42 protein-coding genes (2 of these 42 running past the window's edge) are annotated in these 57671 nt (G+C 35.8%); 21 read left to right on the top strand and 21 right to left on the bottom strand.

The annotated features are described in order from the left end of the window. The 7 genes from MKS83_RS21495 to MKS83_RS21465 all read right to left on the bottom strand — a co-directional run. A protein-coding gene (locus MKS83_RS21495; protein WP_240581278.1) for a choice-of-anchor L domain-containing protein crosses the window boundary here: on the bottom strand, positions 1-2386 show its 5' portion. 1226 nt of this gene lie to the left of the window's left edge; only the first 2386 of its 3612 coding nucleotides appear in the window; its start codon is at positions 2384-2386; its stop codon lies off the left edge, out of view. Between the two features lie 167 nt (positions 2387-2553). After that, positions 2554-4917 carry a choice-of-anchor L domain-containing protein gene (locus tag MKS83_RS21490; RefSeq protein WP_240581277.1) on the bottom strand — a complete coding sequence of 788 codons (2364 nt, stop codon included), beginning with the start codon at positions 4915-4917 and terminating at the stop codon, positions 2554-2556. A 198-nt stretch (positions 4918-5115) separates the two neighbouring features. Beyond that, positions 5116-5646 carry a DUF1003 domain-containing protein gene (locus tag MKS83_RS21485; protein WP_240581276.1) on the bottom strand — a complete coding sequence of 177 codons (531 nt, stop codon included), beginning with the start codon at positions 5644-5646 and terminating at the stop codon, positions 5116-5118. Positions 5647-5658: 12 nt separating this feature from the next. Further along, a complete protein-coding gene (locus MKS83_RS21480) occupies positions 5659-6432 on the bottom strand; it encodes a TIGR02757 family protein (protein WP_410679065.1) in 774 nt (257 codons plus the stop codon). A gap of 4 nt (positions 6433-6436) precedes the next feature. Next, on the bottom strand, positions 6437-7351 hold the full coding sequence (locus MKS83_RS21475; protein ID WP_240581275.1) for a ribonuclease Z: 915 nt from the start codon (positions 7349-7351) through the stop codon (positions 6437-6439). 128 nt (positions 7352-7479) lie between these two features. Then, complete coding sequence (gene rdgB, locus MKS83_RS21470; RefSeq protein ID WP_240581274.1) at positions 7480-8055, bottom strand: RdgB/HAM1 family non-canonical purine NTP pyrophosphatase; 576 nt, start codon at positions 8053-8055, stop codon at positions 7480-7482. A gap of 60 nt (positions 8056-8115) precedes the next feature. Next, positions 8116-8946: a CPBP family intramembrane glutamic endopeptidase gene (locus MKS83_RS21465; RefSeq protein ID WP_240581273.1), complete on the bottom strand. Its 831-nt coding sequence runs from the start codon at positions 8944-8946 to the stop codon at positions 8116-8118. Positions 8947-9150: 204 nt separating this feature from the next. Between MKS83_RS21465 and MKS83_RS21460 the strand changes: the two genes are divergently transcribed. The 4 genes from MKS83_RS21460 to MKS83_RS21445 all read left to right on the top strand — a co-directional run bounded on the left by MKS83_RS21460 (position 9151) and on the right by MKS83_RS21445 (position 14329). Beyond that, entirely contained in the window at positions 9151-10332 is a 1182-nt protein-coding gene (locus MKS83_RS21460) for an MFS transporter (RefSeq protein WP_240581272.1), read from the top strand. Positions 10333-10560: 228 nt separating this feature from the next. Further along, positions 10561-12156, top strand: a complete 1596-nt coding sequence (locus tag MKS83_RS21455) for a peptide chain release factor 3 (protein WP_240581271.1) — start codon at positions 10561-10563, stop codon at positions 12154-12156. A gap of 158 nt (positions 12157-12314) precedes the next feature. Further along, positions 12315-13073 carry a methyltransferase domain-containing protein gene (locus MKS83_RS21450; RefSeq protein WP_240581270.1) on the top strand — a complete coding sequence of 253 codons (759 nt, stop codon included), beginning with the start codon at positions 12315-12317 and terminating at the stop codon, positions 13071-13073. A 299-nt stretch (positions 13074-13372) separates the two neighbouring features. Next, positions 13373-14329 (top strand): hypothetical protein, encoded by a 957-nt coding sequence (locus MKS83_RS21445; RefSeq protein WP_240581269.1) that lies wholly within the window; start codon positions 13373-13375, stop codon positions 14327-14329. A gap of 340 nt (positions 14330-14669) precedes the next feature. Here MKS83_RS21445 and MKS83_RS21440 read toward each other — a convergent pair whose 3' ends face one another. After that, positions 14670-15809, bottom strand: a complete 1140-nt coding sequence (locus MKS83_RS21440; RefSeq protein ID WP_100374919.1) for an acyl-CoA dehydrogenase — start codon at positions 15807-15809, stop codon at positions 14670-14672. Positions 15810-16050: 241 nt separating this feature from the next. Here MKS83_RS21440 and MKS83_RS21435 point away from each other — a divergent pair, with 241 nt between their 5' ends. Further along, on the top strand, positions 16051-17829 hold the full coding sequence (locus tag MKS83_RS21435) for an AMP-dependent synthetase/ligase (RefSeq protein WP_240581268.1): 1779 nt from the start codon (positions 16051-16053) through the stop codon (positions 17827-17829). Between the two features lie 337 nt (positions 17830-18166). On the opposite strand, the gene MKS83_RS21430 is transcribed toward MKS83_RS21435, so the two are convergent. The 3 genes from MKS83_RS21430 to MKS83_RS21420 form a co-directional block, all read right to left on the bottom strand. Continuing rightward, a complete protein-coding gene (locus tag MKS83_RS21430) occupies positions 18167-18943 on the bottom strand; it encodes a zinc ribbon domain-containing protein (RefSeq protein WP_100374917.1) in 777 nt (258 codons plus the stop codon). 4 nt (positions 18944-18947) lie between these two features. After that, positions 18948-20045: a Nif3-like dinuclear metal center hexameric protein gene (locus tag MKS83_RS21425; protein WP_240581267.1), complete on the bottom strand. Its 1098-nt coding sequence runs from the start codon at positions 20043-20045 to the stop codon at positions 18948-18950. A gap of 163 nt (positions 20046-20208) precedes the next feature. Next, positions 20209-21051, bottom strand: a complete 843-nt coding sequence (locus MKS83_RS21420) for a hypothetical protein (RefSeq protein ID WP_240581266.1) — start codon at positions 21049-21051, stop codon at positions 20209-20211. Between the two features lie 246 nt (positions 21052-21297). On the opposite strand from MKS83_RS21420, the gene MKS83_RS21415 reads away from it, so the two are divergent. Together MKS83_RS21415 and MKS83_RS21410 are read left to right on the top strand one after the other, a co-directional pair. After that, positions 21298-22125: an ion transporter gene (locus MKS83_RS21415; protein ID WP_240581265.1), complete on the top strand. Its 828-nt coding sequence runs from the start codon at positions 21298-21300 to the stop codon at positions 22123-22125. Between the two features lie 39 nt (positions 22126-22164). Then, positions 22165-22323 carry a hypothetical protein gene (locus tag MKS83_RS21410; protein WP_157798689.1) on the top strand — a complete coding sequence of 53 codons (159 nt, stop codon included), beginning with the start codon at positions 22165-22167 and terminating at the stop codon, positions 22321-22323. A gap of 71 nt (positions 22324-22394) precedes the next feature. On the opposite strand, the gene MKS83_RS21405 is transcribed toward MKS83_RS21410, so the two are convergent. Together MKS83_RS21405 and dnaE are read right to left on the bottom strand one after the other, a co-directional pair. Then, the gene (locus tag MKS83_RS21405; protein WP_240581264.1) at positions 22395-27557 is read right to left on the bottom strand and encodes a T9SS type A sorting domain-containing protein; all 5163 of its coding nucleotides are present in this window, start codon (positions 27555-27557) and stop codon (positions 22395-22397) included. A 305-nt stretch (positions 27558-27862) separates the two neighbouring features. Then, positions 27863-32545, bottom strand: a complete 4683-nt coding sequence (dnaE, locus tag MKS83_RS21400) for a DNA polymerase III subunit alpha (protein ID WP_240581263.1) — start codon at positions 32543-32545, stop codon at positions 27863-27865. Between the two features lie 261 nt (positions 32546-32806). On the opposite strand from dnaE, the gene MKS83_RS21395 reads away from it, so the two are divergent. The 3 genes from MKS83_RS21395 to MKS83_RS21385 all read left to right on the top strand — a co-directional run bounded on the left by MKS83_RS21395 (position 32807) and on the right by MKS83_RS21385 (position 38194). After that, positions 32807-34921, top strand: coding sequence for a S8 family peptidase (locus tag MKS83_RS21395; protein ID WP_240581262.1), 2115 nt, complete (start codon positions 32807-32809; stop codon positions 34919-34921). A 75-nt stretch (positions 34922-34996) separates the two neighbouring features. Beyond that, entirely contained in the window at positions 34997-37069 is a 2073-nt protein-coding gene (locus MKS83_RS21390) for a thiamine pyrophosphate-dependent enzyme (RefSeq protein ID WP_240581261.1), read from the top strand. 93 nt (positions 37070-37162) lie between these two features. Beyond that, a complete protein-coding gene (locus tag MKS83_RS21385) occupies positions 37163-38194 on the top strand; it encodes a bestrophin family protein (RefSeq protein ID WP_240581260.1) in 1032 nt (343 codons plus the stop codon). A 17-nt stretch (positions 38195-38211) separates the two neighbouring features. Here MKS83_RS21385 and MKS83_RS21380 read toward each other — a convergent pair whose 3' ends face one another. Beyond that, positions 38212-38670, bottom strand: coding sequence for an Lrp/AsnC family transcriptional regulator (locus MKS83_RS21380; RefSeq protein WP_100374909.1), 459 nt, complete (start codon positions 38668-38670; stop codon positions 38212-38214). A gap of 157 nt (positions 38671-38827) precedes the next feature. Between MKS83_RS21380 and MKS83_RS21375 the strand changes: the two genes are divergently transcribed. Next, entirely contained in the window at positions 38828-40054 is a 1227-nt protein-coding gene (locus MKS83_RS21375; RefSeq protein WP_240581259.1) for an aminotransferase class I/II-fold pyridoxal phosphate-dependent enzyme, read from the top strand. A gap of 143 nt (positions 40055-40197) precedes the next feature. Here the strand turns inward: MKS83_RS21375 and MKS83_RS21370 are convergent, their stop codons facing one another. Beyond that, positions 40198-41199 (bottom strand): glycosyltransferase, encoded by a 1002-nt coding sequence (locus tag MKS83_RS21370; protein WP_240581258.1) that lies wholly within the window; start codon positions 41197-41199, stop codon positions 40198-40200. Between the two features lie 158 nt (positions 41200-41357). Beyond that, complete coding sequence (locus tag MKS83_RS21365; protein ID WP_240581257.1) at positions 41358-42518, bottom strand: class I SAM-dependent RNA methyltransferase; 1161 nt, start codon at positions 42516-42518, stop codon at positions 41358-41360. Between the two features lie 122 nt (positions 42519-42640). Here MKS83_RS21365 and MKS83_RS21360 point away from each other — a divergent pair, with 122 nt between their 5' ends. Both MKS83_RS21360 and MKS83_RS21355 read left to right on the top strand, forming a co-directional pair. Further along, the gene (locus tag MKS83_RS21360) at positions 42641-43366 is read left to right on the top strand and encodes a class I SAM-dependent DNA methyltransferase (protein WP_240581256.1); all 726 of its coding nucleotides are present in this window, start codon (positions 42641-42643) and stop codon (positions 43364-43366) included. A 271-nt stretch (positions 43367-43637) separates the two neighbouring features. Beyond that, the gene (locus MKS83_RS21355) at positions 43638-44360 is read left to right on the top strand and encodes a ZIP family metal transporter (protein ID WP_240581255.1); all 723 of its coding nucleotides are present in this window, start codon (positions 43638-43640) and stop codon (positions 44358-44360) included. 134 nt (positions 44361-44494) lie between these two features. On the opposite strand, the gene MKS83_RS21350 is transcribed toward MKS83_RS21355, so the two are convergent. Both MKS83_RS21350 and MKS83_RS21345 read right to left on the bottom strand, forming a co-directional pair. Further along, a complete protein-coding gene (locus tag MKS83_RS21350) occupies positions 44495-45913 on the bottom strand; it encodes an OmpP1/FadL family transporter (RefSeq protein WP_240581254.1) in 1419 nt (472 codons plus the stop codon). Between the two features lie 49 nt (positions 45914-45962). Then, entirely contained in the window at positions 45963-46961 is a 999-nt protein-coding gene (locus MKS83_RS21345) for a prolyl-tRNA synthetase (protein ID WP_240581253.1), read from the bottom strand. A gap of 176 nt (positions 46962-47137) precedes the next feature. Here MKS83_RS21345 and proS point away from each other — a divergent pair, with 176 nt between their 5' ends. The 5 genes from proS to dnaJ all read left to right on the top strand — a co-directional run bounded on the left by proS (position 47138) and on the right by dnaJ (position 53331). Next, complete coding sequence (gene proS, locus MKS83_RS21340; protein ID WP_100376932.1) at positions 47138-48613, top strand: proline--tRNA ligase; 1476 nt, start codon at positions 47138-47140, stop codon at positions 48611-48613. Between the two features lie 126 nt (positions 48614-48739). Beyond that, a complete protein-coding gene (locus tag MKS83_RS21335; protein WP_240581252.1) occupies positions 48740-50035 on the top strand; it encodes an OmpA family protein in 1296 nt (431 codons plus the stop codon). Positions 50036-50151: 116 nt separating this feature from the next. Next, entirely contained in the window at positions 50152-51486 is a 1335-nt protein-coding gene (locus MKS83_RS21330) for an Nramp family divalent metal transporter (protein ID WP_240581251.1), read from the top strand. A 113-nt stretch (positions 51487-51599) separates the two neighbouring features. Next, positions 51600-52139, top strand: coding sequence for a nucleotide exchange factor GrpE (locus tag MKS83_RS21325; RefSeq protein WP_410679627.1), 540 nt, complete (start codon positions 51600-51602; stop codon positions 52137-52139). Positions 52140-52215: 76 nt separating this feature from the next. Continuing rightward, positions 52216-53331 (top strand): molecular chaperone DnaJ, encoded by a 1116-nt coding sequence (gene dnaJ / locus MKS83_RS21320; protein WP_100374898.1) that lies wholly within the window; start codon positions 52216-52218, stop codon positions 53329-53331. A gap of 123 nt (positions 53332-53454) precedes the next feature. On the opposite strand, the gene MKS83_RS21315 is transcribed toward dnaJ, so the two are convergent. Further along, entirely contained in the window at positions 53455-54354 is a 900-nt protein-coding gene (locus MKS83_RS21315) for a DUF808 domain-containing protein (protein WP_240581249.1), read from the bottom strand. 376 nt (positions 54355-54730) lie between these two features. Here MKS83_RS21315 and MKS83_RS21310 point away from each other — a divergent pair, with 376 nt between their 5' ends. From MKS83_RS21310 to MKS83_RS21300, 3 genes are all read left to right on the top strand, one after another. Then, positions 54731-54904 (top strand): hypothetical protein, encoded by a 174-nt coding sequence (locus MKS83_RS21310; protein ID WP_240581248.1) that lies wholly within the window; start codon positions 54731-54733, stop codon positions 54902-54904. 23 nt (positions 54905-54927) lie between these two features. Continuing rightward, a complete protein-coding gene (locus MKS83_RS21305; RefSeq protein WP_240581247.1) occupies positions 54928-55416 on the top strand; it encodes a GLPGLI family protein in 489 nt (162 codons plus the stop codon). 90 nt (positions 55417-55506) lie between these two features. Beyond that, a complete protein-coding gene (locus tag MKS83_RS21300; RefSeq protein ID WP_240581246.1) occupies positions 55507-56379 on the top strand; it encodes an alpha/beta hydrolase in 873 nt (290 codons plus the stop codon). Between the two features lie 218 nt (positions 56380-56597). Here the strand turns inward: MKS83_RS21300 and MKS83_RS21295 are convergent, their stop codons facing one another. Further along, entirely contained in the window at positions 56598-57305 is a 708-nt protein-coding gene (locus MKS83_RS21295; RefSeq protein WP_240581245.1) for a DedA family protein, read from the bottom strand. 86 nt (positions 57306-57391) lie between these two features. Further along, a protein-coding gene (prfB, locus tag MKS83_RS21290; RefSeq protein WP_100374893.1) for a peptide chain release factor 2 crosses the window boundary here: on the bottom strand, positions 57392-57671 show its 3' end. It continues 833 nt past the right edge of the window; 280 of the gene's 1113 nt are visible here — the last part of the coding sequence; its start codon lies beyond the right edge, outside the window; it ends in the stop codon at positions 57392-57394.

Raw genomic sequence — 57671 nt, 5'->3', positions numbered from 1 at the left:
AAGTATACACTCCACCTGTGCTCACAACCGGAGTTAAAGTATTGGCTCCTGAAACAATAGTCCCCCCTGTAGTCGTCCATGCAATAGTAGATCCGGCAGGAATAACTGAAGATGAAGCATTTAAAGTTATTTGCGATACGGTACATGTAATATTCTGGGGAGTTGCAATCGTTAAAGTAGTTGTTGGAGTTTTTAACAACAATAAATTGACTACATAACTACATCCTCCATTTTTAACCAACACATAAATCGTCTGATTTCCTGCGCTTGGGAAGGCAGTAGGAACAGCGATAGTATTTCCATTCCCTGCATTCGCATCAGCCAGGTTTATATAATAAGCAAAAGTAACTCCTGTTATTGTAGATGTTATCTGAGTCTGTGCAGAAGTTAGATCATAAGTAACATTTCCAGGCTCGTAGCATTTCATTAAAGTAGCATTTTGCACCGTTATCGGCTGGGTCACTTCAATGGTAATGGTTGCCGGAGTTTGTGACGCACATCCATTGGCACCAATCGCATTTACCGTATAGGTAGTTGTAGTTGTAGGAGTTACAACCTGAGTGTTTCCAGTCCCTGGCAAACCTGTCCATGTGTAAGTTGCTCCTCCCGAAGCCGTTAAAGTTACACTTTCGCCAGAGCAGATTAACACTTTTGACGCTGTTAAAGTGGTTGTAGGCGGCGCGCTATTTCCTGTTACGGTTACATTAGCAACAGAAGTACATGTCACATTATCCGGAGCAAAAGTATTGGAGATAGTCAGAGTATAAACTCCCGCTGCACTTACAACCGGAGATAAAGTATTAGCACCTGAAACTATAGTTCCTCCAGTAGTTGTCCATGCAAAAGTTGATCCTGTAGGATAGGTAGATGCCGAAGCATTTAAAGTAACCTGAGGGGTAGCACAAGTTAATGTTGGAGGCGGAGCAATGGTAGCTGTTATCTGGGGAGCTTTGACCAATTGTAATTGGGCTACCTTAGAACAGAAGCCATTTTTAACCAAGACATAAATCGTTTGTCCTCCTACGCTTGAAAAAGTTGTAGGATTAGGTATTGTGCTCGCATTTCCTGCATTTGCATCTGCCTGATTAAGATAGTATGAAAAAGTGGCTCCAGCCGTCGTACTTATTGATGGTTGAGCAGAAGTCAAATCATAAGATACATTTCCTGCAGCATAACAGGCGGTTAAAGTAGCATTCTGAACAGTTGGCGAAGTTCCGCCCACAATAGTTACAGTTGCTGTTCCCGGACATGTATTTCCAGGTACCAAAACCTCTACTTTATATACTCCTGGTAATGTCCCCGTATAAGAGCTTGAAGTAGCGCCCGGAATAATATTATTATTTAGATACCATTGATAAGTTGCATTGGCATTCTGAACAGAAGCATTGAAGGTTTGCGGCTGATTATCACAAACATTAATAGAAGCAGGCAACTGTACACCCGCAGCATCTAAGATTTGTACTCCTATATCAAACGATCCTGCTTCCAGGAAAACTGATGAATCGTATGAACCATCATCCCAGTCCGCCAGTACCATTTTAAAATGATAGGATTGTCCCGGAGTTACGGTGGCTTTTGCCGTTAAAGGAATTGTTCTTCCGTTAAAGTTTGTTTCTATCCCTGCCGTATTATATCCTGCAAAATAAGTTGCATTTAAAGGTCCACAAGATAATGCTCCCCCACTAAATTTATTAGCTGGTCGGATATTAGTTACACTTACCGGACCCGCTGTTCCCGGCAAGACAGCCATATTCGTATAGGTAGATCCAGGAGTATTAGGCTTCAGTAACAAAGCAAAACCATCCGTAAAATTACACGGGTAATCATCGAAATATTCTTCAGAAGCGAAAATATATCTGAATGTAACTTCATTAGCAGTTGGTACAAAGTCAAATTCTATATAGGTAGCATCATTAAAATTATTAGCTACGCCTAAAGCTGTAGATAAATCTGCATCTCCTGTTGTGGAAAAAGTATTGTTTAAAGTACCCGAAATAAAAGAGTTACCTGCGTTTCTAGCATATCCTGTAGATAGCACAATTCCTTTTGTAAAAGGAAAAGCGGTAGTTCCCTTATTAAAAAAGCCCCATGTCCTATTTTGATTAGAAGCGGATAAATTTGGAGAAACGGTAACGTTCGTTATATTGGCAGAGGTACATGCTGTTCCTCCTTTTATAAGTACATCTTTAATTAACTGGGCAATATCGTAGCTTGATTCAGGGTAAGTACTTGTATTTACATCAATAAAAGCCCCTGTTTTCATACTTTGAGAAGTGGGAGTAGCAGTAATTCCTGTTCTCCCTTTTTTTTGAGAAAACATAACATTATTACTTACAAGCACTAAAAACAAAGCAAAAAATAGACTTCTTGTCCTCGTATTTAACATTTTACAATCTTTTAAACAAAAATAATACTTTTTTTGTTTAAAATTTAATTTTGGTTTGCTTATAATATAAGATATTTAATTTGATCCCATTATTATCATAAAAAAACAAAACAGGACTGAAAATCAATCCTGTTTGTTTTTTATATTATATTTTATAATTATAATAATTATTCAATATTTTTCACTAGAATCCAGCCCGTTTTTACAACAATTTGTTTGGTTGCAGGATCTTCAAAAGTCACCTGATACCAGTAAGAACCTGTAGGAAGTTTTTTACCCTGGAACAAACCATCCCAATATGGGCGTACTTTTTCAGATTTGTAAACTTCTCTTCCGTATCTGTCGGAAATTACAGCTTTAAAACTATTATATTTACTTATACCTCTGAAATCAATCATATCATTCACATTATCTCCGTTTGGAGTAATCACATTTTTCATGATAAAGGTAAAATACTCTAAAACTCCTACACAACTTGTTTTTTTAACTCTTACCCGAATAGAAACAACCGTATTGTTTGGAATCTTCGTAAAGACATTAGAATTTTGCCAAGTCACACCATTATCTGCAGAATATTCCAACGGTCCATTGCTTGGATTGCTAGCCGTAACAATCAATGTTCCGTCTTCATTATAGTCTACTTTTATAATTTCAGGAACAATTGCTCTAATAACTTCTGTCTTATAGATGTTTGTACAAACGCCATTATCTATGATTACAGAGTATGTTCCCGGCGTTGCTACGGAAATCGTTTGTGTCGTAGCTCCGGTATTCCACAGATAAGTATAATTAGGACCTGCACCCGCATCCAGTGTAATTTGATCACCTTGACAGATCATTCCTCCAGATAGGTTGGAAGCAAGGGCCGGAACCACTTCTACTGTAACAGTAGCCGGTTGTAATGATTTACATCCCTGTGCTCCAATTGCATATACAGAAAATGTTGTGGTCTGCTTTGGAGAAACGGTTTGTACCGGGTTTGTTCCTGTTAAACCACTCACCCACTGGTAAGTTACCCCGTTAGAAGCTGTTAAAGTAACTGATTCTCCCAAACATATTTTTGTTTTTGTAGCCACCAGCTGAGCAACAGGTGTAGCTTCTTTTTTCAATGTTAAGGTAACCATTTTACTACAGAAACCTCCGTTTGAAACGACAACATATAGGACTTGCCCATCTGTTCCGTTATAACTTGCCAAACTTGCATCAGGAATATAACTTCCATTCTGAGCTACCGCATCTGCCTGATTTACATAAAATCTAAAAACCGCACCTGCTGTTGTACTTATCATAGGCTTAGCATCATTTAAATTAAATGTACTTACAGCCGGTGTCGTACAAAGTTTCAACGTTGCATTTTGTGCTGTTGGAGTTGTCCCTCCCACAATCGTCACTTTTGCTTCAACCGGACAGGTATTTCCAGGAATAATCACTTTAACTGTATAAACTCCAGGCGATGTCGCAATATAAGTCGCATTTGTTGCACCCGGTATTAATACTCCATCTTTATACCATTGATAGGTAGCTCCGGTAACACCAGAAACCTGAGCCACCAAAGTCTGAGGTGCATTATCACACACGTTCATACTTGCAGGCAAAGCCACTCCGTTACTATCAACCAGTTTAATACCTATATCAAAAGATCCCGCCTCAAGAAACACGGCAGAGTTATAGATACTATCACGAGCATCTGCTATTACCATTTTTATATGATAAGATTGCCCAGGAACTACTGTTGCTACCGCTGTAAGTTTTGCAGTAATACCGTTAAAGTTGGTTGCATTAGGAGACAGAGAACCAAAATATTGTCCGTTAATAGGCCCACAAGAGAAACTTGCAGGAAGAATATTCGGAACAGAAACAGGTCCTGCACCTCCTGGTAAAATTGCTAAGTTTGTATATGTTGCACCAGGTGTATTAGGCTTCAACAATAAAGCAAAGGCATCGTCATACTGAAGAGGGGGACAAGGATAACTGCCTGTGTATTCTTCTGAAGCAAAAATATAGTTAAACTTCATCTGATTACTGGTAGGCACAAAATCAAATTCCAAAACCCCGGCATTATTAATTGATGTTGTTACACCAGTCGCAGCAATAAGATCCGCATCACTACCACCTCCATTTGAGTCACTCAACACTCCACCCTCCAAGACATTCCCTGCTCTTCTTGCATAACCTGTTGACAAAACGATTCCTTTAGCAAAAGGGAAATTTGAGGTTGCTTTATTAAAGTATCCCCAAAATCGGTTATTATTGGAAAGCGGCTGATTCGGGCTTACCGAAACGTTAGAAATATTAGATCCCGAACATCCTCCGGAATTCCCTACCAATACATCATTCACTAATTGTGTAATCGTATAATTACTTTCCGGATAAGGTGCTACATTCACATCAATGTAATCCCCTGCTTTAGCATTAATCGGAGTTTTTTCTTTTGCGTTAGGAATCCTCTTCTGGGCATAAGAAATAATGCTAAAAAAGAAAAACAGAACGAAACTAATCTTAAAGTAATTTTTCAATCTATAATTTAACATTTTATAATTGTTTGTTCAAAAATACTATTTTTTTTGATTTAAAACCATCTTAATCTGGATAATTAACAACGATATATCAATTTATTTACATTCCAATCTGCTTCTAATTTTGTCCATTTTTAAAATAAAAAAAAGACTAATCTGCAATTAGCCTCTTTAACAAATATATTATTTACAGTTACAGCAATCGGAATAAAATTAATCTTTTTTAAGCTCATCAATCATATTCTGAAGCTCCTGTATTTTATCTTTTAAAGATTTAATCTCATTTTTGTTTGAATTGACATTGCTCTTCAGCATCACTGCTTTTGCTCTTTCACTATGATCCTCTTCGTCCTCATCTTCATTAATTTCTTCAATATCTTCCTGAATATCTTCAATATCTTCATTAATCTCTTCAATATCTTCGCTAATTTCCTCAATATCTTCACTGATTTCTTCAATATCCTCCTGGATATCCTCGATATCCTCCTGAATATCTTCAATTTTTTCGTGGCTCTTATTCACCGACATCTGGATGAAAATGGCAAGATAAATCGCTTCTAAGGAAACCACCGTGGTAAGAATAAGAAGCATTTTATCAAATTCTACAATATGCAATACGGGAAGAAGAAAAGAAATGATAAAAAATAGGGTATGTACAATAAGGGACGGAATAGAACCGATCCACCAAGTGATTCCGTTAGCAATTTTCTCTAAAAACTCTGCTCTTTCATTATATTTTTTCATCTCCTTTTATTTTTATATTAACTCTTTTGTAACCCCTAATCCGAATAATGCAAAATCATATTTTGCAGGATCTTTATCATCCAACTTACGGATGGCAATATCCAGTTCTTCTACTGTTTTCCAGTCATTTTGTGTTCTTGTCACCAAACCTAATTTTCTGGACATATTTCCGGTATGCACATCTAAAGGAATGGATAGGAATTTCTGATCCACATTTTGCCAGATCCCGAAGTCTACGCCACGTTTATCCTTGCGAACCATCCATCGTAAAAACATAATGATTCTTTTTGCAGATGAATTTTTATAGGGTGAACTTACATGCTTATGGCTTCTGTGCTTTTCAGCCCCTAAAAAATTTTGCCGAAACCTTTCGATCCCGTGTTGAAAATTAAACTCAGCATCATTGGTTTTAAATAAATTTTCCAGGCTTTTGTTTTCCCTGTAAATTCTATGGAACTGCTTTACAAAATATCCAAAATCCTCTCCATTAAAGGTACGATGAATACTTTTACCCTGAAGAGTTTTTAAATCTTTCTCAGAGTGATTCAAAACGAAATCATACGGAGAATTCCCCATAATATCCAGCATTTTTTCAGCTGACTTAATAATAGATTTTCTGTTCCCCCAAGAGATCGTAGCCGCAAGAAAACCCGCAATTTCAATATCCTGCTTCAAAGAAAAACGATGCGGAATCTGAATGGGATCATTGTCAATAAAATCAACATGATTATACTGATCTGCTTTTTCATCAAGAAAACTTTTCAGTTCTTCAAAACTCAACTTCATGATATTAAATTTTCACTGTTTCCAAAGCTTTTGGCAAAAATGAATTGGTAAAGACTGTTCTTGCTTCATCTGTAAATACAGTCAGATCTCCGTATCGGTTAGAAAAATGTCCTAAGATCAGCTTTCCAACATCGGCTTTCTGAGCAATGGTTGCCGCTTCCAGAGCCGTTGAGTGTCCTGTATAATCAGCCATTTCCTTTAAATCATGCAGGAATGTGGATTCATGATACAAAACCGTTACATTTTTAATAATAGGAATGACACTTTCCAGATATCTTGTATCACTGCAAAAAGCATACGAAACAGACGGAGCCGGATCAATAGTCAGAATTTCATTTTTCAACACATATCCATCACTCAGGACAAAGTCTTTTCCAGCTTTTATATTGTGATAGTCGCATGTTTCGATCTCACTGTATTTTGCAATCTCTTTCATATTAAGATGGCGTTCCTTAGGTTTTTCCTTAAAAAGATAACCATTACAGTAAATTCTATGATCCAACGGAATAGTATATACTTCTACTCTATTGTCCTCATAAATTTTCTCAGAAACTGCCTTATCAAGTTCATGATAAACCACTTCAAATCCTCTATGGGTTTCTGTAATGGAAAAGATGGTTTCCAGCATATTTTTGATTCCTTTAGGACCATATACATGCAACGGATTTTCCCTCCCTAATAGGCGAAAAGAAGCAATAAGCCCGGGTAAACCGAAACAGTGATCGCCATGAAGATGGGAAATGAATATATGATTGATCTTTGAAAACCTGGCTTTAGCTTTTCTGAGCTGTACCTGTGTGCCTTCACCACAATCGATCAGGAAGTTTCTTTCTTCCATTTCCAACAATTGGGCAGTAGGTGAAGTATTCACCGTAGGTATTGCAGAATTAAAACCTAATATCGTTAAATAAGTACTCAATTTAATAGTGTATTATGACAACAAATGTACAACAGATTTTTAATTTAATCCGGTCATTCTGTTCTTATTATTTGAAGTAAAAGTTCTCTTGAATTCATCCTTTATTAAACAACAAGGAACCCAAAAAATTATTTTTTCACTTTCAGAAAATCCAAAAACAAATCAAGTGCCTGTTTTCTGTGGCTGATTTTATTTTTGTCTTCCGGCTCCATTTCCGCGAATGTTATATTGTATTCTTCAGGCACAAAAATAGGATCATATCCGAAACCTTTGAATCCTTTATTTTCCATCAGCAGATTTCCATGCACCCTTCCGTCGAAATACTGAGCGCCGTTTCCGTCATAATAGCATAAAACCGTGATGAAATAAGCTTTTCGGTTTTCAATACCTTCCATTTCACTCAACACTTTCTCAATATTTTTCGCAAAATCATGATCTCCTGCATAACGTGCGGAAAAAATTCCGGGTCTGCCATCCAAAGATTCAACCACCAAACCGCTATCGTCTCCCAAACTCGGAATTCCTGTTTTTTCGAAACAATATTTAGCTTTGATCAGTGCATTGGCATTGAAAGAATTCCCGTCTTCTATAATCTCATCATGAATATCATAGTCCGTAAGACTTTTTACTACAAACTCATTTCCTAAAATCTGCTGGATTTCTTCCTTTTTATGTATGTTGTGTGTTGCTACTAATAATTCCATATATCTATTTTAAACTAACTTTTTCTATTTTTTTAGTTTTCTAACAATATTTTACATCAACTAAATCTCAGAATAATGCACCTTATACTTTTTCATAAATAAATAATAAAACAATGAAAAAAGTACAATTCCGATTATTGCTATTATCCATTCAGGAACTTTAAAAGCATCTGCAAAACTTTCAGTTTTAGTATAAAAAACCAACACTGAAGAACACAAATTATTAAATGCGTGTAAAAGTATGGGAAGCAACAGCGATTTGGTTTTATAATATACCAACCCCAAAACACATCCCAATAAAGCAGCTCCTACAAACTGCCATGGATTGGCATGTACCAATCCAAATACGACAGAGGCGAAAAGAATAGCTTTCCATGGCTGAACACCTGCATTTATTAATCCTTTCTGAATAATTCCCCTGAAAACAATTTCTTCAAAAACAGGAGCCATGATAACAGCAGTAATGATCATAATTACGGGATCATCGGTAAGCTTGCTCATCAGCTCTTCAAAAAATTTATAGTATTCTCCAAAAAACGGTCCTGTGGTAGGAATCTGGGCGGTAATAAATTCTCCGATAAACATCATCCCAATCATCATGGGAAAAATAAGAAGATAAGTATAGAAATTAGTCGGTGAAAAATTAAAATTGAGTTTTTTTTGAGTCGTCGGTCTTACAATCAAAAAATCAAAAGCAGCAATCATAGAAATAAAAACAACGGCATTGGCTACCATTACAAACCACTCTTTCCCCTGAATACTTTGTTTAAATATCAAATCCCAAAACACCGTTAGGAGCACTATTACAATACTTCCGAAAATATATCCTCCCAACAAAACAAGCCCTCCCAGCCATGTGAATGTATATTTCGGATACCTGCTAACTTCCATAGTTTACAATTAACAATTGAAAAACAAAGATAATCGATTTTATACGAAACACAGCCTAATATTGGTTTTCAAGAATAAAAATCCCAAATCTAGTTAAGAGTTAGATTAATTAAATCACATGGAAATATCCATGTGATCATAAAAATTTATAAATCTTCTTCCAAGCATTTTTTATGAAGTAACTTTGCACCTTAATTTTTTCACATGGATAATTTAGTAAATCGGCCAGAGAATGTTAACTTATCCTTGCTTACTTATGTATGTTTTACTTTTGTAGGATATTTCATCATAGGATTGTCTCTGTCTGTTCTTCCGATTTTTATTAATAAAAGTTTAGGATTTAGCTTAGTGATTGCCGGATTGGTCATCAGCTTACAATATGTTGCCACCTTTTTTCTGAGGGCGTATTCAGGAAAAATCATTGACGGAAAAGGCCCTAAACCAGCGGTTTTATTCAGCATGATCAGTTTTTCTCTAACCGGAATTTTCCTGATGATTGCTTATTATTTTAAATTTTCACCCTACATGAGCCTTTCTTTTTTAGTGATTACCCGTTTACTAACGGGCTGCGCAGAAGGAATGATTGGCGCAAGTCCCATCAACTGGGCAATTATGGCAGTAGGTGAAGAACATACCGCAAAAATTATTTCCTATAATGGTGTTGCATCCTATGGAGCACTGGCAATCGGAGCCTCTTTGGGCGTTACCATTGAACATAAATTCGGCCTTTATGGTATTGGAGTTCTTTCCATCATCTTCGGAATTTTAGGATTTCTTTATGCTAAAATCAAGGAGAATAAAACAAATACCCATCCTCAGGAATCCCAGTCTTTCTGGAAAGTATTGGGAAAAGTTGCCCCTTTTGGAGTATGTCTGGCTTTGGGAGGGATTGGATTTGCATCCATTTCAACATTCATTACTTTATATTATAATCACTTTCACTGGAATAACGGGGCTTTATGCCTGAGTGTTTTCGGAGGATTATTCGTTGCGGGAAGATTAGTTTTCAATAATGTAATTAATAATTACGGGGGAATAAAAGTAGCAATCACTTGCCTTCTGGTAGAAACCATAGGACTTTCGATCATTGCTTTTGCTTCCAATCCAGAAATAGCTCTTATTGGAGCGGGAGTTACAGGTTTAGGATTTTCATTAATTTTTCCAGCATTGGGCGTTGTTGCTATTAAAAGTGTTTCTCCTTCAAGTCAGGGATCAGCATTGGCAGGATACGGGCTTTTTATCGACCTTTCACTAGGCGTTGCAGGACCATTAATTGGCGGAGTCGCAGACATTTACGGGATGAGTTATATTTTCCCTTTCAGTGCCGGAATGGTTTTTATCGGTTTAGGATTAGCATATTTACTTAAGAGAAAATCCAGTTTATAATTAGATCCTTCAAAATCCAACCACAAAAGTCACAAAAGATTTAATACGTAATTTTAATTTTTACTGCATAGAAGCTTACAGAAGTTTTTAAAGCTCTTCGTTTTTTTCTTCTGCGAACTTTATTTTTAATAAGTTTGAAATGATCTCTATTGTGACTTTTGTGGTTACAATAAATTCAATTTTCAGGATTCGACAAAATTCACGATTTTTGCAACTTCAAAATACGATATGTCAGACTTAATCAAAGAAATAGAAAAAAGAAAAACCTTCGGGATTATCTCTCACCCTGATGCCGGAAAAACCACGCTTACAGAAAAGCTGCTGCTTTTCGGAGGTGCAATTCAGGAAGCGGGTGCGGTAAAATCCAACAAAATAAAAAAAGGAGCCACCTCCGACTTCATGGAAATTGAAAGACAGAGAGGGATCTCCGTGGCAACTTCCGTACTGGCTTTTGAATACAGAGATCACAAAATCAATATTTTGGATACTCCGGGTCACAAGGATTTTGCTGAAGATACATACAGAACTTTAACTGCTGTAGATTCCGTAATCGTTGTAATTGACGTTGCTAAAGGGGTTGAGGAACAGACCGAAAAATTGGTTCAGGTTTGCAGAATGAGAAACATTCCGATGTTGGTTTTCATCAACAAGCTTGACCGTGAAGGTAAAGACGCTTTCGATTTGCTGGATGAAGTTGAACAGAAATTAGGATTAACGGTTTGTCCTCTTTCTTTGCCAATTGGTATGGGTAGTGATTTCCAGGGAATTTATAATATCTGGGAGAACAACATTCAGTTATTCTTAGAAGAGAAAAAACAGAAAGTTGGAGATTCTATTAAGTTTGATGACATTAATGATACTTCCATTGACGAAGTGATCGGTGAAAAGGCAGCAAAAACATTGAGAGAAGAGTTGGATTTGGTACAATCTGTTTACCCTGAATTTAACCGTGATGATTATATGAGGGGTGATCTTCAGCCGGTTTTCTTTGGTTCTGCATTGAATAATTTTGGAGTTCGTGAATTATTGGATGCTTTCATCGATATTGCACCAATGCCGCAACCAAAAGAAAGTGATACTCGCTTGGTAAAACCTGAAGAAAGCACTTTCACAGGTTTTGTTTTCAAAATCCACGCGAATATGGATCCGAAACACAGGGATAGATTAGCTTTCGTGAAAATTGTTTCCGGAACTTTCAAAAGAAATGAAAATTACCTATTGGTAAGAGAGGGAAAGAAAATGAAATTCTCTTCACCTAACGCATTCTTCGCAGATAAAAAAGAAGTGGTAGACGAAAGTTTCCCGGGAGATATTGTAGGTCTTCACGATACGGGAAGTTTCAGAATCGGTGATACTTTAACAGGAGGTGAAAAACTCAACTTTAAAGGAATTCCGAGCTTTTCTCCTGAGCACTTCAGATATATTAACAATAATGATCCGTTAAAGGCAAAACAATTGGCAAAAGGGATCGACCAGTTGATGGATGAAGGTGTTGCACAGCTCTTTACACTTGAAATGAACAATAGAAAAATCATTGGAACAGTTGGAGCGCTTCAATATGAAGTTATCCAGTACCGTCTGGAGCATGAATATGGAGCAAAATGTTCTTATGAACCACTTTCTATGCACAAAGCCTGTTGGGTGGAAGCTGATGAAAAATCAGATGAATTCAAAGAGTTTGCAAGATTGAAGCAGAGGTTCTTAGCAAGAGATAAGTACAACCAATTGGTTTTCCTGGCAGATTCTTCTTTCACCATTCACATGACGCAGGAGAAATTCCCGAATGTGAAACTGCATTTTATTAGTGAGTTTAAGAATGCTTAATTAAATAAGAAGCTTTTTATAAATATAATCCGTAGAAAATTCTACGGATTTTTTATTGATCACTAGAATAAATCAATATATATTGAAATAAATAAATAACTTTATGAAAACTATATATTTGAATAATATACAATTGTAAATAAACGGATTATACACCAATGAAAAAACAAAGTATTACGACCGGCTTTCAACAAGTTGACAATTCTCAGCAAGATTTTTTAATACAATTTTTAGAAGATATGGCTGCTACTCCTGTAGTTAAAGAAAGTTTGGAATTACAGATGAATTTACTCGATATAAAACCTGGAGATCATTTGCTTGATGTGGGTTGTGGCATTGGTATCCAGGCAAAGGAAATGGCAAAACGAGTAACTTCTACAGGAAAAGTGATAGGCACAGACATCAGCACAACAATGATTGAAGTTGCTAAAACAAAAAACTATAATACTGGCCTTCCACTCGAATTTTTGAATGCAGAAGCATCTCATCAGCCTTTCCCGGATCATTCGTTTAACGGTATAAGAACCGAGAGAGTATTATTATATATTCCTGATAGCCCAAAAGTGCTTAAAGAGTTCAAAAGGCTTCTTAAACCCGGTGGAAAGGTTGTAATATTTGAATTTTTCTGGGATGGAGCATTAATTCCTCACCCGGACAAAGAACTCACAAGAAAAATCATCCATTATGTTGCGGATAGCTTTCCTAATGGAGATATTGGTAAAAACCTATATTATCAGTTGCGAAATAGCGGCTTCAATAAAGTAGAAATAGAACCCTATTCTTATTATGGTAACAGCGAAGCAATTTTAAACATCGTAAAAAAGCTTATGAAGGGATATTACAACTGGGCATCTCAGATGAAACATTTACCCAATCCGAAATCGATAACTGGTGGAAAGTGTTGGATGAAAAAGTAGAAGAAGGAAATTTCTTTATATCGTTCCAGGGATTAATCGGTTGCGGAACAAATGGCTAAAAATCAGATCAATACTTTACGAATTTATCATTAAGAGACTATCAAGGTCTCTTTTTTATTATCCTATTTTCTTCAACTAAATAAATTCTATTTTGTGAAATATTATTTTGTAAAACAGTAAATATTATTTTACAAAAGCCTAAAAATCAACCAACTGTTAATTTACATAACCAAAACAACTCCTTTACAATCTTTACAAAAGCTTCCCTCTTAATTTTACCACATCGAAAAATTAATGTTATGAAAAAATTCATTTTACTGGTTGCTGTATCAGGCACGTTTATCATGTGTAAAAAAGGAGAATCTGCAGTCTCAAAATTGGAAAACGCTACCCATTCTGCCGACAGTACAATTTCTGCGGCTTCTGAAAAAATTAATGAAATTAGCAATGCCGCCAATACAGTATTAGACTCAGCCGATATTAAAATTAAAGATTTTGAGAATACCAAAGAAAAAGTAAAAGATCAGTTTGAAAATACTTCAAAAATGGTAGACTCTCTTTCCGATAAAATCTCATCGGTAAAACTGGAAACAAAAAAAGAGAAACAGGATTCTGCCAAAAAAGAAGAGAAAATTGTTGTAAATGTCCCAGCTCCGAAAGTCATCAAGGAAACTAAAATCATTTATAAAGATAAACCAAAAAGTGAAAATTTTGAAGTGAATGTTCCAAAAAACAAAATGGTGAAAACTGGTTATTTATCTATAAATGCTAATAATGCTGAAACTGTAAAGGAAATTATAAAAGAAGAAACAATTAAAAATAATGGCTTCATTAAAAAAGAAGAACTTACTTATGTTGCGACGGAACCCTCAAAAGACAAGCCATCAGAAATGACAGATCAAAAAATTTATTATCTTCAGATTAAAGTTCCAATACAGAATTTTGACTATTTGATGGACGATTTAAGCAATAATATTAGCGATATTCAAAATAAAAACGTAGAAGTAAAAGGTAACAATTATTCTGGCAATACAATTTGTGATATTACAATTTCTATTATGGATAATGTTGATAAAACATCAGAAACTTTCGGCGACAAATCTTTCGCTGCCATTTCTTCCGGCTGGAATGTCATCACCTCTATTTTCCTTTTCATCCTTCCACTTTGGCCTTTATTTTTAATTGCTGGAATCGGGTATTATTTTTATAAAAAGAAAAACAAAAATACTCCCAATAGAGATTCTGATTCTCTGTAAGTTAATCTTATGCAAAACTATATATAAAAGTTTGTCATTCTGACAAAGGAAGAATCTCAACTATTCATAAAAGATTTCATTCCTCTTTTGAACTTCGTTCGTAAACTTTCAGTTCATATTCAGAATAACAGCTTTTTAATTTTATTTTAATGCAGTTTACGTTTTAAACTCATCAGTTCTTCTTAAATTTATAATAGAAATGATTTAACAGAAATCCTATTTTAAATAGAGTGGATTAAAAGAAGTAAAATATAATATATTATTAATTTTTGTGGTTCGTGTGAAAGTAAAAAGGCTCCCAATCGGAAGCCTTTTACTATTTCAATATATAATTAAGCAATTACTTTGCAATGCTTCTTGAAATTACGATCTTCTGAATTTCAGAAGTTCCTTCATAGATCTGAGTGATTTTCGCATCTCTCATCAATCTTTCTACGTGATATTCTTTCACATATCCGTATCCACCGTGAATTTGTACAGCCTCGATTGTTGTATCCATAGCTACCTGAGAAGCGTATAATTTGGCCATAGCTCCACTTTCTGAAATATCTTTTCCGGCATCTTTTTCACAAGCAGCCTTAAAGCAAAGCATTCTTGCAGCAGTAATCTGAGTTGCCATATCAGCCAATTTGAAAGCAATCGCCTGGTGATTGATGATTTCAGTTTTGAAAGCTTTTCTAGTCTTAGCATATTTCAATGCCAATTCGTAAGCTCCTGAAGCGATTCCTAAAGCCTGAGAAGCAATACCGATTCTACCTCCGTTCAAAACAGCCATTGCAAAATTAAATCCGAAACCGTCTTCTCCGATTCTGTTCTCTTTTGGTACTTTTACATTGTTAAAGATCAAAGAATGTGTATCACTTCCTCTGATTCCTAACTTATCTTCTTTAGTTCCGATTTCGAAACCTTCCCATCCTTTTTCAACGATGAAAGCATTGATACCTTTATGTTTTTTCTCAGGATCAGTCTGTGCAATTACGATATAGTAAGTAGCAGTACCACCATTGGTGATCCAGTTTTTGATCCCGTTTAGTAAATAATAATCTCCTTTATCTTCAGCGGTCGTTTTCTGAGAAGTAGCATCAGAACCTGCTTCAGGCTCAGATAAAGCAAATGCTCCGATTACCTGCCCGCTTGCAAGAGGCGTAAGGTATTTTACTTTTTGCTCTTCAGAAGCGAATTTTTCAAGTCCTGCACATACCAATGAGTTATTTACAGACATTACAACAGCTGCAGAAGCATCTATTTTTGCAATCTCTTCCATTGCCAAAACGTAAGAAACACTGTCCATTCCTGCACCTCCGTATTTAGGATCTACCATCATTCCCAAAAGTCCCATTTCTCCCATTTTCTTAACCTGTTCTGCAGGAAACTTCTGGTCGCGGTCTCTTTCGATTACTCCCGGTAATAGTTCGTTTTGAGCAAAATCTCTCGCTGCCTGCTGAATCATCAGCTGTTCTTCTGATAAATTAAAGTCCATAAAAATTGAATAATTAGATGGTCGCTAATTTACACTTTTTGAGCAAATCTGAAAATAGAATCGCCAATTAGACTAAATCAAGGAATAAGCCCTATTTTTAAATATTCATCATATATAAATTAAGTTTGAATTATTAAATATATTATGGCATACATTTTATTAATTTCTAAATAATCACTTCCAATTCCCTCAATTAAAAAAAATGCTTATATTTAAAATTATTAATTACACGTAAAGAATCATGACGATCAAGAGATTATTTGACATACCATATCACGCTTTAGAAAAATTTCCAAAATCTGATATGTTTGTGACTAAATATCATGGTGAATGGAAAAAAACATCCACACAAGAGTTTATCAATGAAGGAAATAAGATTTCTCGCGGACTTTTAAAACTGGGAATCAATCCGGGAGACAAGATTGCTTTAATCACTACCAATTCCCGTACAGAATGGGCCATTATGGATTTGGGACTCTCACAAATTGGAGTCGTTTCCGTGCCTGTTTATCCAAGCATTTCACCGGAAGATTATGAATTTATCTTCAACAACGCAGAAATAAAGTATTGCTTTGTCTCTGATAAAGACCTTCTCAGCAAAGTAATGAAGGTAAAACACAATATTCCCTCATTGCAAGGTATTTTTACGTTTGACAATGTAAGCGGTGCTGCCAACTGGAGAGAAATATTGGATTTAGGAGAAGACGATTCCACTCAAATTGAGGTAGAAGACCTTTCCAAAGCTATTAATCCGGATGACTTGGCCACTATCATTTATACTTCGGGAACAACAGGAAAACCCAAAGGAGTAATGCTCACTCATGACAATATCGTCTCCAATGTTTTAGGTTCTATCCCAAGAATTCCTAAAAAAAGAAGCTTAGATTACAAAGACACAAGAGTTCTGAGCTTTTTACCAATCTGTCATATTTTTGAAAGAATGCTTTTCTATCTTTTCCAGTATAACGGATTTTCCATTTATTTTGCCGAAAGCATTGATAAAATGGGAGATAACGTAAAAGAAGTGAAACCTCATTATATGAGTGTGGTTCCAAGACTAGTAGAAAAAGTATATGATAAAATCTACAATACCGGATCTTCAGCAGGAGGTTTAAAATCAAAAATCTTCTTTTGGGCTCTTAATATCATCACGAAAAAGAAAACGGTTTCAAAGCCTTCAGGCCTTCAGGAAATCATTGCCGACAGGCTTGTTTTCAAAAAATGGAGAGAAGGTTTAGGAGGAGAAATCATCACTTTGGTTTCCGGTTCTGCCGCTTTATCCACAAGATTAAATTTAATGTTTCAAAATGCCGGAATTCCTATCCTTGAAGGTTACGGACTTACAGAAACCTCTCCTGTAATCTCTGTAAACAGTTTTGATAAAATGAAAATCGGAACTGTGGGACATCCTTTGGATAACCTGAGTGTAAAAATCCAGGAAGATGGTGAAATCACAGTAAAAGGACCATCTGTATTTAAAGGGTATTTCAAAAACGAAGAAATGACTAAGGAAGCCTTTACCAGTGACGGGTATTTCAAAACCGGTGATATAGGGCTTATCGACAGTGACGGTTTTTTACAGATCACCGACCGTAAAAAGGAAATGTTCAAAACTTCCGGAGGGAAATATATTGCACCTCAAACGATTGAGAATTTAGCAAAAGCATCAAAATTCATCGAACAGATCATGGTGGTAGGTGATGGAGAAAAAATGCCTTGCGCATTGGTACAGCCTGATTTTGATTTTGCAAAAAGCTGGGCAATGAGAAATAATTTAAATATCGGTTCTACTCCTCAGGAAATTGCAAAAAGCCCAGAACTAAAAGAAAGAATTGAAAAAGAAATTGATGGCATCAACGCACACCTTGGGAACTGGGAGAAAATCAAGAAAATTGAATTAACCCCGGAAGTCTGGAGTATTGATGCCGGACTTTTAACACCAACTTTAAAGCTGAAAAGAAAAGCCATTAAAGAGAAGTTTATTGATCTTTATAATAAAATGTATGAACATCACGAATAATACAGAAAACCGCTTCTACTGGAGCGGTTTTTTATTTAAAATTGCACTAATAATATTTGCACGAATGACACAGTTCTATGATCAATAGGAGCGGGCTTTAGCCGCTTTATCATTTGAATTAGCAAAGGCTATAGCCGAAACCCCAATTATAAGTTTTGGCTAAAGCCAAATGAAGAATTTCATATCGAAAACGGGCTAAAGCCCGCTTCTATTGAATAATTTTTTTATACATGATTAACAAAAGAATATTATTTGTGCAATTAGTGTTTAAAAATAAAAAAGCTGCTTCAAATATTGAAGCAGCTTTTTTTATTTTATTTAAAACCGTAATTCTAAATTAGAATTTAATTACTGATTTCATTCTTTCGTTTTCCTCCATTACCAATTCGTCATCAACAAGGATTTTCCCTGAATGCTCATCAATAATGATTTTCTTTCTCTGAGCGATTTCCATTTGTTTTTGAGGCGGAATCGTGAAGAAAGACCCTTTTGGAGCTCCTCTTTCAAGACCTACTACTGCAAGACCATTAACAGAGCTGGTTCTGATTCTGTTATAAGAAGCCAGTAATCTGTCATCGATTTTTGCAGCATATACCTTAGACTGCTCCAGAAGATATTCTTCTTCTTTCTGCGTTTCAGCAATAAGTCCTTCAAGCTCTTCTTTCTTGAATTTTAAGTGATTTTTTAAATCATCGATTTTTGCATTTAATTCACTTAATGTTTCATTTTTATGAGCAATTTTAGCTCCGAATTCTTTGATTCTTTTTTCAGAAAGCTGAATTTCAAGATCCTGATATTCAATCTCTTTACCTAATGCTTCAAATTCTTTATTGTTTCTTACGTTATCTTGCTGAGATTTGTATTTTTCAATTAAAGCTTTTGCATGGTTAATCACTTCATGCTTTGTCTTAATCTGATCTTCCTGATCTTTGATATCTGCATGAAATTTTTCAGCTCTTTTTTCAAGACCTTCGATCTCAATTTCAAGATCCTCTACTTCGATTGGCAATTCTCCTCTTGTATTTCGGATCTCGTCCAATCTAGAATCAATGATTTGCAAATCGTATAAAGCTCTTAACTTCTCTTCAACTGGAATATCGTTGGTTTTTGCCATATATTTAAATGAAATAATTTACCGGGTTTGTTTTCTCAATAGATTTTGAGATTGCAAATGTACTAAATTTTTGTGATAATATTTCAAATAATTGTTGAGTTACAAATTGTTCTGATTCAAAATGTCCTATATCACAAATCATCATTTTTGATTCTGCCAGGAAAAAATCGTGGTATTTTACGTCTCCTGTTAAATACGCATCACATTTTTTTGATAAAGCAGATCGTATTCCGCTCGCTCCGGAGCCACCCAAAACCCCTACTCTTTTAATTTTTTTATTATTAAAATCAGAATGCCTGATCATTTCCAGATTGAATTTTTCTTTCACCAGTTTCAGGAAATCTTTCTCATCCATCGGTTCTTCAAAATCTCCATACATTCCTAATCCGGAATACTGGTTGTCATTTTCTAAACTATAAATCTGATGCGCCACTTCTTCATAAGGATGTGCTGCTTTCATCGCATTGATGATCTGTCCTTTTTTATAATCTTCGAAAATTACCGAAATCATATCTTCATCTGCATTTTCCCTGATATCCTGCTGCCCTGAGAACGGATTTGAACCTTCTATCGGCCTAAAAGTACCGTTTCCGTTGATAGTGAAACTGCATTCATCATAGAAACCTATATTTCCAGCTCCGGCAGAAAAAAGGGCTTCTTTTACTTTTTCGGAATGATCTTTGGGAACAAAGACCGTTAATTGTTTTAAATTATTTTTTTTAGGCTGAAGAATTTTCAGATTTTTTAGTCCCAATTGATTACACATTCCCGCATTAACTCCAAAGAAGTCATTGTCAAAAGCTGTGTGAATGGCATAAATAGCAATTTTATTTTCGATAGCTTTCAAAACAGCCCTTTCAACATAATTTTTACCCGTCAATGATTTTAATCCTGAAAAAATAATCGGATGGAAACACACGATCAAATTACAGTTTTTTTCTATGGCTTCTTCTACCACATTTTCCAGCGCATCATGACACACTAAAATCCCAGAAATTTCGCGGTCAGAAACCCCGCATAAGAGCCCCACATTATCAAAATCTTCTGCCTGATGTATGTGTATTCTTTCTTCAATCTTTGAAATTACATTTCTTAATTTCATTCTATAAATTTTATACCTCAACGAAGATATTAATTTTAACAGAGTTAAACCAAAGTAAAATTAGATTCTGCTTTATTAAAAGATTATAGCAAATTAAATATCAATAAAAAACCGGCCTTTGAGAAAAAGCCGGTTCACAACAAACACTTAAATATACTTGAAACTAATCTTTAAATAATGATACTCTTGTAAAAGATTCTACAACCGCCGTACAATCTACATCCGATTGCATAGAAAGAACATATCCTCTTCCGGGGTTAAGACTGTCAGGATCCGCAATAGTATAGAAATAAAAGGTAAGGACTTTCGCTCCTGAACCTGAAGGAACAAGTTGAATTGAATTAACTTCAAAACCGGAATCAGGATTTCTAAAAATTGCTTTTACTGAACCTGAAGAACTGGCACCTGCAGTCACCGTCGCAATCAATCTCCAAACATGAACCTGCCCATAAATTTCGTTTTCCCTCCATTTATTTGTTGCGGCTATATAAATATTTGACGTTACACCGGGGAACGGCACTGTAGTTTCCGGCCAACTTGTGGTAGGACTTGGAGCAAACACCAATGGTGTCGCATACGTTACAGTAACAGCTGCACCAAAACTATTACCTGCTGCATTTAAAGTAAGAGTGGGTTTTACATTTGCGTTTCCAGAATTTATCTTAACGACACCGTCGTTACCAGCCTGAGAGTTTGTGGGAACAAAGAACTGTCTCCAGAGGGTACCATCCCAATACTGGAAATTATTGGCTGTCGTATTAAAAATTAAGGTTCCTGCAGTAAGATTAGCATTCACAACACCTGCAGGAGGTACTGTAGAAGCATCATTATCAGCAAGATTGGCATCTCTTTGTGCATCTGAAAGACGAGGTATAAGAATTCCTTTCTGACTAGAAGTAATATCCAACACTGTCGCTCCGTTGGGAGACGTAGTATTAATCCCAACCTGACCATACATAATACCACATATGAATATTGGAATAAAAGAAGTTAATAATTTTCTCATGATATTAGGTTTTATTGAATAAAATTACAAATCAAATCTAAAAATATGTTAAAAAATAAATTTTTATTTTAATTATTTTTTTCGTATTTTACTTAATATAACAATTTGAAAATCATATATTTACAAACAATAACTCACCTATTCTCGATTAAAAAAATATTAACATTCCGAACATTCTTTTAACAATCAGATTTTTAGTTACATTTAGTAGAAATTATTAACTTTCCTGTGAAATAACAGCTCAAAATGGAAAGAGAACACAATCTTATTCCTGAAGATATTCTTTGGAAAAGATTCCTTTATCGTATCATTTATCGCTCCGATACCAGACTCGGAAAACTCTTCGATATTGTATTATTATCCTTAATTCTTATAAGTACCGCTATCATTATGATGGAAAGCGTACCTCAACTGGATAAAAAATTCCATTATACCTTCCTAATTCTTGAATGGATCATTTCACTGTTTTTTACCGCTGAATACTGGTCCAGAATTGCTGTAGTAAAGAATAAAAAACAATATATTTTTAGTTTCTTCGGAATCATTGATTTTTTAGCATTGGTTCCTTTTTATTTAAGCTTCTTCTTTCCTGTGACTAAGTATTTTCTCATCTTCAGAATGTTGAGAATGCTAAGAATCTTCAGGATCTTTAACCTTCTGGATTTTATGAACGATGGTTATCTTATTGTAAAAGCACTAAAAAACAGCTCCAGAAAGATTTATATTTTTCTTTTATTCCTAATTATTTTTTCGGTCATTGTCGGCTCTTTGATGTTTATGGTAGAAGGAGGAAGACCCGGCTTTGAAACCATTCCGCAATCTATTTACTGGGCGGTGGTAACAGTAACTACAGTTGGCTATGGAGATGTTTCTCCCATTACTCCCATGGGGAAATTTTTTGCGGTTATTTTAATGTTGGCCGGTTACTCTATTATAGCTGTTCCAACAGGAATTGTAACGGCCGAAATGCGCAATAAAAGACAGAACTTAGAAAAAATATGTGACCGATGTGGTAATGAGGATATTGATGATGATGCAAGATACTGTAAACAATGTGGCAAGAAATTAGCTTAGGTTTATTTATTATTAATCTATTAACCAAATACCACAATCATGGAACCAAAAAAGAAAAACAAGCCCAACAGTTTAGTCATTATTCTTTTTGCATTAATTGTATTAATGATTATTATCTATTTCATCCTCGTTATGTTCTTCCCATCTGTTTTTGACCTTTTAAATACGGGAGATATCCAACCGGTACCTGATAAATAACATTTTATAAAATAAAAAAGCTTCCCGATTTGGGAAGCTTTTTTACAATGTATTAATCATATAAAACAATACTATTTTTTTATTGCTTTAATAGTTTGTTTAGAACCATCTTTCATATTCAGAACAACTAAATACATTCCTGAATTCAATTCTCCTAAATGAAGTGTTGTACTTGGCTTATCAAATGTTTTCACCAATCTTCCTGAAATATCTACTATTGAAACAGATTTTACATTATTGACATCTGAGATATTCAATACATCAGTGAATGGGTTTGGATAGACTTTTATCTCTTTATCATTAGATGCCACTTCTTGCGTACCAAGTGCAGCAGCTATTTCCGCATAAGATAGGAAACCTGTATAACTAGCCGCCGCCAATGCAGTAGTAGACTGTGTTGTATTTGGTGTACCGGCAGCATAAGTACCTGTAGTACCAAACAAACTATCATATATTCCACTTGCTGTTGGTGCAATTACCGGGAAATTAGCATTTGTAATTGCATTATCTCCTAATCTCACATTAATTGTTGTGAAAGTACCAGATACTAAAGGAGCTTCCCATCTTCTTGTCGCAGATAAATTCTGAATTGTAGCAGATGCTGTTCCTGAGTTGGTATCAAATGCTTCTGCTTTCATATTAGCTACCGCAGTAGTTGCCGGCGACAATGAAATTGGAGCATAGGCAGTTTTACCCACAGGATATAATATATAGCTTGTGTTCGCATTACCAATAGTTCTAGCAAATGGTCCTTTTATATAAGCAGTAGTACTACCTCCAGATAATGTACCCGCCGCAGTTGCAGTACCTAATGTCAATAAGTTAGTATTGGTTGTATTTACAAATCCTTGTGTTAAAGTCAATGTACCACTTACTGACAAAGGAACATTTAAAGTAACACCTGCCGGATTTGAATTATTAACAGTCAGCGAAGTTAAATTAGCTGTAGGAGAAGCTGTTAAGTTTCTAAACACTCCGCTTCCTGATATAGTTTGAGCATTAGTTGATGCCGAAACAGTAAGTGAAGTGGATGATGCAGATGTAGCATCTGCAAAACTTAACCCTCCCGACGTAGTAAATGTTCCATTATTTATAATGTTACCTGTAAAATAACTTGCTCCAGTGGTTGTACTAGTTCCGGAATTTCTAAATTCCGCACCAGAATTAATCGTTAGATCTCCATTAATAACAACATTATAATATGTTCCATTGACTAAGAAAAATCTATTTGATCCTCCGGTAACAGTTTCCAAAACAACATTCTTAAATTTAAAAATTCCTGTTCCGGCCCAACTATAAAAATTAAATCCATTAGTTCCTCCATTATCTGTAGAGATTCCATCACCAAATTTAAATGTATGTGTTCCTGTAGCCGAAATTGCTCCTGCTGTAGGCACTGTTACTCTGAAAGTCTCGGTGGTAGTGTAATGTGGATCTACAATAGTAAAGGTTCCTCCAGTAAGATTAATATCAGTATTAGCAGTTGGAGCAAAACTTACGATATATGTTCCGGAGGCCACACTTCCTGTAGCAGAACCTGCATTGTTTCCATCAACATTTACCTGCCCTCCTGACTGATTAAATTTACCTCCGGAATTAACTGCTATATTTCCATTAATATTTAATGTTCCTCCTGAAACCGTCAATGTTCCGTTGTTGGCCAGGAAATTATTATTTAATGTACAACCTATCGTTAAATCACCTGAAGCATTTACCAATGTTCCTCCTGCATTAATTGTAACATTTCTAGATGTATTACCCGCAGAATTTACTGTTACTGTTGTACCTGATGCAATTTGTACCACATCTGCACACGTAGGCACTGTTCCTTTGCTCCAAGTAGTACCGGAATTCCAATTACCATTTGCCACAGATATAAAAGGAATATCCGAAACCGAAAGACCTAAATAATAAGTGTCAGCCAAATTAGCCAGCGGAATAGCTGTTCTTTGTGCATTTACATAGCTTGTTCCTGTCTGGTGCGTTCCTAAGGCTGGAGCTGAAGCTAATGTAATTCTACTGTTTCCATTAGCAGCAGTATAAATATCCTGCCCGTTTATTGCCATACTATAAGTTGGCGTTCCCGTAATTCCTGATTGAGAAACAACCCAATTAGATTTTGCCTGTGTATCTACGGTATAAGCTCCGTCTACAATGTTTACCGTATTTATTCCAGCAACATTATTATATTGTACTGCAATTTTCCCACCGGTTGTAGCAGCAGCACTTTGATACAAATACATGTTTCTAGCCGAAAATGCAGTACTTGTTCCCGTTGCAAATGGGTAAACTCCTGCTCCTGTTGCGGTGGTCGTTGTTGATGCAGTAATAGATGCACCGGTAGCCGTAGTGATTGGCCACCATCTTGCAAAGGTACTACCCGTGCTGAAACCACCTGCTGTATAAGATAAAGTTCCGTTAGAAGTAGCTGAAGTTCCTAAAACAAAAGTATTAGCGCCTGTATTTAAAAATCCAGTTGTCAGGGTTAATGTCCCTGATACGGTACCTGTATTTGTTCCGTTTAACAAGGAATTTGCATCTGCAAATGTTACTCCTGTCGAAGAACTATTGTTGACCGTTACACTTGTAAAGTTAGCTGTTGGAGAAGCTGTTAAATTCCTGAATACTCCAGAGCCGCTTACAGACTGGGCTGTCGTTTGTGGAGTAATTGTCGGACTTGACATATCAGTCTGTGCAACCTGTCCAAACGTCAAAGTTCCTGTATTAGTTAAAGTGCCATTATTTACAATATTACCACCAACAACCTGAGTAGTAGTTCCTCCTCTATATTCACCTGCAGTAACTGTCAGGTTACCATTTATAACTACGGTTGAAGAACTTGAAGCCACAAAAGCATTTGCCGATGATAAAGTATTAACAATAACATTACCAAAATAAAATCTGGTTGCTAATGAAGTTTCGAAACCTTTGGTACTGTTTGCAACTGTTGAAATACCATCTCCAAACTGTATAGTATGTCCAGTAGTAATGTTTGGATAAGGAGTTGTTGTTGGAACATAAGTAATAACTCTATCGGCAGCCGCTGTGCCAATATGCCCTGCAACAATTGTTAGTTTTCCGCCCGTAAGATTTACATTATTAGATTGAAACCAAACTAATGGCGTTCCTGTTAATACCGATGTTGCAACTGTTCCAGAATTTCCATCTACAACAATTACCCCTGCTGATTGACTGAAAGTAGACCCTGTAGCATTGTTAATATTTCCATTTACGACTAGACTTCCTCCGGATACTGATAAAGTACCATTATTATTAACATAATTATTTTTATTAGTACAACCTACTGTAATAGATCCTCCTGTTACGGATAAATTACCTCCTGCGTTAATAATAATATTGCTAGGAGTTGCTGTTGTAGAAGCACTTACAGTTACTGTATGACCTGATAAAACAGCTGCATTTACACAACTTGGCACTACACCTCCTACCCATGTACTTGTACTTTCCCATGGTCCTGATTGAGCTGATTCTATAGGCATTTCTGCCGCAATTGTCGCTAACGTATAAGTAGCCGCTATATTTGCAGCAGGCACTGCGGTTCTTTGTCCCATAGGCTGGTTTGTACCTGCCTGAGCAGTCCCTACCAACGCTCCATTGCTTAATACTGCAACATTTGTACTAGCAGCAATATAAGTTCCCTGACCTTGAATTGCCAAAGTATGTGCAGCCGAGGAAGCATATCCTGCAGAAGTAGTTACGATCCAATTAGCATTCGTTTGCCTATCATAAGTTAATGAACTTTCAGTTACAGGAGTTATTGAAGAAGTACCAGTTGCACCATTAAATTTAACTGCCATTTGACCTGCAGTAGTTAAGGCTGCAGTAGCTCTGTGAAAGTGGTTAGCATTGTAAGCACCTGAATTCCCTGTCACAAAAGGATAAGTACCTGCACCTGCAGCAGGTACAGTTGATGCTGCTATTGTTGTTCCTGATCCTGCTGTTCCGTACCATCTGCTAAATGTAGAACCCGAACCAAACCCTCCTGCTGTGTAAGAAAGTGTTCCCACTGCAGCTCCGCTAATACCTAAGACAAATGTATTGGAACCAGTGTTTATAATCCCATTAGTAAATGTTAAAGTTCCTGATACTGTACCCGTATTACTTCCATTTAACAAAGAATTAGCATTAGAGAAATTTACTCCTCCAGCACTTGAATTATTAATTGTTAAGCTTGTAAAATTAGCAGTGGGAGACGTTGTTAAATTTCTAAAAATACCATTTCCTGAAATAGTTTGAGCATTGGTTGCTGGAGATACAGTTAAAGATGTAGAGCTAGCAGACGTAGCATCTGCAAAAGCTACTCCTCCCAAACTTGTAAAGGTACCATTATTTATAATATTCCCTAAGAAATAGCTGGCTCCAGTAGAGCTACTAGTCCCCGCATTCCTAAATTCCGCCCCTGGATTTATGGTTAAATCTCCGGTAATAACTGTATTTCTATAAGTTCCATTTGCTAAAAAGAATCTGTTTGTTCCTCCTGTAACAGTTTCTAATATTACATTTTTAAATTTAAAAATCCCTGTTCCGTTCCAGCTATAAAAAGCAAAACCGTTAGTTCCTCCATTATCCGTAGAGATTCCATCACCAAATCTAAAGGTATGCGTCCCAGTGGCTGCAGTAGCACCTGCTGTTGGTATTGAACACTGGAAAGTATCTGTTGTGGTATAATGTGGATCTACAATAGTAAATGTTCCTCCAGATAAATCTATATCTGTATTAGCTGTAGGCGCAAAGTTTACTATAAATGTTCCAGAAGTCACACTTCCTGTAGCTGACCCTGCATTATTTCCATCAACGGAAATATTACCTCCACTTTGAGTTAACTTTCCTCCTGCAGTAAGGTTAAAGTTTCCGTTGACAACTACATTTCCACCAGAGACGGTTAAAGTTCCTCCAGAAAGTGTCAGTGTTGAGTCAAATGCTCCCGCTTTACTTACCGTAAGGGTATTTGCAGCAACGGTTAAACTTCCGGAATTAATAGTAAGCTGTCTGACAGAGGCATTAGCGGGAAGTGTCATTACAGAAGCATTTTGAATAACAAAATTGTCTGCATTGCTAATGCTGGTTGGCGAGGTACCTGTACCATCTGTAGCAGTTCCCCAACTGCTTACAGCTGTAAAATCCGTAGCCGAGGCTTTGGAGTAATACGTGGTTTGTGCTTTCATTGTTGCAAAACTGCTGACCAACAAGAGCCAAAGATAAATTTTCTTCATGATTATTAAATATTATTGTGGTAAAAATACAAAACAATCAATATAATTTTAATTAAAATTAATATTTAGTTAAATATTTTTTAATGAAACAACAATTTCCATTGACAAAAAACACAACCCAAAGAATTAAATTAAAAAATCAAAAAAGCGAGACATATTTGTAAGTGGCTAATAGTCAACAAATTGAAAATCAACAATATTTCAACAAAAAAAGAATATTGGCAAAACTTTTTTACAATTAAAAAAATAAAAAAAGTGACAAAAAAAAGCCACTTTTAACTAAAAATATATAAAATATTACAGATTTAATTGAGATAAAACTCATATTTGTTCAACAATTGTATCTCTTTTATTAAATCACCATTCAGATTTACCGAATGCTTCATCGATTGCACTTCAAGATGTTCGGTATTCAAATCATCATCAACATTTTTGATATAAAATTTCAGTTTCTGATTTCCCTGATTCCGCTCTAATACTGACCTGAAAAAACTAAGATCCTCGGGGCGGAAATCCATTACATCCATTACTAAAGAGATACTTTTCGCAAACCTTTCGAATGCTTCCTGAAGCTCTATTACATCATTTACATTCACAAAAACCCTTCCGTCTTTTACCTGGGCAAATTTTATCTTTAAAATAACAAATCTCTGAACTTCAAGCTTTTCCTTAAGCTTCATATAATCCCGATCTCCTAATCTGAAAGAATATGATCCCGAGTAATCTTCCAACGTTAAAAAAGCAACCTTTTCACCACTTCGGAAGCCATCTTTCACAACGTATTCTGTAATCAAACCAGCAACAGTATATTCTTTTCCACCACCACCGTTTTCTCTTTCCTTCTGTAAAGTCTTCCAGTCTTTTTTCTTTTCTTCGAACAATTCTTCCTGCTTATTGGCAAAAGCCTGTTCTTTATAAGCATCAACCTCATCAAGATTCAGAAAGTGGAAAACACCTTTTGGTTCTGCTTTTTTTGTTACTTCTTCTATAATTTCCTCTTCTTCGCCTGCCACAACATCATCAGAAACAATTTCTATTAAATCCGCAACCTCATCTACAGAGTCTTTTTCTAAAATCGGTACTTCATCAACAATTATTTTAGTCTCATCCCCTTTTTCAAGCACTGCTTTTTTAGATAAGCTCCCCTGCATGAACTGATACTGATATTTAAACTCATCCAACGGATGCGCAGAAAGGTAGAAACCGATAATCTCTTTTTCTTTATTCAATTTATGCATATTGGGCCATTCAGGGCAGGGTGCTAATTTTGGCTGTTCGATCTGAACTTCTTCAGCAAAATCAGCAAAAAGCGAATTTTCCATCTCGTTTTTACTTTCCTGGAAACTTTGTCCATATCTGATTAATCTTTCCAGATTGGTTCTTCCTGACATGTCAATATCAAAATATTGCCCTCTGTGGAAAGAATCCAGTTCATCAAAAGCTCCCGCCAATACTAAACTTTCCGCCACCCTTTTATTCATCTGAGAAGGCAAAATTCTTTCAAAGAAATCATAAATATTTTTGAATCTTCCGTTTTCTCTTTCTCTGGTAATCGCCTCACTTGGACCTTCCCCAATTCCTTTAATAGCTCCCAAACCAAAACGAATTTGTCCTTTTTCATTTACCGAGAATTTATATTGGGATTCGTTCACATCCGGTCCTAAAACATCAACCCCGATACTTTTACAGTCTTCCATGAACATGGTAATAGAATCTGTATTGTTAATGTTATTACTCATTACACTCGCCATATATTCTGCCGGATAATTGGCTTTTAAATAAGCGGTTTGGTAAGCAATAAACGCGTAACAGGTAGAGTGAGATTTGTTGAAGGCGTATTCAGCAAAAGCTTTCCAGTCATTCCAGATTTTCTCTAATCTCTCTTCGTTCAGATTATTTTTTCTTCCTCCTTCAATAAATTTCGGGTACATTTTATTAAGAACATCGATCTGTTTTTTACCCATCGCTTTTCTCAATGTATCAGCTTCACCTTTTGTAAAGTTAGCCAATTTCTGAGACAACAACATTACCTGTTCCTGATAAACGGTAATACCATATGTTTCTTTTAAATATTCCTCAGTTTCCGGTAAATCGTAAACAATTTCTTCAATTCCGTGCTTTCTGTTGATAAAGTTCGGAATATATTTAATAGGCCCCGGTCGGTAAAGGGCATTCATCGCAATAAGATCGGCAAAAACCGTTGGCTTCAGCTCTCTCATGTATTTTTGCATCCCCGGACTTTCATACTGGAAAATCCCGACCGTTCTTCCTTCTTTAAATAACTGATAAGTTTTAGCATCATCAAGCGGAATCAAATCAGGATCAATATCAACTCCATGTCTGGCTTTTACCAGTTTTAAAGCATCTTTAATGATGGTCAAAGTTCTCAGGCCCAAAAAGTCCATTTTCAGAAGTCCCGCACTTTCCGCCACGGAGTTGTCAAACTGAGACACCAAAATATCGGCATCCTTCGCGGCAATCGTCACCGGAACCAGATTACTCACATCTTCAGGTGTAATAATAACACCACAAGCATGAATCCCGGTATTTCGGATACAGCCTTCCATTTTTTTCGCACTCGCCAAAACGCTGTGACGGGCATCATCAGGAGTACTAAGAACATATTTCATCTCATCGACAAGCATCTGTTCTTCAGGTTTCAGCTTGTCATATTTAGATAAAGCCTTTGCAATATTCATCCCCGGACTTGGAGGAATCAGTTTGGCTATATTATTGGTATCAGGAATCGGAACATCCAAAACTCTTCCCGCGTCTTTAATCGCAGATTTTCCACCCAAAACTGAGTACGTAATAATCTGCGCTACCTGTGTTTTACCATATTTTTCAACTACCCATTTGATAATTTTATCCCGGCCTTCATCATCAAAATCGATATCAATATCGGGCATGGAAACCCTTTCAGGATTCAGGAATCTCTCGAAAAGGAGATCATATTTAATCGGGTCAACGTTGGTAATTCCGATACAATAAGCTACTGCAGAACCTGCTGCAGAACCACGGCCTGGACCAACCCAAACTCCCATTTTACGGGCTTCGTTACAGAAATCCTGTACAATCAAAAAGTAACCGGGATAACCTGTATTGGCGATAACTTCAAGCTCAAAGTCTAAACGTTCTTTAATTTCAGGAGTAATTCCTGGATTTGGTTCATATCTTCTTTTTGCTCCTTCATACGTTAAATGTGTAAGATAAGCCATCTCACCTCGCTTCCCCCCATCAATTTCATCTTCAGCATGAATAAATTCTTCAGGAATATCAAATTTCGGAAGGAGAACGTCTCTTTTTAAAGTATAAGGTTTAAATTTTGCTGTAAATTCTTCATACGCTTCAAAAGCATCAGGATACGCCAGAAATGCTTCTTTTATTTCATCTGCATTTTTAATGTAATATTCTCCAGTCGCCAAACCTCTTCTCTTACCAAAGCCTTTTCCTACAGGAGTTGTCAGTTTTTCACCATCTTTGATACAGCTTACAATATCCTGAATATTAGAATCGTCTTTATTAGAATAAAAAGTTTCGTTCTGTGCTAAGATTTTGACATTATATTTATCTGCGAAATGCAATAAAACATCATTCAAATGCTCTTCTTCCGGCAGTTTGTGATTTTGAATCTGAACATAAAAATCATCCTGAAAAGTATCTTTCCACCACTTGAAAAGCTCCTCCCCTTTCTGCTCACCGGTATTCAAAATTGCATCCGGAATATCTCCGTGAATTCCTGAAGTTAAAGCGATTACACCTTCTTTGTATTCAGCGATCAATTCCCGGCTTATCCTTGGAACCCCGAAATAGAATCCTTTCAGGAAACCTATACTTGAAAGTTTTGCTAAATTTTTATAGCCGTTAAAATCTTTTGCCAACAATACAACCTGCGTTCTTCTGTCGGGATCGTCTTTCGTAAATTGCTTCTGCTCATAACGGTCAGAAATATAAAACTCACATCCAACCACAGGAATTAAAGGCTCCGAAACCGGCTCTTCTTCATTAAACTCTTCTCCTTTCTCTTCCGCTTCCTGTTTTTTAGCTAAATATTCTTTATGCTTTTTTGCACGGTCACCATTCGCTCCTTCAACCGCAGAAACAAATTTAAAAGCCCCCATCATATTTCCCAGATCTACCATTCCGACGGCTGGAAAATTATCATCAGTCGCTTTTTTGATTAAATCATTAATGCTTGAAGTAGCCATCAGTGTGGAAAAAACACTGTGATTGTTGAAATTGAAATATTTACCTAAATCAATTTCATCAATACTTCCGAAATCCTGCTGTTTTTTCTTATTGTTGAAATCAGCAACCTGTCTTCTGATAATAATATTGAAAGGCTTGATCGGATCCGGATACAATGTTTTGAAATACGCCAGCTGATCTTCAGAAGTTTTCAAAACTTCAGCAGGAATCACCCCGATTCTCATCATTTCGAAGAAAACCTGAGCCGTTGCATTTACGTCGGCCGCTGCATTATGCGCTTCATCAAACTTATGACCATATAGTTTTTCATACAACTCTTCCAGTTTGGGTGGTTTGAACCTTCCTCCTCGACCGCCTCCAAGCTGACAAAAATCCGTACCTAAAATCATGGTATCGGCTCTTGGCTTTTCCTGAAGATTGTCTTTTATATTTTTTCTGTAAAATTCAGCTCCGACAATGTTGTAATCAAACTCAACATTGTGCCCGGAAACAACTCTTACTTTTTCTAAAACTTTAGAAAATTCGTTTAAAATTTCCTCAAGATCACGACCTTCCTCATTGGCAATTTTTGTAGTGATCCCGTGAATTCTCGCTGCGTTGAAGGGAATATCATACCCTTCAGGTTTTATAATATAATCCTGATTTTCAATTAATATTCCGTCATCATCATGCAACTGCCACGCAATCTGAACCATTCTTGGCCAGTTATCTGAATCTGAAAGCGGAGCGTTGAAATTCTTTGGTAAACCTGTGGTTTCTGTATCAAAAACTAAATACATGTAATTTTTCTAGCTTTATTAAAAGAGAATGTAAAGTTACTTTAATTTTTTAAAATTTTATCCCCATTAGACAACTTATAATTAGATATGCCTTTTAGAAATAAAAACATTCAAATTAAAAAGATTGAAGACTCAACATTTTGTTAAAAAAAAGGAATACTATCCAAAAATACAAATAAACCCTTGCTATTTTTTTAATTTATTCGATAATTTATTATAAATTTGTGCGCTTATATTATAATAAATATTACCCTAACAGTTATGAAGAAACATTTACTATTAATTAGTACATTGGCTGTAGCTTTAGTGAGCGCTCAGAATAATGATGCTTTGAAAAGAGAGTTTGAGAGACAAAACAAAGAGAACAATGCAAAGTTTGATTCTTATGTTGCCAAAGTGTATGGAAATGATAAAAGTGCAGAAACTCAGAAAAAAATTGATGAATTAAGAGCTAATTTAGCAGGATTTAACTTTGGGATTCCTTATTTCTTACAAGTTGAAGACACTAGACAGTTGCAAAACTCTAATTCTGACAAGTTAAATACAGCAGGGAATGTTACAGGATTAGCAGGTTCTTTTAATGGCGAAAATATTAAATATACTGTTTTTGATGGGGGTAGAATTTACGAGGCACATACAGCTTTCAATAATGCCGTTGGAAGAATTAGTAATAAAGAAGCAAGTACGCAATCTTATTCTGACCATTCAACAGGAGTAGGAAGTTTTATTGGAGGAAAAGACGCCCCTCTTTATACAGGAACTGCCCCCAATCAAGTTCTTGTTGGAAATGCAAGAGGTGTTGCAATCAACTCCACTATGGATAGCTATATGTTCAGCACAACAACTTTACCAGGTAACACTACAACTAGTACGGTTTTTCAAAAAATTCTTATTGCACAACCCAATATATCTAATCATTCTTACGGAGTCAATGCAGGTTGGACAGAGTCTTATGACACTAATGGAAATTACACAGCTTTCACATACAATGGTTATAAGTCCGGAAACACATTCTATGATTATCAAGGAACTTATAATACAAATGATGCTAACTATGATGCTATTGTATATAATAACCCTTCTTACATTATTGTAAAATCTGCTGGAAACTATTTCAATATGGGACCTACGGGAACTGGTTCTAGCGCTCCTAAATATTATAATTCTGGAAGCGGAACAGTTGCATTTTCATCTACAGACACTATACCTCCAAACAACTGTTCATTGGGATATGACTGTATTGGTACTGGTTCATTAGCAAAAAATATAATCGTTGTAGGGGCTACAGATATTATTACTACAAACAACTATCGCTATAACACTTCAAGTGATGTTATTCATTCTAGTTACAGTAGTGCAGGTCCAAGAGATGATGGCGGAATTAAACCAGATATATCAACTGTTGGTACTAATGTATATTATGCCGCATCAAGTGCAACTGGAAGTTCTGTTTGGGCAGGAGGAAGCGGAACATCTTTTTCAGCTCCTATTGTTACAGGGATAATTGGACTTTGGACTCAAATTAATAAACAATTATTCAATAATGCATTATTAAATGCTTCCTCTTCAAAAGTTCTTACTATTCATTCCGCATCAGAAGCTGGGAATATTGGTCCTGATCCTCAATTTGGATGGGGTTTTATCAATGCCCAAAAAGGCGCCGAATTATTAGTTGGAAAATCTAACAACACAGTAATTTTTGCTGATGAAACACTAACAAGTGGAGTAACAAACTCTAAAACAGTTAAAGCTTCAGGTTCTGAACCTTTAAAAGTTACAATTAGCTGGTTAGATCCTAAATATACTCCAAACTATCAGTTTGTTTCTGATGTTTACAATAACAGAACTTCAAAACTAATCAATGATATTGATTTAAGAATAATTGATACTACTAACAATACTATTTACTATCCTTGGAAACTAGAAGCCAATAGCCCTATGACCCCAGCTACAAAAGCTGACAATACTGTTGATAATGTTGAACAGGTTGTAATTGACGCTCCTGTAGCGGGTAGAGCTTACAGGATTGAAATTACTAATAAAGGGACATTAGTAAATGATGCAGGAACTGCAGCTCCTCAAAATTATTCAATTATGGTAACCGGACATAGCGAATTATTAGGCACCAAAGAAACAATCGGTTCAGCTAGCGGAATTATTGTTGCTCCAACTCTTACTAAAGATATTGTAAACGTAATTAAAGCACCTAGAAAATCAACTTATACAGTATATGATTTATCGGGTAAAAAATTACAAAACGGGATAATTAACAATGAGCAGGAATCTATTAATTTATCTTCTTATACAAATGGAGTTTATATTATTGAAGTGAAAACTGATAAAGATGTAATTTCTAAAAAAGTTATTAAAGAATAATTACTAGAACATAGCATTTAATACAAAATACTAACACTTGTTAGTATTTTGTTTTTTTATGTATATTTGCTTCCTATGGAAAATACACTTCACGGAAAAGTTTCTCAGGATATCCTGCTTAAAGCATACAACCATATGATGCTTGCGAAAGCAATGGCAGATATCTATGAAGAAAACAGAAATATTTGCAAATACGTTCATAGTACATCAAGAGGTCACGAAGCAATTCAATTAGCTACAGCATATCAATTAAAAAAAGAGGACTGGGTTTCTCCTTATTACAGAGACGAAAGTATTCTTTTGGGAATTGGTTTCGAGCCTTATCAATTGATGTTACAGTTATTGGCAAAAGCTGATGATCCTTTTTCCGGAGGAAGATCTTATTATTCTCACCCTTCGAGCAGAGATGAAAATAAGCCTAAAATCATTCACCAAAGCTCAGCAACAGGAATGCAGACCATTCCGACTGCAGGAGTTGCACAAGGGATAAAATATATTCAGGATTTTAACTTACAACAATTTGAAAACAATCCTGTTGTGGTTTGCAGCCTTGGAGACAATTCCGTAACGGAGGGAGAAGTGAGTGAAGCACTTCAGTTTTCAGCATTACATCAACTGCCAATTATCTTCCTTGTTCAGGATAATGAATGGGGAATTTCCGTAACGAAAGAAGAAGCCAGAACTTGTGATGCTTACGATTTCGTAGCAGGATTTACCGGTTTAAGCAGAATGAGAGTAGACGGAACTGATTTCATAGAAAGCTTTGAAGCCATGAAAAAAGCTGTTGATTTTGTAAGAACAGAAAGAAAACCATTGGTTGTCTGTGCAAAAACAGTCTTGATTGGTCACCATACTTCCGGAGTGAGAAGAGAATTTTATAGAGATGAAGAAGATTTGACAAAACACAGAGCAAAAGATCCGGGAGAAATCCTAAGAAACCAATTGCTAGAATCCGGTGTTGATGAAGAATTATTAAAGCAGATCACCAAAAAAGCCCGTTTAGAAGCAGAAGAAGCCTTCGAAAGAGCTAAAAATGCAGAAGACCCCAAACCCGAAACGGTAATGCAGCATGTGTTTGCTCCAACTCCGATTACCGAAGAAGTAGGAACCCGTGAACCTGCGGGCGGAGAAAAAATTGTGATGGTTGATGCTGCGATTCACGCGATTCAGGAATTGATGTGGAAGCATCCGGAAGCTTTATTATACGGACAGGATGTTGGAGAGAGAATCGGTGGAGTTTTTCGTGAAACAGTAACTTTAGGAAAGAAATTCGGAAGCAAAAGGGTATTCAATACAGCCATTCAGGAGGCTTACATTATTGGTTCTACAACGGGTATGAGTGCAGTGGGTTTAAAACCTATTGTTGAAGTACAGTTTGCAGATTATATTTATCCTGGGATCAATCAGCTGATTACGGAAATTTCAAAATCAAGTTATTTAAGTCAGGGTAAATTCCCTGTAAGCAATATCATCCGTGTTCCAATTGGAGCCTACGGAGGTGGTGGTCCTTACCACAGTGGAAGCGTTGAGAGTATTTTAGCCAACATTAAAGGAATCAAAATAGCTTATCCAAGCAACGCTGCAGATTTTAAAGGTTTATTAAAAGCAGCTTATTATGATCCGAATCCGGTAGTAATGCTGGAGCATAAAGGTCTTTATTGGAGTAAAGTTCCGGGAACTGAAGATGCCAAAACCATTGAACCGGCAGAAGACTACATCTTACCTTTCGGAAAAGGAAAAGTAATCATTGAAGCTGATAAAGAAGAAACTGAAAAAGGTAGAACTTTATTGGTGGTTACCTACGGAATGGGAGTTTACTGGGCTAAAGAAGCCGCAAAAAACTTTAATGGAAGAATTGAAGTGATTGACCTGAGAACTTTAATTCCTTTAGATGAAGAATTAGTTTTCGAAAGAGTAAAAGCTCACGGAAAATGTATCGTTTTAACAGAAGAACAATTAAACAACTCATTTGCAGAAGCATTTGCACATAGAATTTCTAAAAACTGCTTCAAATATCTTGACGCCCCGGTAGAAACGATGGGAGCTTTGGATACACCGGCAGTTCCTATCAATTTGGTACTGGAAAAAGCGATGCTTCCCAATGCTGAAAAGCTAAGTGCGAAAATCGAAGAAATGCTAAAATATTAATTCAGATAAAAAATAAATTAAACCTCTAAAAAATTTTAGAGGTTTTTTTGTGCACTTTTATTATTTTTAATAATCCTTTTCTAAAATAAGCGTATGATTACCACGAAATATGTCAATTACAGACAAGTCCTTAACCTATCCGGAATTCATCTGATCTGGATTTCAATCTGGTGCACTTTGATTGCTGTTTTATTTCATATATTTCATTGGGAATGGATGATCATCCCCTGGGTTCCTGTTGCTTTAATTGGTACTGCAGAAGCTTTTTTGGTTGGCTTTAAAAACAATCAGGCATACGACAGACTTTGGGAAGCCCGAAAAATATGGGGTGGAATTGTAAATTCCAGCCGTTCTCTAGCATCTATGGTCTATGCATTCAATACTGAAAATGAAGAAGTAGGGCTTTTTGATTTGGAAGACCGAAGAAAAAAAATTATTTACCGTCATATTGCATGGCTGTATACATTCAGAGAACAGCTTCTTGTACCGACAGAATGGGAGCATATTAAAGCAGAGAAAGAACACTCTCACCATATCAACCACAAACGAAACAGACTCATTAAAGCCGGATTTCCCGATTATGGCAGAACTCCGATTTTCTTAAATAAATATCTTTCTGAGGAAGAAGTGGAACAGCAGTCTCATTATAAAAATTTTGCAACATACCTGATTTCTCAGCAGGCAAAGGATGTCAATGATTTAAAAAATATAAAAGCTATCTCAGATTTCAACCAGACGCAGCTACAGGCTTGCCTCAATGAATTTTACAACTTTCAGGGGCAAGCGGAAAGAATTAAAAAATTTCCTTCTCCAAGGCAGTTTGCGAGTACAGCTTTCGTGTTTAATGTACTTTTTATCATGTTGCTGCCATTAGGTTTAGTCAACGAATTTGCAAAACTTGGCGATTGGGGAATCTGGACTTCTATCCCATTCTGCATCATTATAGGCTGGATTTATATTATTATGGAATTGGTAGGAGATTATTCAGAAAATCCGTTTGCCGGATTAATGTTTGATGTTCCCATGCTTTCTATCTGCCGAACTATTGAAATTGACCTGTTACAAATGGTAGGAGAAACAGAACTTCCCGATCCTATTTCTTCTAAAAACGGAGTTTTGGTTTAAAAATAATTGCCTTTAATTTACAAGATAATCGAAGTTGTATTTTTCACCTCAGAGATCATAAAAGAGCTGTGAGTACTCGCGATATGTTTAATGGTAGTCAATTTGGAAAGCATAAAATTTCTGTAATCCTGCATATCTTTTACATTGATCTTCAAAATATAATCATAATCGCCGCTCACATGAAAACACTCTGTGATCTCCGGCAAATTCACTACTTCTTTTTCAAACTCAATTACATACTCTTTCTTATGCTGAACCAGTTTCACATGACACAGCACGGTAAAATTTCTATTAATTTTATCCCTACTCAACAAGGCTACATATTTTGAAATTACTCCAAGCTTTTCAAGTTTTTTTATACGTTCATACACAGCCGTAACAGATAATCCCAGCTTATAAGACAGCTCTTTAGTGGTTTGCTTGGCATCTTCCTGCAGATAAATCAGCAATTTTTTATCAAAATCATCAAAATCCATAGTTATATTTTTGGTTTAACTTTATATTCAGCACATAGCTTAAACAATATTACTATTTTTTTTCAATTCTATAGTTTTATATTCTAAAAAAATAAAATACCATTGTAAAAAACATCAGTTATTTACATTTTTACCCGTATTAAAAATTATCAAAACTATGGATCACTTTAATGCAGCTAATGAAATCCAGGATTTACAATATTTTGGAGAATTCGGAGGAGTAAACCCTTCTATTTCAGATAGCTCTACGTATACTTTCCTTTCAGCAAAAACAATGTTTGATACTTTTGAAGGAAATGCAGACGGATGCTATCTGTATTCAAGACACTCTTCCCCTATGAATCTGTATCTTTCACAAGCTTTGGCTAAAATGGAAAATACAGAAACGGCTAATGTAACAGCATCCGGAATGGGAGCAATTACTTCTGTTCTAATGCAAATCTGTAAAAGCGGAGACCATATTATTTCAAGCAGAACCATCTATGGAGGAACCTATGCTTTTTTAAAGAACTTTCTTCCTCCTTATCATATCAATACAACTTTTGTAGACATCAACAATTTTGAGTCGATAGAAAATTCTATTACACCCAATACAAAAGTTATTTACTGTGAAAGTGTAAGCAATCCGCTTTTAGAAGTGGCAGATCTTAGAAGACTTTCTGAAATCTGTAAAAAACATAATCTGAAACTGATTGTTGACAATACTTTTTCGCCTTTATCAATCTCCCCTACTTCTTTGGGAGCAGATATTGTGATTCATTCTTTAACGAAATTCATCAACGGAAGCAGCGATACGGTAGGTGGTGTTTACTGTGGAAGTCAGGAATTTATTAATGATACTAAAAATGTAAACACAGGAGCTTGTATGTTGTTGGGACCAACTATGGACAGTTTCCGTTCTGCAAGTATCTTAAAAAACCTGAGAACGCTTCATATCAGAATGAAGCAACACAGCCACAATGCGATGTATCTTGCCGAAAAGTTCGAAAAAGACGGATTAAGAGTGGTATATCCCGGTTTAAAATCCCACAAGAACCATGGGCTTATGAAAAGTATGATGCATGAGGAATATGGATTCGGAGGTTTATTGACTTTAGATGCAGGAACAACTGAAAAAGCTAACGAACTGATGGAAATGATGCAGCGGGAAAACCTGGGTTATTTAGCGGTGAGTTTAGGATTCTACAAAACATTATTCTCATGCTCCGGAAGCTCGACTTCATCGGAAATCCCGGAAGAAGAACGTGCTGAAATGGGAATTTCCGACGGATTAATCAGATTCTCCATCGGGCTGGATCACGATATTGAAAGAACATATAAGAAAATGAGAGAATGCATGATCAAAACAGGTGTTCTCAACCATGAAACTACATCCATATTCTAATTATTGTATAAAAGCTGTTGAAATTCAACAGCTTTTATTTTTTTTAAAATGTAGTATTACACTGTCATTCTGAATGTAACGAAGTGAAATGAAGAATCTTTTTATATGGAGATTGTTCCTTCGTCAGAATGACAAATCACAACTTAATTTTTATGAAAATGTTTCGGGAATGCTTCTTCCGGTTTCATTTTTAAAACATTTAATAAGATCCACGATTTCAAAAAACCATAACCGTAGGAAAACATTTGGATATAAGTAGAAACTACAGCCATTGCAGCAATCGCGACATTTTTAGTAACAATAAGCGCATGTAGCAATACCATAAAAGTATACAATCCGAATAAGGCAAGGATAAAACCTCTTCCCAATACGAAATATTCAACAAATCCTAAGACATATCCTAACAAGAATAAAGAAGGAAATGCAAATGAGATTTTCACATAATTAGGATGCCTCTGATTCAAAATTGGCCTTGCACAGCCAAACTGATAGACTTGCTTGGAGAATTTACCAAAATCTACCCGTCGTTTATGATATACCGCAATATCATCAAAAAAAGCCGTTGTAAAACCGTTTTCCCAAAGCGTCATAGAAAGATCCGGATCTTCACCGATTCTCATTTCTGAAAACCCTCCTACTTTTTCAAAGACTTCTTTTTTCACTCCCATATTAAAACTTCTGGGCTGAAACTTGGAAACCGCTTTTTTATTCCCTCTGATCCCTCCTGTCGTAAAAACCGATGTCATAGAGTAAGAAATAGCTTTTTGCATTAGATTAAAGCCTTTATGCGCCTTATCTGCTCCTCCAAAAGCATCGCACGGAATTTCAAGAATATCTTTTTTGATGTTTTCGATATAATCTTTTTCTACGATTACATCGCTGTCTACAAAAACCAACCAGTCATTGGCTGCTCTTCTCGCTCCGTAATTCCTGCTCAAGCCGGGTCCGGAGTTATCTTTTCTGAAATATTTAATATCTAAAATCCCCTTAAAATTCTCAATCGTAGGTTTCAGATCTATGAGCGAACCATCATCTACAATAATGATTTCAAAAGCTTTATCAGTCTGAAAAGTCAATGAATTAAGAAGCTCGAAAAGTTCATCTTTTCGGTTAAATATAGCGACAACAATGGAAATGGTATTCAACGTAATAATTTAATATATAACAATGTAATAATAAAATTCAAATCTGAGAAGTTAAATAGATCATCGCATTTTTTTGAAATGCTCGATTGCATCTTCTTCTTTTTTACTATTCGGAAACAGATCAAATAATCTAAATATTATATCTAAAAGATCCCAAATCATTCTGCTATCTTATGCACCTTCTTCGTTCCCTCATACATTTCATACTGTAAAAATCTGGTTTCCAGTTTCCCGTTGAAAAGCTTGATTTTTCTTGACGGACGAAGACCTATTTTCTTCACCGCTTCCAAATCGGAAGAAATCAGCCATGCCAATGTATTCGGATAATGCGTCTTGAAAGTATCTCCTATTTTCTTATAAAAATCATCGTCATTAATTGAAATTCTCTCATCATATGGTGGATTGAAAACCATTAACAATGGGAAAAGATCTTTTTTGGAATCAAAGAAGTTCTGTTTTCTCACTTCAATCACATCTTCCATTTCGGCAGCCTCAATATTCATCCTTGCAGCATTCAGCATTCTTGCATCAATATCGTAACCAACAATCTTTCCGGTAAATTCTTTCACCCTGTTGATTCTGAATTCTTTAATTTTTGTAAACAGATCAGCATCATAGTTTTTCCAGTTCTGGAAAGCAAATCTTTTTCTGAAAATCTGTGCCGGAAGATCCATAGCGATCATTGCCGCTTCAATCAACAAAGTCCCCGAACCGCACATAGGATCAAGAAAATTTCCTTTTCCGTCCCAACCTGCCAATTGAAGCATTCCACTCGCTAAAACTTCATTAATAGGAGCTTCTCCTTGCTCTCTTCTATATCCTCTTTTAAATAAAGGATCACCTGAGGAATCTAAAGAAATGGTAATTAATTCTCGGTCGATGTGAAGATGGAATTTAATATCAGGATGCTTTGTCTCAACGTTCGGGCGTCTTTTGAATTTTTCCTGAAAATAATCTACGATGGCATCTTTCATTTTCAGGGTTACAAACTGAGAATGCTTAAAGGTTTCGGAATTTACCGTTGCATCAATCGCAAAAGACTGATCCACATCCATAAATTCTTCCCAGTTGAATTTAAAAAGCCTGTCATAAAACTGATGCTGGTTAAATGCTTTGAATTCATGAATCGGAACTAAAATCTTTAACGCTGTTCTTGTGGAATAATTGATCTTGTATAAAAAGCCCAAATCTCCTTCGCAATTTACCGCTCTGTTTTTAACTTCGACCTTTCTTCCGCCCAGCTTTTTAATCTCTTCCGCTAAAATTTGTTCTAGACCAAAAAATGTTTTTATCTGTATCTGTAGATTATCTATATCCATTTTGCAAAAATAGCGATTTTAGTGGTTGGTTGTCAGTTTATAGTTGATAGAAATCACTGCATATTATAAAAACCATCAACCAACAAGTATGTACCATCAATCAAAAACACTATTTTTGCAGGATGGAATGGTTTGAATCTTGGTTTGATACCCCTTATTATCATTTGCTTTATAGTAACAGAGACTATACTGAAGCTGAAAATTTTATCACAAAACTTACACAAGAGCTTCAGCTCCCAACCTCAAGCACTATCATTGATCTTGCCTGCGGAAAAGGAAGACACTCTGTTTTTCTCAATAAATTAGGCTATGAAGTCCTTGGTTTGGATCTTTCTAAGCAAAGTATAGAGCATAACAAACAGTTTGAAAATGAAACTTTACATTTTAAAGTTCATGACATGCGCAATGCCATTGATTCAAAACCGGTAGATGCTGTTTTTAATCTCTTTACCAGCTTTGGTTATTTTGACAATGAGAAAGATGACAAAAGTGTTTTTCAATCGGTATATGATGCTTTAAAACCTGGAGGTTTTTTCGTACTGGATTATCTGAGTGAAGAATTTGTAAGAGAAACTTTAGTTCCTGAAATGATAGTGCACAGAGAAGGAATCGATTTTAATATTACCAAAAAAATTGAAGGAAGACATATCATTAAAGATATCCGTTTTGAAACAGAGGGTAAACCGTTTCATTTTTTCGAAAAAGTAAAACTCCATACATTAGAAACCATAAACTCTTACGCCAATGAATGTGGTTTTGAAAGAATAAAAATCTGGGGAGATTATCAGCTGTCAGAATTTAATGCAGAAAAATCACCCCGTTGCATTAATTTGTTTAAGAAAAAATAAACTGAAATTGGCTTGAGGATGAATACTAATATTATTTTTTTATTAGCCACCTTGTTTTCAATTTATTCCGGAATTCAATTCGGGTATTTTGACAGCCATACTCCTCCTCTGTCATTTGTTATTTCCAATTTATTGGTAATTATTGGAATACTTTTAATTTTTTTTAGAAAAATAATATTTAAAAATAAAACTAGTTACAGATTACACCTCATCATCATAAGCGTGAATCTGGTTATTGTTTTATTTTGTTTCTCACCACTTTTAAATTAATATGACTGTTACTTTATTAATATTAAGCGTCATTGCCGGAGTTTTACTGGGAAAGTATTTTGGTAAAAAAGAAAAACTGGCCAAAAATTTACTGATTTTAAGCGCCGGATTTTTAATCACGATCTGCTTAAATGAAGTTTTTCCACAGGTTTATACTGCTGAAACAGGAAGCAGCCTGGGAATTTTTGTCATTGCCGGAGTTTTGCTGCAGATGATCCTGGAGGCTTTAACCAAGGGTTTTGAACATGGACACTTTCATCATCATAACGACCATAATATTCTGCCGGTTGCTTTAATGGTTGGGTTATTCATTCATGCTTTTATCGAAGGAATTCCTTTAGCCAATGAAGAACATGAATTATCTCCTTATCTTTTAGGAATTGTTTTTCACAATCTGCCTATTTCTTTTATTTTGGGAGCATTCCTGTTTAACAGAAAGGAAGGTAAATCTACAACTTCTTATCCGTCAATTTTAATTGTGGCTTTATTTGCATTAGCTTCTCCAATGGGAATGTTGCTGGGTAACTATTTCAATCCTGATCTACAGCCTTATTTCTTAGCTATTGTAGGTGGAATTTTCTTACATATTTCTTCTGTAATTATCTTTGAAAGCAATAAGAACCATAATATTGACTGGACAAAAATCGGATTGGTAATTTTTGGAGTTTCATTGGCTTTGATCATGCACCTTTTTCATGATCATTCCCATGTGGGGCACCATTAGATAAATAATCTATTTTAAATATACAAGAGAGGCTTTCAGTGAAGCCTCTTTTATTGTTTTAAATTTCATCAATAAAAAAGCTCCGGATTAAAATCCGGAGCATCAATTTAATCACTCATTACACAATCTGGAAATTAGAATTTCCATCCTAATGTAATAAAGAAGTTGTTAAAAGTATTTTTCACTTCAGATACTGCATAGCTTTCATTCGCTACATCAAAATCTGAAGAAGCATATCCTGTAGAATAGTAAGAACTTCCCGGGATTACTTTACCATATAGGAATGGGTTGTTATATTTTGAACTTACATTTTGGTAAGAAGCATCAATATAAAAAGCACCAAAATCATATCCTAAACCAGCTCCGAAAGTATTTCTTTCACCCAATGTCCAGTTATTGTAACTTGTATTACCTGCCACACCTGCATTAGAATAAGCACTCACTGTACCTGAATCGAAAGGACTTGAAGCATAAGAATAACCTCCTCTTAATCTAAAAGACTTAATTCTGTATTCCGCTCCCACTCTTACTTCTGAAAGATTTTTGTAGTTATCGGTAAAGAAATTATTAAGTTCTTTATCTGCATCTATTTCCTCCTTATACTTAGGCTTTGTAATTCCTAATGTATAATCTACGTTAAAAGAAAGGTTTTTACTCGGAACATAAGCACCACTCACGGTTGCTTTCATAGGGCTTCTGAAGTTTACTGTTTCACTGTAGGCTCCAGATCCCATGTATCCCTGATTATCAAGAGCGTATTCTGTATACACTCTGTCCATTCTCCACCATGTAGGCGTTTCAATGGTAGCTCCCAACCTCAATTCCTTACTTACTTTTCCAATTACCCCGAATGAAGCTGAAAAACCATTTGATTTCTCAGTATAAGGCGTATACTGTTTATTATAATTGGAAACTGAATTATCCAGATCCAGACCAAAAGCTGCAGTATCCCATTGCTCAACATCTGCATAATGGAAATTAAGACCGGCACCAAAGTATAAATAATTTTCATAGTTTGCACCTACCCCGATATTCATTTTAGACTTTGTCCCGTATCTGTTATAGGCATGTCCCAAATAAGTCAGATTCCCTACGACAGGATTGTTATTGGAATCAACAAGATCTTTTTTAATTACAATATTTGAATTTCCCGGAGTTTCAACATAATTTTCAATAGATTGATTAGAGAAATTAACCCCAACGTTTACAAATTTCCAGCCACTTTCTGTCATAAGCTGAAACGCTGCTACACCACCTACATTTCCGATATCTACCTTATTGATATTATAATCTATTGAAGAACCTGCCAATGAGCTCCTGTTTTTGTTATTGCTGATAGAAAGTGTCGCAGAAACATCTCCCGAAATAGCCACCCCAAGACCTGCAGGGTTTGTAAGCAAAGAACTTGCATCCCCTCCTAAAGCTCCGTTAGAGCCTGCCATTGCGTTAAATTTTGAAGAACCAAACATCGTAGTATTAGAATATACATCGATAGAGTTCCTTAAGATCGAAATATCCTGAGCCTGCGCAAAAAATGCTGCAGAAATACTCATTACTATTAAAGATTTTTTTAACATTATTTTTTAAATAGTTATTAATTTATTATCTACCTCCTCTGAAGCCGCCGCCTCCACCGCCGGATCTGAAACCACCGCCTGAAGATCCGCCAGATCTGAAGCCGCCTCCACCAGAGTTATTGAAACTTCCGCCGTTATTTCTGAAGCCTCCGTCATTCATTCTTGGCTGAGACTGTTGAGGATAGTTGTTATAGTTTGGTCTTGGCTGTGAGTTCTGATTACGGAATCCGCCCTGATTTCTAAATCCGCTGTTATTATTTCCGTTTCTGAAACCTCCGGTATTACCATTGTTATACCCTCTGAAACCTCCTGTATTTGAGTTTCTAAAGCCGCTGTTATTGGAATTAACATTGTTTCTGAAACCTCCGGAATTTACACCATTTTTATTACCGAATCCTCCATTGTAGCTGTTATATAATCTTCCATCTGCTCCTCTTCTTTTATAAGGTACTGCGTAGTAATTACCCCAGTATCCGCCGTTCCAGCCCCAATATGGACTTCCGTAATAACCTCCCCAGTAAGGATTATAATAACCTCCCCAGTACGGGTATCCCCAAGAGTTCCATCCGTTCCAGCCCCAAGAGCTTCCCCAACCCCAAGAAAGGCCAAAATTCCAGCCCCAGCCGCCATTCATACCCCAATATGGGCTATACCAACCACCCCATCCCCAAGGATATCCCCATCCCCAGGAATTATCGTAGTAGTTCGTTTGAGAACCAGCAAAATTTCCCCAATCGGAGTCTGTTGCATTGTTATTCGTATTCCAGTTATAATCATTCCAAGAATCATACTTTCCTTCTTTGGAATTTGCTTCTGCATTTTGGATGATATTGGAACCTTCATTGTAATCGTAGTATTCACCTACTCTGTTACCGCCATCATTTATAATCACTCCTTCTGGTAGTGTATCTTTATTAGGATCATAGTAAACCCCATCTGTCTCGCTGTAGCCACCCATCTGAGCACCACAGGACACGAGTAATAATCCGCCTGCTATTGCTAAAACGCCTTTTGATTTTAACATACCAAGCAAATTTTTATGTATATTTCTTTTCATGATAACGTAAAAATTTTTAATTTAAATTATATTTGCAATCTGTACTAAAAATGTACCAAACCCATGTACAAATATCTATCAAAAATAGATTTTTATTTTTAGATAACAATAATAAAAAAAAGTTAAAAAAATCAAAAAAAATAATGGCAAAATTAACCTCAAGAAGCGAAGATTACAGCAAATGGTATAATGAGTTGGTGGTGAAAGCTGACTTAGCTGAAAACTCAGGAGTAAGAGGTTGCATGGTAATAAAACCATATGGCTATGCAATCTGGGAAAAAATGCGTGATGAAATGGATAAAAAATTCAAAGAAACAGGTCACGTAAATGCTTATTTTCCGCTTTTTGTGCCCAAGAGCTTATTTGAGGCTGAAGAAAAAAATGCTGAAGGTTTTGCCAAAGAATGTGCGGTAGTTACCCATTACAGATTAAAAACTGACCCGGATAACCCTTCAAAACTAATTGTAGACCCGGATGCGAAACTGGAAGAAGAACTGATCGTTCGGCCAACTTCTGAAGCAATCATCTGGAACACTTATAAAAACTGGATTCAGTCTTACAGAGATTTACCGATATTAATTAACCAATGGGCAAACGTTGTTCGTTGGGAAATGAGAACACGTCTTTTTTTAAGAACCGCAGAGTTCTTATGGCAGGAAGGTCACACTGCTCATGCTACTAAAGAAGAAGCGGTGGAAGAAGCAGAAAAAATGAATAAAGTATACGCAGATTTTGCAGAGAACTTTATGGCAATTCCTGTAATTCAGGGATTAAAAACACCTTCTGAAAGATTTGCCGGAGCCGATGAAACCTATTGTATCGAAGCATTAATGCAGGACGGAAAAGCTTTACAGGCCGGAACTTCTCACTTCCTTGGACAGAATTTTGCAAAAGCATTTGACGTAAAATTCACTAACAAAGAAGGAAAGATCGAACACGCTTGGGCTACATCCTGGGGAACTTCAACCCGTTTGATGGGCGCTTTAATCATGACCCACTCTGATGATTTCGGATTGGTACTGCCTCCAACTTTAGCTCCGATTCAAGTAGTAATTGTTCCGATCTTTAAAGGAGAAGAGCAATTGGAGCAAATCAGTGAAGTAGCGTTAGATATTCAGGCTAAACTACGAGCAAAAGGAATTTCTGTAAAATTCGACAACGATACTCAAAACAAACCAGGATGGAAGTTTGCAGAATATGAGTTGAAAGGTGTTCCTGTAAGAATTGCAATGGGACCAAGAGATTTGGAAAACAGATCTGTAGAAATTGCAAGAAGAGATAATTTGACAAAAGAAGTTCGTTCTATTGACGGATTAGATTCTTACATCGAAGAACTACTGAAAACGATTCAGCAGGATATTTACAATAAGGCATTTGAATTCAGAAAAAATAACATCACTAAAGTTGATACTTATGAAGAATTCAAGAAAGTTCTTGAAGAAAAAGGAGGGTTTATCTATGCACATTGGGATGGAACTGCTGAAGAAGAAGAACAAATCAAAGACGAAACGAAAGCTACTATCAGATGTATTCCTTTAGATGATGATGTTGAAGAAGGAGTTTCTTTAGTCTCTGGAAAACCATCTAAAAGACGAGTTTTATTCGCCAAAGCCTATTAAAAATTAATCCAATAAATTTAACAAATCTTTAAAAATCTTACGGTTTTTAAAGATTTTTTTTTGATTTCACCATTTAAAGATATTTTTTTATAAATTTATAACACATTAATCTCAAAATAATTTATTATGTCTTTAAATGTCATTGATTTAATTAAAGGACAATTAGGTCCTGCCTTAGTATCACAGGCTGCTGCGCAGTTTGGAGAAAGTGAATCAGGTATTTCAAAAGCAATTGGAGGTTTACTACCTGCCGTAGTGGGTGGACTGGCAAACAATTCGGATAATCCCGGGGTTCTAGATGCAATTACCAATGCCTCATCAAGCGGAATTTTGGGAAATTTATTAGGGGATTCTTCTAATAATTCTGTTATTTCAAATCTTATATCTACTATTTTTGGTGATAAATTAAGCGGATTAGTTAATTCAATAGCTACTTTTGCAGGGATCAGCAATAATTCCTCAAGCTCACTACTAAATTTAGTAACAGGAGCAACCGTAGGTTCTATCGGAAAATATGCAGCAGATAATAATTTAGACCAATCAGGAATTTCAAGTTTATTAAATGACCAGAAAGGAATCGTTTCTTCACTTTTACCTGCAGGTTTGTCCTTAGCTTCATTAAATATAGGAGATTGGGCAAAAGGATATAAGTTTGACAATGACAATGATGCTATTAAAACGCCTGTTGCAGAAGAACCTAAAGTAGATGTTACCAGAAGTACAGCACCTACCGAAACTTACACTCAGGGAAATAACGAAGGTGGAGGATCTATCTGGAAATGGCTTCTTCCTCTTTTATTGTTAATTGCGGCAGGATATTTCATCTGGAAACAGTGTGAAAAGAAAAACACAACGACTACGACATCAACAGCAGACTCCACAAACGTAACTACTGACAGTACAGCTACTGTTACCTCTTCAGATACTACCGTAACAACGGTTACAAAAGTAGATGAAAACATTGATCTGAACGGAACAGCACTAAAAGGTTATAAAGGAGGAATGGAAGACCAGATGATTTCCTTCCTGAAATCTGATGGCTATAAAAATGCTGCTAACGATGATGCACTGAAAGATAAATGGTATGATTTTGACCATGTAAACTTTAAAATAGGAAGTGCCGATCAGCTGGAAGCAGGTTCAGAAGGACAGCTTCAAAACCTTGTGGCTATTTTAAAGGCTTTCCCAGATGCAAAAATCAAAATCGGAGGCTATACTGATAAAACCGGTGATGAAGCTAAAAATTTGAAACTATCTGCCGACAGAGCTAATTTTATTAAAACTTGGTTGGGTAAACAAGGAGTCGGAGCTCAGGTAATCGCTGCAGACGGATACGGAAGTAAGTTTGCAACCGTAAATGCAAGCGCTTCTAATGAAGCCAGAGCTGTAGACAGAAAAATGGCAGTAAGATTCGCAAAATAAAATCATTAGACTCATAAAAAATAAAATCCCAAAAGTTATTTTTGGGATTTTTTCATGTTCTTAAATTTGTCATTTTGATATATTTAATTAAATTTGTTAGTCATTTCTAACATTTTATGAATTTTAATTTAAAAAGCGCCTGGCGAAAAGATAAAACCTCACATTCTTTATCAGAAGTATATTCTTCTGTCAAAATCCCTAAAAATGCCAGTTTTTGGAGAAAGTATCTTGCCTTTGCAGGGCCTGGTTTAATGGTCGCTGTAGGATATATGGATCCGGGAAACTGGGCAACCGATATTGCAGGAGGAGCACAATTTGGCTATACCCTGCTTTCAGTTATTCTGATCTCAAATATTTTTGCAATGGTTCTACAGCATTTATCTGTAAAGCTGGGTGTGGTAGCCGAAAGAGATTTGGCTCAGGCTTGTCGAGACCATTTCAGTCCAACAACAAACTTTATTCTCTGGATTCTTTGTGAAATTGCTATTGCAGCCTGTGATCTTGCTGAAGTAATCGGTTCTGCCATTGCTTTAAACTTACTATTCGGAATTCCTTTAACATGGGGAATTGTGATTACTACGGTCGATGTTCTGCTTATTCTTTTGCTTCAGTCAAAGGGATTCAGATGGATCGAAAGTATTGTGGGAGGATTAATCTTCATTATTCTGGCTTGTTTTGTCTATGAATTAGTGATTTCACAACCCGCAATCAATGAAGTTTTAGGAGGTATGATTCCGAAAGCTGAAATTATTCAAAACCCGGCAATGCTCTATATTGCCATCGGAATTTTAGGAGCTACTGTAATGCCCCACAATTTATATCTGCATAGCAGCATTGTTCAGACAAGAGATTATGACCGTACAAGGGAAGGAAAAAAAGAAGCAATAAAATTTGCAACGTTAGACAGTACCGTTTCTTTAATGCTTGCTTTTTTCATCAATGGAGCCATTCTAATCTTGGCTGCGGCAACATTCCATATCACAGGAAACAAACACGTTGCAGACATCCATGATGCCTATAAAATGCTAACTCCGATTTTAGGAGCTTCTATGGCGAGTATTGCCTTTGCCATTGCATTACTGGCTTCGGGGCAAAACTCAACGCTTACAGGTACTCTTGCCGGGCAAATCGTAATGGAAGGCTTTTTAAATATCAGACTGAAGCCATGGTTGAGACGCTTAATAACAAGATTAATTGCCGTAATACCGGCTCTGATTGTTACCATATTGTATGGAGAAAAAGGAACCACAGAATTATTGGTTTTAAGCCAGGTAATTTTATCTATGCAATTAAGCTTTGCTGTTGTTCCATTGGTGATGTTCACAAGTGATAAAGCCAAAATGGGAGAATTTGTGAATAAACCTTTTATGAAAATAAGTGTCTGGATCATTTCCTTTATCATTATTATTTTAAATCTTTATCTTTTATATCAAACATTTTTTGGAGAATAGCTTGAATCGTTTATTGTGAAATTTACCATTGTTTATACTATTTTTTTCTGACTAAATGTCACGCTTTTTCCTTTGGCAGAATCTTTGTGAATACATAGGAAAATAAAGATTGAATTATGGAAAACCAGGATATTAACGAAGAAAGCATCAATAATCAAGAAGATATGAAGATTCAGAACGAAGCAACATCTGAAGACAATGTGACAGCTCAACCTACTGCAGAAGAACTTTTGGCAGTAGAAAAAGACCGTTACATCAGATTGTATGCTGAATTTGAAAATTATAAAAAAAGAACCAGCAAAGAAAAAATGGAATTCTTCCAGTATGCCAATCAGGATATGATGGTTTCTATGCTTGGTGTTTTAGATGACTTCGAAAGAGCGATTAAAGAGATTGCTAAAAACGGAAATCCTGCCGATCTACAAGGCGTTGAATTAATTTACAATAAATTCAAAAATAAACTGATTGAAAAAGGGTTAAAAACGATGGAAGTAAAAGCAGGAGACAGCTTTAATGTAGATTTCCATGAAGCAATTACTCAGATCCCAGCTCCGTCAGAAGATTTGAAAGGAAAAATCGTAGACGTAATCGAAACAGGATATACTTTAAATGATAAAGTAATCCGTTTTGCAAAAGTAGTAACAGGAAATTAAAATATAAAGCAATAAGTAATGGGTAATAAGCAATTTTGAATATTACCCATTTCTCATTCTAATTACTTATATAAAGATGTCAAAAAGAGATTATTACGAGGTTCTTGAGATCAGCAAATCTGCATCGGCCGACGAAATAAAGAAAGCATACCGTAAAATGGCTATCAAATTTCACCCAGATAAAAATCCGGGTGATAAGCAAGCTGAAGAAAAGTTTAAAGAAGCTGCAGAGGCTTATGAAGTTCTGAGCGACGAACAAAAACGTGCAAGATACGATCAGTTCGGCCACGCAGGAATGGGCGGAAACGGCGGCTTTGGCGGTGGCGGTTTCGGCGGCGGAATGAATATGGAAGATATTTTCAGCCAGTTTGGAGATATTTTCGGTGGCGGATTCGGTGGTTTTGGTGGCGGCGGTGGTCGTCAGCAAGTGAAAGGTTCTAATTTAAGAATCAGAATCAAGCTGAATCTTGAAGAAATGGTAAACGGAACACAAAAAACCATTAAAGTGAAAAAAATGAAGCTGGCAGAAGGTGCCACTTCAAAAACCTGCCCTACTTGTGGTGGTTCCGGAGTTCAGATGAAAGTGATGAATACCATGTTCGGACAAATGCAGACTCAGACAACTTGTGGAACTTGTCAGGGAATTGGTAAAGTTGCCGATAAAATTCCGGCAGGAGCCAATGCACAAGGTTTGGTAAAAGACGAAGAAGAAATCACCATCAATATTCCTGCAGGAGCAAGAGACGGAATCCAATTAAATGTAAGAGGAAAAGGTAATGACGCTCCGTTTGGAGGAATTCCTGGAGATTTATTGGTAATCGTTGAGGAAGAAGTCGATAAAGTAATCAAAAGAGAAGGTGATAATCTTCACCAGGAATTATATGTTTCTTTTGCAGAAGCAGCTTTAGGAACTAAAAAAGAGGTTCCAACCGTTGGCGGAAAGGTTAAAATTACAGTAGATCCAGGAACTCAGTCCGGAAAAATCTTAAGATTGGCAGGAAAAGGACTTCCGAGCATCGACAGCTATGGAAAAGGTGATATGTTCATCCACATTAATGTATGGACTCCACAAAAATTAACGAAAGAACAAAAAGAGTTTTTCGAAAATCAGATGAACAGCGGAGAAATGGTTGCAGAACCATCCGGAAAAGAAAAAACGTTCTTTGATAAAGTAAAAGATCTATTCAACTAATCATAATAAAAGAGGCTTAAATTAAGCCTCTTTTTTATTACAAAAACTTTTTAGATGATTAAAAAATACAGATCGGGGCTTCAATTCTTGAAGCCCCGATCTGTTCTATTATTTATCAAATCTCTATTTTCTTTTAACTAAAGAAACAGCTCCTTTTCCTATTGTGAAAAGCGCAACTGCAAGAAGTCCTCCAGAAAGTCCCAGGATAACTTCTTTTACAATTTTAAGAACTTCGTTTGCAGACCAGGACTCTAAAAAATGGTGAAGAAATTCTACTCTGTGAGCAAAAATTCCTCCGGCTACCATAATTAATGCAATCGTACCGATTACTCCCAAAGCTTTAATCACAATTGGTAAAGCTTTTACCAACAAATGCCCCAGTTTCCCAAAGAAACCTTTATCATTACTTTTTTTGATTAATTTAAATCCCGCATCATCCATTCTCACAATCAAAGCTACGATGCCGTAAACCCCTACCGTTGCAATAAATGCAACCAAACTCGTTACCAAAATCTGGGTAATAAAAGGATGACTTTCTTCTAATACCGTTCCCAAAGCAATAATCACAATCTCAATCGATAAAATAAAGTCTGTGGTAATGGCAGATTTTACTTTTGTTTTTTCTATTTCCTCATCACTTTTATCATCTTCGACAATTTCCTCCACTACTTCATGGCCTTTTTTATCACGATGAAAAAGAAATTCTATAATTTTTTCAACTCCTTCAAAAGCCAGATACAGTCCTCCTAAAATTAATATATAATTAATCGCCGGAGCATATAGCCAGTTGAGTAAAAATACAATTGGCAGAATGATCAATTTATTAATGAATGATCCTTTCGTGATTGCCCACAATACAGGTAATTCCCTTGAAGACAGAAATCCCGTAGCCTTTTCAGCATTTACAGCCAAATCGTCCCCCAAGATTCCTGCGGTTTTTTGGGTTGCTATTTTACTTGTAACCGCTACATCATCCATCAAAGCCGCGATATCATCCAAAATCGCAAAAAAACCAGATGCCATAAAATTTTAATATTTTTTTAATAATTGTTAAGGAGCAAAAATAACTATTTAATTCGATTTATTTTATGATTATGAAAGGTTTTAAACAACTTTTACATTAATAAAAAAGAGCTGCTTCATCAAGACAAGAGTTTTAAAATGCAGACCCATTCACAAAAAACTAAATATCGCCGATCAGATATATTAAGATGACCGTAATAAATAGTATTGAGAATTTGTATATTCGTTGTAACCATTCACAAAATTAATGATGAGATCCATTCAGTTACTATTAATTCTATCTTTTACTATCTTTTATTCTCAAAATAAGCAGTTTATTTACGAATATAAATTCATACCGGATTCTACGGAAAGAAACAGTTTTAAAACAGAACTTATGATTTTGGAAATTAATTCAAAAAAATCAGAATTCTATGGGCTTGAAAAGTTTAAATCTGACTCAACTTTACTTGCAGACAGTAAAAAAGGGGTTCTCAGCATGCCTCCAAACAAAAAAATGATTAATGACAGAGTAATCAAATTCCCCATTCAAATACCATTAATTATATAAAAACCTTTGATGAAAAGTATTTTGTGGATCAGAAAGTGATACTCAACTGGAAATTACAGAATGATTTTAAAACGATTATGAATTACAAAGTCCAGAAAGCAACCACAGAGTTCGCTGGCAGAAAATGGACGGCTTGGTTTACAACAAGTATTCCTTTTCAGGATGGTCATTATAAATTTTTTGGACTTCCCGGATTAATTCTGGAAATTGAAGACAGTATGAATAGTCATCATTTTACCATTAAAGGTGTAAAAGATTCCTCAGAAGAATTTATCTATCCTGATTTGAATAATTATAAGGAAATAAAAATTAAATATCCGCAATACGTCAAATTTTTTAGAGCTTACAGGGCGAATCCGACGACATATCTTATTGGCAAAATTCCAGATTTTACAGATTCTGAAGGAAATCATATAAGTGGGCAACAGAAAGTGAAAGAAATAGAAAAAATGAGACTGGAAAAGTTTAAAAAGGATAATAATATTCTTGAGATTGATTTACTAAAAAAATAATAAACGAACAAATCGGGATCATCATTCAACAATGGTAAAAATCATCTCTTAAAATGTGTGTTTAGCTATTATTTTCTGTATTTTTATTTTATGAAAAAGCTGATTCTTCAATACCATTACTTTGTTTTAGGATTAATTGGCTTTGCTCTAAGTTCATGCAATACACGAAAATTCAAAGTCTGGGTGGGAACCAATAATGAACAGAAAATCTATAACTTAAAATACGGGGAACATCAACGCCAGAAAATGGATGTTTTCCTGCCTTCCGGTTATTCTGAAAATTCTCCCGTCGTGTTGATCGTTCACGGCGGAGCCTGGACTTTAGGAAAGAAAGAACATATGATCCAGATTCAGAAAATGCTTTTTAAGAATAACATTCCGAGCATCAATATGAATTACAGGCTGGTTTCAAAATCAAAAAAAATTACTTACAGAGAACAGCTGGAAGATATTGGTTTGGTAATTACAAAATTTAATTCTTTGGCTCAAAAAGCAGAACTTCAACCTAACAATTATATTCTTTTGGGTGAAAGCGCAGGAGGACATTTAGCTTTATTGTATGGCTATCAAAATCCCGATCAGATTAAAAAGATTATTTCTTTAAGCGGTCCTACAGATTTTTATTCACCGGAATATTTGCATTCCTTTTATTCAAAATATTCTTCTCCGACGATTCAAAAAATGGTGGGAACAAAATTTCATCGTGAAAATCTATCCGAAGAGTTTAAAAAAGCAAGCCCGATTGCCAATATCTCAAACGTTCCTACTCTGCTTTTTCAGGGAAATCAGGATTTTTTAGTAAACCAGAAACAAGGACTAGCTTTAGATTCTGCTTTAACCGCTCAAAATATTCCCCATAAATTTGTATTCATGAAAAATACAGGGCATGCTCCAAGATTTTTCAGTAAGACGAAAAGAGACAGTATCATTTATCCCAACATTCTGGAATGGATTAGAGAATAATTTTTTTGTCATTCTGACACAGCCTGAAGGGATGCGAATATAGTTCAAAGAATCTGTTTTATTTTAATGATGAAAAAAATTTCCTATTTAGATTCTTCAATCCGCTCCGCTATTTTCAGAATGACAGCGTACTCAAGTTAAAATGTGTCGTTTTGAGAAAGTCTTATAGTCAAAAAAAGCCCGTAAAAAACGGGCTTATGTATATCTTTAATTAATTTCTATTTAACGTCTTCGTCAAAATCATGGTTTTCATATTTTGAAAAGTCTTCTTTCTTCCCGAACAGGAACTTAATAATAACCGGTACTGTTGTTATCAGAACAATAACAATAATGATCAGTTCCAGTTTCTTTTTAAGATCAATTCCAAACTGATCCATAAAGAGCTTATCCAGATAATGTCCTGCAAAGATCAACAGGAAAGACCATAAAACGGCTCCAATAATATTATCTCTGAGGAATGCTTTTTTATCCATCTTCACAATTCCTGCAATGATCGGAGTAAAAGTTCTTACCACGGGTAAAAATCTCGCCATGATAATGGCTAAAGCTCCATTTTTTTCGAAAAATTCATGAGCCTGGTACAAATGTTTTTTCTTAAAAAGCATGGTATCTTGCTTCTTGTACAAGGCAGGTCCTGTTTTACGTCCGAAATAGTATCCGATTTCGTTACCAATAATTGCTGCAAGGGCAACTGCCGATGCTAAAATAGTTGTATCTAAAAAATCACTTCCTGTAGAACCAAAGGTTTCCGAAATAATTTTTACAGCATAAATTCCCGATACAAAAAGCAGAGAGTCACCCGGAAGGAAAAATCCTATGAATAATCCGGTTTCTGCAAAAATAATGAACAAAATAAGCCAAAATCCCCCATTATTTATATAAAACTCCGGGTTTAATAAATCCTTCCAACTATTGAAATCTTCCATAACTATTGATGAATAACAAAAATAAGCTTAATAAAGTTCAAAAGGAAATATATTAGCATATTTTAACGAAAATTCAGATATGATTTTTACAGGTCCAGATCATCTTCCGAAACTGCCGTGCCATCGGCCATCAGAAATGCTTTCAGGAATGGGGTAAGATTTCCGTTCATTACAGAATCTACATCCGAAGTTTCATAGCCGGAACGTACATCTTTTACCAGTTTATAAGGATGCATAACGTAGTTTCTGATCTGGCTTCCCCACTCGATCTTCATTTTGTTGGCTTCAATCTCGTTACGGGCTTTCATACGCTCTTCCAATTCCATTTCGTATAGCCTTGAACGGAGCAACTGCATTGCTTTTTCT

Source organism: Chryseobacterium sp. Y16C, from assembly GCF_022488405.1.
GTDB classification, from domain to species: domain Bacteria; phylum Bacteroidota; class Bacteroidia; order Flavobacteriales; family Weeksellaceae; genus Chryseobacterium; species Chryseobacterium geocarposphaerae.
This window is presented reverse-complemented; position numbering and strand designations above follow the sequence as displayed.

Excerpts from the sequence above, each read along its gene's own strand:
- MKS83_RS21380 (WP_100374909.1), bottom strand. The coding sequence starts at position 38,670 with ATGGATTTTGATGATTTTGATAAAAAATTGCTGATTTATCTGCAGGAA.
- MKS83_RS21420 (WP_240581266.1), bottom strand. The coding sequence starts at position 21,051 with ATGAGAAAATTATTAACTTCTTTTATTCCAATATTCATATGTGGTATT.
- MKS83_RS21425 (WP_240581267.1), bottom strand. The coding sequence starts at position 20,045 with ATGAAATTAAGAAATGTAATTTCAAAGATTGAAGAAAGAATACACATA.
- dnaJ (WP_100374898.1), top strand. The coding sequence starts at position 52,216 with ATGTCAAAAAGAGATTATTACGAGGTTCTTGAGATCAGCAAATCTGCA.
- MKS83_RS21360 (WP_240581256.1), top strand. The coding sequence starts at position 42,641 with ATGGAATGGTTTGAATCTTGGTTTGATACCCCTTATTATCATTTGCTT.
- MKS83_RS21345 (WP_240581253.1), bottom strand. The coding sequence starts at position 46,961 with ATGTTAAAATCAAAAGGCGTTTTAGCAATAGCAGGCGGATTATTACTC.
- MKS83_RS21480 (WP_410679065.1), bottom strand. The coding sequence starts at position 6,432 with ATGAAGTTGAGTTTTGAAGAACTGAAAAGTTTTCTTGATGAAAAAGCA.
- rdgB (WP_240581274.1), bottom strand. The coding sequence starts at position 8,055 with ATGGAATTATTAGTAGCAACACACAACATACATAAAAAGGAAGAAATC.
- MKS83_RS21465 (WP_240581273.1), bottom strand. The coding sequence starts at position 8,946 with ATGGAAGTTAGCAGGTATCCGAAATATACATTCACATGGCTGGGAGGG.
- MKS83_RS21350 (WP_240581254.1), bottom strand. The coding sequence starts at position 45,913 with ATGAGTATTTCTGCAGCATTTTTTGCGCAGGCTCAGGATATTTCGATC.
- MKS83_RS21485 (WP_240581276.1), bottom strand. The coding sequence starts at position 5,646 with ATGAAAAAATATAATGAAAGAGCAGAGTTTTTAGAGAAAATTGCTAAC.
- MKS83_RS21375 (WP_240581259.1), top strand. The coding sequence starts at position 38,828 with ATGGATCACTTTAATGCAGCTAATGAAATCCAGGATTTACAATATTTT.
- MKS83_RS21405 (WP_240581264.1), bottom strand. The coding sequence starts at position 27,557 with ATGAAGAAAATTTATCTTTGGCTCTTGTTGGTCAGCAGTTTTGCAACA.
- MKS83_RS21310 (WP_240581248.1), top strand. The coding sequence starts at position 54,731 with ATGATTTTGGAAATTAATTCAAAAAAATCAGAATTCTATGGGCTTGAA.
- MKS83_RS21330 (WP_240581251.1), top strand. The coding sequence starts at position 50,152 with ATGAATTTTAATTTAAAAAGCGCCTGGCGAAAAGATAAAACCTCACAT.
- MKS83_RS21395 (WP_240581262.1), top strand. The coding sequence starts at position 32,807 with ATGAAGAAACATTTACTATTAATTAGTACATTGGCTGTAGCTTTAGTG.
- MKS83_RS21450 (WP_240581270.1), top strand. The coding sequence starts at position 12,315 with ATGAAAAAACAAAGTATTACGACCGGCTTTCAACAAGTTGACAATTCT.
- MKS83_RS21315 (WP_240581249.1), bottom strand. The coding sequence starts at position 54,354 with ATGGCATCTGGTTTTTTTGCGATTTTGGATGATATCGCGGCTTTGATG.
- MKS83_RS21355 (WP_240581255.1), top strand. The coding sequence starts at position 43,638 with ATGACTGTTACTTTATTAATATTAAGCGTCATTGCCGGAGTTTTACTG.
- MKS83_RS21415 (WP_240581265.1), top strand. The coding sequence starts at position 21,298 with ATGGAAAGAGAACACAATCTTATTCCTGAAGATATTCTTTGGAAAAGA.
- MKS83_RS21440 (WP_100374919.1), bottom strand. The coding sequence starts at position 15,809 with ATGGACTTTAATTTATCAGAAGAACAGCTGATGATTCAGCAGGCAGCG.
- proS (WP_100376932.1), top strand. The coding sequence starts at position 47,138 with ATGGCAAAATTAACCTCAAGAAGCGAAGATTACAGCAAATGGTATAAT.
- MKS83_RS21435 (WP_240581268.1), top strand. The coding sequence starts at position 16,051 with ATGACGATCAAGAGATTATTTGACATACCATATCACGCTTTAGAAAAA.
- MKS83_RS21490 (WP_240581277.1), bottom strand. The coding sequence starts at position 4,917 with ATGTTAAATTATAGATTGAAAAATTACTTTAAGATTAGTTTCGTTCTG.
- MKS83_RS21295 (WP_240581245.1), bottom strand. The coding sequence starts at position 57,305 with ATGGAAGATTTCAATAGTTGGAAGGATTTATTAAACCCGGAGTTTTAT.
- MKS83_RS21365 (WP_240581257.1), bottom strand. The coding sequence starts at position 42,518 with ATGGATATAGATAATCTACAGATACAGATAAAAACATTTTTTGGTCTA.
- MKS83_RS21390 (WP_240581261.1), top strand. The coding sequence starts at position 34,997 with ATGGAAAATACACTTCACGGAAAAGTTTCTCAGGATATCCTGCTTAAA.
- MKS83_RS21455 (WP_240581271.1), top strand. The coding sequence starts at position 10,561 with ATGTCAGACTTAATCAAAGAAATAGAAAAAAGAAAAACCTTCGGGATT.
- MKS83_RS21385 (WP_240581260.1), top strand. The coding sequence starts at position 37,163 with ATGATTACCACGAAATATGTCAATTACAGACAAGTCCTTAACCTATCC.
- MKS83_RS21460 (WP_240581272.1), top strand. The coding sequence starts at position 9,151 with ATGGATAATTTAGTAAATCGGCCAGAGAATGTTAACTTATCCTTGCTT.
- dnaE (WP_240581263.1), bottom strand. The coding sequence starts at position 32,545 with ATGTATTTAGTTTTTGATACAGAAACCACAGGTTTACCAAAGAATTTC.
- MKS83_RS21445 (WP_240581269.1), top strand. The coding sequence starts at position 13,373 with ATGAAAAAATTCATTTTACTGGTTGCTGTATCAGGCACGTTTATCATG.
- MKS83_RS21430 (WP_100374917.1), bottom strand. The coding sequence starts at position 18,943 with ATGGCAAAAACCAACGATATTCCAGTTGAAGAGAAGTTAAGAGCTTTA.
- MKS83_RS21335 (WP_240581252.1), top strand. The coding sequence starts at position 48,740 with ATGTCTTTAAATGTCATTGATTTAATTAAAGGACAATTAGGTCCTGCC.
- MKS83_RS21410 (WP_157798689.1), top strand. The coding sequence starts at position 22,165 with ATGGAACCAAAAAAGAAAAACAAGCCCAACAGTTTAGTCATTATTCTT.
- MKS83_RS21300 (WP_240581246.1), top strand. The coding sequence starts at position 55,507 with ATGAAAAAGCTGATTCTTCAATACCATTACTTTGTTTTAGGATTAATT.